60 protein-coding genes and 1 tRNA gene (2 of these 61 running past the window's edge) are annotated in these 57,550 nt (G+C 47.6%); 57 read left to right on the plus strand and 4 right to left on the minus strand.

Annotation, left to right across the window (positions count from 1 at the left end):
• Window positions 1–200: the 3' portion of a 4Fe-4S binding protein gene (locus tag SALPA_RS15570; protein WP_145095846.1), read on the plus strand. Its footprint begins 778 nt before the window's first position; 200 of the gene's 978 nt are visible here — the last part of the coding sequence; the start codon falls outside the window, past its left edge; it ends in the stop codon at window positions 198–200.
• Between the two features lie 160 nt (window positions 201–360).
• Window positions 361–879, plus strand: coding sequence for a phosphohydrolase (locus SALPA_RS15575; RefSeq protein ID WP_222428006.1), 519 nt, complete (start codon window positions 361–363; stop codon window positions 877–879).
• Between the two features lie 11 nt (window positions 880–890).
• Here SALPA_RS15575 and SALPA_RS15580 read toward each other — a convergent pair whose 3' ends face one another.
• Entirely contained in the window at window positions 891–2,165 is a 1,275-nt protein-coding gene (locus SALPA_RS15580) for a PocR ligand-binding domain-containing protein (RefSeq protein ID WP_145095852.1), read from the minus strand.
• 284 nt (window positions 2,166–2,449) lie between these two features.
• Between SALPA_RS15580 and SALPA_RS15585 the strand changes: the two genes are divergently transcribed.
• From SALPA_RS15585 to SALPA_RS15605, 5 genes are all read left to right on the plus strand, one after another.
• Window positions 2,450–2,689 (plus strand): hypothetical protein, encoded by a 240-nt coding sequence (locus SALPA_RS15585; protein ID WP_222428007.1) that lies wholly within the window; start codon window positions 2,450–2,452, stop codon window positions 2,687–2,689.
• Window positions 2,690–2,898: 209 nt separating this feature from the next.
• Window positions 2,899–3,549, plus strand: a complete 651-nt coding sequence (locus SALPA_RS15590) for a corrinoid protein (protein ID WP_145095858.1) — start codon at window positions 2,899–2,901, stop codon at window positions 3,547–3,549.
• The gene (locus SALPA_RS15595) at window positions 3,546–4,592 is read left to right on the plus strand and encodes a uroporphyrinogen decarboxylase family protein (protein WP_145095861.1); all 1,047 of its coding nucleotides are present in this window, start codon (window positions 3,546–3,548) and stop codon (window positions 4,590–4,592) included. The genes SALPA_RS15590 and SALPA_RS15595 overlap by 4 nt, the downstream gene beginning before the upstream one ends.
• A 13-nt stretch (window positions 4,593–4,605) precedes the next feature.
• Window positions 4,606–5,625 carry a uroporphyrinogen decarboxylase family protein gene (locus SALPA_RS15600; RefSeq protein WP_145095864.1) on the plus strand — a complete coding sequence of 340 codons (1,020 nt, stop codon included), beginning with the start codon at window positions 4,606–4,608 and terminating at the stop codon, window positions 5,623–5,625.
• Window positions 5,626–5,663: 38 nt separating this feature from the next.
• Window positions 5,664–7,466 carry an ASKHA domain-containing protein gene (locus SALPA_RS15605; RefSeq protein WP_145095867.1) on the plus strand — a complete coding sequence of 601 codons (1,803 nt, stop codon included), beginning with the start codon at window positions 5,664–5,666 and terminating at the stop codon, window positions 7,464–7,466.
• Window positions 7,467–7,480: 14 nt separating this feature from the next.
• On the opposite strand, the gene SALPA_RS15610 is transcribed toward SALPA_RS15605, so the two are convergent.
• Window positions 7,481–8,086 (minus strand): DUF3841 domain-containing protein, encoded by a 606-nt coding sequence (locus tag SALPA_RS15610; protein WP_145095871.1) that lies wholly within the window; start codon window positions 8,084–8,086, stop codon window positions 7,481–7,483.
• Entirely contained in the window at window positions 8,044–8,601 is a 558-nt protein-coding gene (locus tag SALPA_RS15615; RefSeq protein ID WP_145095874.1) for a DUF3841 domain-containing protein, read from the minus strand. The genes SALPA_RS15610 and SALPA_RS15615 overlap by 43 nt, the downstream gene beginning before the upstream one ends.
• A 424-nt stretch (window positions 8,602–9,025) precedes the next feature.
• Between SALPA_RS15615 and yedF the strand changes: the two genes are divergently transcribed.
• From yedF to SALPA_RS15780, 35 genes are all read left to right on the plus strand, one after another.
• Window positions 9,026–9,616, plus strand: coding sequence for a sulfurtransferase-like selenium metabolism protein YedF (yedF, locus tag SALPA_RS15620; protein ID WP_145095876.1), 591 nt, complete (start codon window positions 9,026–9,028; stop codon window positions 9,614–9,616).
• 5 nt (window positions 9,617–9,621) lie between these two features.
• On the plus strand, window positions 9,622–10,764 hold the full coding sequence (locus tag SALPA_RS15625; protein WP_145095879.1) for an aminotransferase class V-fold PLP-dependent enzyme: 1,143 nt from the start codon (window positions 9,622–9,624) through the stop codon (window positions 10,762–10,764).
• On the plus strand, window positions 10,765–11,001 hold the full coding sequence (locus SALPA_RS15630) for a DUF3343 domain-containing protein (RefSeq protein ID WP_145095882.1): 237 nt from the start codon (window positions 10,765–10,767) through the stop codon (window positions 10,999–11,001).
• A 19-nt stretch (window positions 11,002–11,020) separates the two neighbouring features.
• Complete coding sequence (locus SALPA_RS15635) at window positions 11,021–12,178, plus strand: double-cubane-cluster-containing anaerobic reductase (protein WP_145095885.1); 1,158 nt, start codon at window positions 11,021–11,023, stop codon at window positions 12,176–12,178.
• A 135-nt stretch (window positions 12,179–12,313) separates the two neighbouring features.
• The gene (locus SALPA_RS15640) at window positions 12,314–13,144 is read left to right on the plus strand and encodes a transporter substrate-binding domain-containing protein (protein ID WP_145095888.1); all 831 of its coding nucleotides are present in this window, start codon (window positions 12,314–12,316) and stop codon (window positions 13,142–13,144) included.
• Window positions 13,145–13,283: 139 nt separating this feature from the next.
• On the plus strand, window positions 13,284–14,024 hold the full coding sequence (locus SALPA_RS15645; RefSeq protein WP_145095891.1) for an amino acid ABC transporter ATP-binding protein: 741 nt from the start codon (window positions 13,284–13,286) through the stop codon (window positions 14,022–14,024).
• Window positions 14,025–14,051: 27 nt separating this feature from the next.
• Window positions 14,052–14,717 carry an amino acid ABC transporter permease gene (locus SALPA_RS15650; RefSeq protein ID WP_145095894.1) on the plus strand — a complete coding sequence of 222 codons (666 nt, stop codon included), beginning with the start codon at window positions 14,052–14,054 and terminating at the stop codon, window positions 14,715–14,717.
• Window positions 14,718–14,942: 225 nt separating this feature from the next.
• The gene (locus tag SALPA_RS15655) at window positions 14,943–15,743 is read left to right on the plus strand and encodes an ABC transporter ATP-binding protein (RefSeq protein ID WP_145095897.1); all 801 of its coding nucleotides are present in this window, start codon (window positions 14,943–14,945) and stop codon (window positions 15,741–15,743) included.
• Complete coding sequence (locus SALPA_RS15660; protein WP_145095900.1) at window positions 15,740–16,837, plus strand: ABC transporter substrate-binding protein; 1,098 nt, start codon at window positions 15,740–15,742, stop codon at window positions 16,835–16,837. The genes SALPA_RS15655 and SALPA_RS15660 overlap by 4 nt, the downstream gene beginning before the upstream one ends.
• On the plus strand, window positions 16,837–17,613 hold the full coding sequence (locus SALPA_RS15665; RefSeq protein ID WP_145095903.1) for an ABC transporter permease: 777 nt from the start codon (window positions 16,837–16,839) through the stop codon (window positions 17,611–17,613). Before SALPA_RS15660 ends, SALPA_RS15665 begins: the two co-directional genes overlap by 1 nt.
• A gap of 128 nt (window positions 17,614–17,741) precedes the next feature.
• A complete protein-coding gene (locus SALPA_RS15670) occupies window positions 17,742–18,629 on the plus strand; it encodes an epoxyqueuosine reductase (RefSeq protein WP_145095906.1) in 888 nt (295 codons plus the stop codon).
• Window positions 18,630–18,734: 105 nt separating this feature from the next.
• Window positions 18,735–19,334, plus strand: coding sequence for an ABC transporter ATP-binding protein (locus tag SALPA_RS15675; protein WP_222428008.1), 600 nt, complete (start codon window positions 18,735–18,737; stop codon window positions 19,332–19,334).
• Window positions 19,306–19,521, plus strand: a complete 216-nt coding sequence (locus SALPA_RS30450; RefSeq protein WP_222428009.1) for a hypothetical protein — start codon at window positions 19,306–19,308, stop codon at window positions 19,519–19,521. Before SALPA_RS15675 ends, SALPA_RS30450 begins: the two co-directional genes overlap by 29 nt.
• 40 nt (window positions 19,522–19,561) lie before the next feature.
• A complete protein-coding gene (locus SALPA_RS15680) occupies window positions 19,562–20,659 on the plus strand; it encodes an ABC transporter substrate-binding protein (RefSeq protein ID WP_145095909.1) in 1,098 nt (365 codons plus the stop codon).
• A gap of 18 nt (window positions 20,660–20,677) precedes the next feature.
• Window positions 20,678–21,436, plus strand: coding sequence for an ABC transporter permease (locus SALPA_RS15685; RefSeq protein ID WP_145095912.1), 759 nt, complete (start codon window positions 20,678–20,680; stop codon window positions 21,434–21,436).
• Window positions 21,424–21,567: a hypothetical protein gene (locus tag SALPA_RS30455; protein ID WP_222428010.1), complete on the plus strand. Its 144-nt coding sequence runs from the start codon at window positions 21,424–21,426 to the stop codon at window positions 21,565–21,567. The genes SALPA_RS15685 and SALPA_RS30455 overlap by 13 nt, the downstream gene beginning before the upstream one ends.
• 113 nt (window positions 21,568–21,680) lie before the next feature.
• Complete coding sequence (locus SALPA_RS15690; protein WP_145095915.1) at window positions 21,681–22,541, plus strand: substrate-binding domain-containing protein; 861 nt, start codon at window positions 21,681–21,683, stop codon at window positions 22,539–22,541.
• Window positions 22,534–23,313: a 4Fe-4S binding protein gene (locus SALPA_RS15695; protein ID WP_255451228.1), complete on the plus strand. Its 780-nt coding sequence runs from the start codon at window positions 22,534–22,536 to the stop codon at window positions 23,311–23,313. Before SALPA_RS15690 ends, SALPA_RS15695 begins: the two co-directional genes overlap by 8 nt.
• The gene (locus tag SALPA_RS15700; RefSeq protein WP_145095918.1) at window positions 23,310–24,188 is read left to right on the plus strand and encodes a radical SAM protein; all 879 of its coding nucleotides are present in this window, start codon (window positions 23,310–23,312) and stop codon (window positions 24,186–24,188) included. The genes SALPA_RS15695 and SALPA_RS15700 overlap by 4 nt, the downstream gene beginning before the upstream one ends.
• 29 nt (window positions 24,189–24,217) lie before the next feature.
• Window positions 24,218–25,309 (plus strand): YedE family putative selenium transporter, encoded by a 1,092-nt coding sequence (gene yedE, locus SALPA_RS15705; protein WP_255451229.1) that lies wholly within the window; start codon window positions 24,218–24,220, stop codon window positions 25,307–25,309.
• 1 nt (window position 25,310) lies between these two features.
• The gene (locus SALPA_RS15710) at window positions 25,311–25,517 is read left to right on the plus strand and encodes a sulfurtransferase TusA family protein (protein WP_145095921.1); all 207 of its coding nucleotides are present in this window, start codon (window positions 25,311–25,313) and stop codon (window positions 25,515–25,517) included.
• A 4-nt stretch (window positions 25,518–25,521) separates the two neighbouring features.
• Window positions 25,522–25,710 (plus strand): hypothetical protein, encoded by a 189-nt coding sequence (locus SALPA_RS29080; RefSeq protein ID WP_222428011.1) that lies wholly within the window; start codon window positions 25,522–25,524, stop codon window positions 25,708–25,710.
• A 143-nt stretch (window positions 25,711–25,853) separates the two neighbouring features.
• Window positions 25,854–26,741 carry a phosphate/phosphite/phosphonate ABC transporter substrate-binding protein gene (gene phnD / locus SALPA_RS15720; RefSeq protein ID WP_145095924.1) on the plus strand — a complete coding sequence of 296 codons (888 nt, stop codon included), beginning with the start codon at window positions 25,854–25,856 and terminating at the stop codon, window positions 26,739–26,741.
• Between the two features lie 147 nt (window positions 26,742–26,888).
• Complete coding sequence (locus tag SALPA_RS15725; RefSeq protein ID WP_145095927.1) at window positions 26,889–27,668, plus strand: phosphonate ABC transporter ATP-binding protein; 780 nt, start codon at window positions 26,889–26,891, stop codon at window positions 27,666–27,668.
• Entirely contained in the window at window positions 27,661–28,518 is an 858-nt protein-coding gene (gene phnE / locus SALPA_RS15730) for a phosphonate ABC transporter, permease protein PhnE (protein ID WP_186451088.1), read from the plus strand. The genes SALPA_RS15725 and phnE overlap by 8 nt, the downstream gene beginning before the upstream one ends.
• 380 nt (window positions 28,519–28,898) lie before the next feature.
• On the plus strand, window positions 28,899–30,701 hold the full coding sequence (locus SALPA_RS15735) for a sigma-54-dependent Fis family transcriptional regulator (protein ID WP_145095933.1): 1,803 nt from the start codon (window positions 28,899–28,901) through the stop codon (window positions 30,699–30,701).
• A gap of 125 nt (window positions 30,702–30,826) precedes the next feature.
• Entirely contained in the window at window positions 30,827–31,624 is a 798-nt protein-coding gene (locus tag SALPA_RS15740; RefSeq protein WP_145095936.1) for a methyltetrahydrofolate cobalamin methyltransferase, read from the plus strand.
• A gap of 233 nt (window positions 31,625–31,857) precedes the next feature.
• The gene (locus SALPA_RS15745) at window positions 31,858–32,514 is read left to right on the plus strand and encodes a vitamin B12 dependent-methionine synthase activation domain-containing protein (RefSeq protein WP_145095939.1); all 657 of its coding nucleotides are present in this window, start codon (window positions 31,858–31,860) and stop codon (window positions 32,512–32,514) included.
• Window positions 32,515–33,223: 709 nt separating this feature from the next.
• Complete coding sequence (locus SALPA_RS15750; RefSeq protein ID WP_145095942.1) at window positions 33,224–33,592, plus strand: GrdX family protein; 369 nt, start codon at window positions 33,224–33,226, stop codon at window positions 33,590–33,592.
• A gap of 20 nt (window positions 33,593–33,612) precedes the next feature.
• Window positions 33,613–34,908: a glycine/sarcosine/betaine reductase component B subunit gene (locus SALPA_RS15755; protein WP_255451423.1), complete on the plus strand. Its 1,296-nt coding sequence runs from the start codon at window positions 33,613–33,615 to the stop codon at window positions 34,906–34,908.
• A 24-nt stretch (window positions 34,909–34,932) separates the two neighbouring features.
• Window positions 34,933–36,243 (plus strand): glycine/betaine/sarcosine/D-proline family reductase selenoprotein B, encoded by a 1,311-nt coding sequence (locus SALPA_RS15760; protein WP_145095948.1) that lies wholly within the window; start codon window positions 34,933–34,935, stop codon window positions 36,241–36,243.
• 90 nt (window positions 36,244–36,333) lie between these two features.
• Entirely contained in the window at window positions 36,334–36,966 is a 633-nt protein-coding gene (locus SALPA_RS15765) for a B12-binding domain-containing protein (protein WP_145095951.1), read from the plus strand.
• A 31-nt stretch (window positions 36,967–36,997) separates the two neighbouring features.
• A complete protein-coding gene (locus tag SALPA_RS15770) occupies window positions 36,998–38,464 on the plus strand; it encodes a trimethylamine methyltransferase family protein (RefSeq protein WP_222428012.1) in 1,467 nt (488 codons plus the stop codon).
• A gap of 33 nt (window positions 38,465–38,497) precedes the next feature.
• Entirely contained in the window at window positions 38,498–39,964 is a 1,467-nt protein-coding gene (locus SALPA_RS15775; protein ID WP_222428013.1) for a trimethylamine methyltransferase family protein, read from the plus strand.
• A gap of 16 nt (window positions 39,965–39,980) precedes the next feature.
• Entirely contained in the window at window positions 39,981–41,987 is a 2,007-nt protein-coding gene (locus tag SALPA_RS15780; RefSeq protein WP_145095954.1) for a hydantoinase/oxoprolinase N-terminal domain-containing protein, read from the plus strand.
• Window positions 41,988–42,024: 37 nt separating this feature from the next.
• On the opposite strand, the gene SALPA_RS30460 is transcribed toward SALPA_RS15780, so the two are convergent.
• Complete coding sequence (locus SALPA_RS30460; RefSeq protein ID WP_222428014.1) at window positions 42,025–42,192, minus strand: hypothetical protein; 168 nt, start codon at window positions 42,190–42,192, stop codon at window positions 42,025–42,027.
• Window positions 42,193–42,252: 60 nt separating this feature from the next.
• Between SALPA_RS30460 and SALPA_RS15785 the strand changes: the two genes are divergently transcribed.
• The 15 genes from SALPA_RS15785 to grdH all read left to right on the plus strand — a co-directional run.
• Complete coding sequence (locus tag SALPA_RS15785) at window positions 42,253–42,756, plus strand: prolyl-tRNA synthetase associated domain-containing protein (protein WP_145095957.1); 504 nt, start codon at window positions 42,253–42,255, stop codon at window positions 42,754–42,756.
• A gap of 139 nt (window positions 42,757–42,895) precedes the next feature.
• A complete protein-coding gene (locus SALPA_RS15790; RefSeq protein ID WP_145095960.1) occupies window positions 42,896–44,386 on the plus strand; it encodes a BCCT family transporter in 1,491 nt (496 codons plus the stop codon).
• A 257-nt stretch (window positions 44,387–44,643) separates the two neighbouring features.
• A tRNA-Sec gene (locus SALPA_RS29085) sits at window positions 44,644–44,737 on the plus strand.
• 127 nt (window positions 44,738–44,864) lie between these two features.
• Complete coding sequence (gene grdA / locus SALPA_RS15795) at window positions 44,865–45,350, plus strand: glycine/sarcosine/betaine reductase complex selenoprotein A (RefSeq protein WP_145095963.1); 486 nt, start codon at window positions 44,865–44,867, stop codon at window positions 45,348–45,350.
• Window positions 45,350–46,897, plus strand: coding sequence for a BCCT family transporter (locus tag SALPA_RS15800; protein ID WP_145095965.1), 1,548 nt, complete (start codon window positions 45,350–45,352; stop codon window positions 46,895–46,897). Before grdA (SALPA_RS15795) ends, SALPA_RS15800 begins: the two co-directional genes overlap by 1 nt.
• A 17-nt stretch (window positions 46,898–46,914) precedes the next feature.
• Window positions 46,915–47,946, plus strand: coding sequence for a selenide, water dikinase SelD (gene selD, locus SALPA_RS15805; RefSeq protein ID WP_145095968.1), 1,032 nt, complete (start codon window positions 46,915–46,917; stop codon window positions 47,944–47,946).
• A gap of 7 nt (window positions 47,947–47,953) precedes the next feature.
• Window positions 47,954–49,828, plus strand: a complete 1,875-nt coding sequence (selB, locus tag SALPA_RS15810; RefSeq protein ID WP_145095971.1) for a selenocysteine-specific translation elongation factor — start codon at window positions 47,954–47,956, stop codon at window positions 49,826–49,828.
• A gap of 21 nt (window positions 49,829–49,849) precedes the next feature.
• Window positions 49,850–50,779 (plus strand): thioredoxin-disulfide reductase, encoded by a 930-nt coding sequence (trxB, locus tag SALPA_RS15815; protein ID WP_145095974.1) that lies wholly within the window; start codon window positions 49,850–49,852, stop codon window positions 50,777–50,779.
• A 37-nt stretch (window positions 50,780–50,816) separates the two neighbouring features.
• Entirely contained in the window at window positions 50,817–51,134 is a 318-nt protein-coding gene (locus SALPA_RS15820) for a co-chaperone YbbN (RefSeq protein ID WP_145095977.1), read from the plus strand.
• 80 nt (window positions 51,135–51,214) lie between these two features.
• Window positions 51,215–51,682: a glycine/sarcosine/betaine reductase complex selenoprotein A gene (grdA, locus tag SALPA_RS15825; protein ID WP_145095980.1), complete on the plus strand. Its 468-nt coding sequence runs from the start codon at window positions 51,215–51,217 to the stop codon at window positions 51,680–51,682.
• A 331-nt stretch (window positions 51,683–52,013) separates the two neighbouring features.
• A complete protein-coding gene (gene grdC / locus SALPA_RS15830) occupies window positions 52,014–53,552 on the plus strand; it encodes a glycine/sarcosine/betaine reductase complex component C subunit beta (protein WP_145095983.1) in 1,539 nt (512 codons plus the stop codon).
• A gap of 4 nt (window positions 53,553–53,556) precedes the next feature.
• Window positions 53,557–54,723, plus strand: a complete 1,167-nt coding sequence (grdD, locus tag SALPA_RS15835) for a glycine/sarcosine/betaine reductase complex component C subunit alpha (protein WP_145095985.1) — start codon at window positions 53,557–53,559, stop codon at window positions 54,721–54,723.
• A 29-nt stretch (window positions 54,724–54,752) separates the two neighbouring features.
• Window positions 54,753–56,147, plus strand: a complete 1,395-nt coding sequence (gene selA / locus SALPA_RS15840; protein ID WP_145095988.1) for an L-seryl-tRNA(Sec) selenium transferase — start codon at window positions 54,753–54,755, stop codon at window positions 56,145–56,147.
• A gap of 18 nt (window positions 56,148–56,165) precedes the next feature.
• A complete protein-coding gene (locus SALPA_RS15845) occupies window positions 56,166–57,488 on the plus strand; it encodes a glycine/sarcosine/betaine reductase component B subunit (protein ID WP_145095991.1) in 1,323 nt (440 codons plus the stop codon).
• 12 nt (window positions 57,489–57,500) lie between these two features.
• Window positions 57,501–57,550: the 5' end (the start) of a betaine reductase selenoprotein B gene (gene grdH, locus SALPA_RS15850; RefSeq protein WP_145095994.1), read on the plus strand. It continues 1,270 nt past the right edge of the window; the window shows 50 of its 1,320 coding nt (coding positions 1–50); the start codon lies at window positions 57,501–57,503; its stop codon lies off the right edge, out of view.

The following is a 57,550-nucleotide window of genomic DNA, read 5'->3' on the forward strand; positions in this document are numbered from 1 at the left end:
CTTGTCCAACCAAAGCCATTAACTTTTATAATCGCTTAACAGCAACAGCGTTAAAACCAATGCATTATTCCATAGCTTTACTTTTGCTGTTTGCTATAGGAATTATTAGTGCTCAGGTTAGTGGTCACTGGACTTCGCCGGTATTGCCGCTCTTTTGGGCAAAATACTTACCGCAGATTTCAGTAATTCCACACCCATAAAAATATTCAATAGTATGCAGATTACATTTATAGATATAGCTATAAATGTTGTTTTTCAATAACCTATTGCATGGCAGCAGATTACATGTAATCTGCATAGCAGTTTTTTGAAAATGGTCTAAGATAGAGTAGGAATTTATAAATCCAGTGGGGTGATACGGTGAAAGCAATCAAAAAAGAAGAGTATATCCTGGAACTGAAAAAACACTTCGGCTCAGATGAGCGCCGCATTAATCATGCACTTAAGGTATTGGCTGCTGCTGAAATAATCATGAACGGCGAGCAGGTTTATGGAATCACTCATGATGTGGTTACGGTTACTGCTTTGCTGCATGATGTGGGGATCAAGGCAGCTGAACTAAAATATAATTCTTCCGCTGGACCTTACCAAGAGCTTGAGGGACCACCAGTGGTGAGGGAAATCATGGAACGTCTCAGTGCGCCGCAAGAGATCATTGAAAGGGTGACTTATATTGTGGGTGGTCACCATACGGCCCGCAAGAATGATGGTTTGGACTTCCAAATTATTTGGGAGGCCGATCTGCTGGTAAATATCGAAGAAGAGAGACTGGACAGGAATACTGAGCAATTAAGGAATATTATAAAAAAGAATTTCCAGACACCAACCGGACTTCGCCTGGCACGATCACGATATAACTTAGAGAGTGAAGGCCGCTAAATTTATATGGTTCATCCGGTGTCGGGTTTAAACATTACGGTAATGGTTGTTCCCTGAGAAGCTGAATCCACCAAGATCCTAGCGCCATGTCTTTCTGCAATCCGATAGCATATTGGTAAGCCTAAACCTGTCCCGTTTTCTTTCGTGGTGAGGAATGGAGTACCCAGTTTCTGCATTACCTCGTCTGGTATCCCTGTACCATTATCTTTAATCGAGACCATAATAGTACCGCTTTGTTCATAAGTCCTAATTGTAACTTCGCCACAATCTTGCGTGGCCTCAAAGCCATTGCGCACCAAATTTAAAATCAGCTGCCGGATTTCTTTTTCATCAAATGTATTATCTGGAATTCTACCCAAATCTGTAAATAATTGCTGTCCTCTACAGGATGCATCAGCCTGCAAAAGTGGCTGCAAAGATTGTATAACATCATTTATGTTGCCGATATTCATCGTAACAGCTTTGTTTTTGGCTAAAGACAAGTACTCGGTGATGATGCTGTTCGCCCGGTCTAATTCATCAATCATGACACCAAAATGGTCATGGTATTTAGTAAAATCATTCTTTGATTGAAATAACTGTAGATAGCCGCGCACCGTTGTCATTGGGTTACGGATTTCATGACCAATGCTGGCGGCCATTTCACCGACAACGTTAAGCCGCTCCATTGTCGCTGACATTTGGTTTAAATTGCTGTTAAGGACATCTGTAGCTTTTATTAGTTTTCGTTCATGGTAGGCTATCTTAGACAGACTATTCGCAACGTTATAAAGAACATTTGCAGCCGCTTCAATGCGTTTCGGAGTTAATATTGTAACTTCATTTACCGCGTTAACATAGTCTTCTTCGTTAACCCCGATTTCTTGCGCAAATTTCCGATATTTCTCCTCAGGAGGAGTGTGGGTTACTATTTGTCCACCCAAAATTGTCCCAATAAGCTGGCCTTCGAGAATAATTGGCGCTGCAAAGTCAATAAGACCTGCATGACATTCATATACTACCGGTTTACCGGTTCGAGCTGCTTCCTCCCCACCTTTTCGATGTGATTCAGCGCAACGCCTGTCACCACACTTAGTTGAATGAGTGTAATCCATACAAAACCTGGTATATCTACTTGGAGTAGTAATCGGATTACCATTAACATCCACGGTTACGCTGGCCAAACCAACGCTCTCAGCAAAATCATCCTGAAAGCGTTGAAGGAATTTGAGATCAATTACGTCAGTCAACTTGATATTGTTTATGTCATCTGATTGCCTTTTGTCTTGCTCGTAGACTTGCACCATATTGATTGCCCCCTATTATATAGTAACTATCAGTTTAATTGGCATGATCGATTTAGGTTTTATGTTACATTATACGAATAAGTTAATGGCTTACCAAAAGTCTCAACAAAAATTGATTATATATAATAATTTGATAAAACAGCCTAAAAACCTTCCAAAACATCCAATAATTTACTATTTTTAGTTTATTTAGATTTTTATTGTCATTTTGCAATATAATGCAAAATACCCTGCGGACGAAGTCAGTGGAACCGTCAGACTGTGTAAGTAAACGTACACTATATATGAGTGCAAACAATGCGTGCTATCAAGCTACTGTGATTGTTGGTACTATAATGGAGAAAACGCGTGTTGACCTAACTAAGTGGTTCTTGGCTATCTATCTTGTTGCTATTTTCTCGATATGGTCAGTAATTTTTCAAATACCGGCGGCAACTAAAAAGGCTAAGTTTACCTGTCAGGGTGAACTTAGCCTTTTACACGTTTATGTCAGCTTGTCGGGATTAATTGGCCATTTGTCATAGTGACGGGGGGCGTCCATCATTGCCAGAACATTAGTGGCAGGGGTTCCTACCGGCAGTCCGCAACCAGGCATTGCAGTGAAAGAATTATTATATATGTATATAATTATCGATAATAAATTAAACTCCTGATTTCATTTAGCAGGAGTTTAATTTATTATATAGAAAAAATACATATTAATACAATATTTTTTCATGAGGGAAGTGTAAGTATGAATAAACAGAATATTTTGGATGCTTTGGCCAATGCCGTTGTCGAAATGGATGAGGAAGGGGCGCAAGCCGCGGCGAAAGAGGCGGTTGCCGCCCGTATTGAAGCGTACGAGGCGATCACGGCAGGCTTGGTGAAGGGCATGAACGTTGTTGGCGACAAGTATGAGGAGCAGGAATATTTTATCCCGGAAGTACTGCTTTGTTCGGATGCCATGATTGCCGGCCTGGACATTCTCAAGCCGCACTTATCCCAAGACTATAATCAGGACGCGGAGAAAGTCGTTATTGGCGTTGTCCAGGGCGATACGCACGATATCGGCAAGAACCTGGTCAAAATCATGCTGGAGGCTGCTGGCTTTGAAGTGTATGATTTGGGTCGCAACGTTCCATTGCAGGCCTTTGTGGATAAGGCGGAAGAAGTTGGCGCTACCGTCGTTGCCATGGCCACGCTCATGACTACCACCATGGAGGGCATGGCTACCGTTGTTGAAGAACTGGAAAAACGCGGTATCCGGGATAAGGTCACCGTCATGATCGGCGGCGGACCTATTTCCCAGGCCTTTGCCGATGAAATCCGGGCCGACCTGTATGCCGCGGATGCCAATGTAGCTGTCCGGCAATTAAAAGGACGCAAGGAGGCAGTTGCATGAGCGTGAGCGTCAAACCAGACACAATGACGCCTAAAGAAAGGGTTCTCGGTTGTTTGCAAGGTACGAAAATAGACCGGCTACCTTCGGCTCCACTGGTATTGAATCATTGCTCACGCGTAACAGGTGTAACTGTCTCTCAATTTAATAGCGATGCCAAGGTTATGGGCGAGGCGCAGGTTGCGGCGTGGAAACGGTATGGTTATGACATTCCGTTAATGTTTACCACGACTTCCACGGTGGCCGAAGCCATGGGAACGGAACTTTTTTTCCCGGTGGATGATGCGCCCTGGGTAGAGCACCCTGTTGTTGAAGATACAAAGAACATTGACAAAGTTAAGGTTGCCGATCCGTGGCAGGACGGCCGTCTGCCTGTTTATCTAAATGCTGCCAGGCATGTGGTTAATGAAATCGGGGAACAGGTTTTTGTCGGCTGTATTTTTGCCGCCCCGTTTACTACTGCCTCCCATTTGCGCGGGACCGAGATGTTTATTCGCGAAACCTACAAAAATCCCGGTCTGGTCAACGAGTTGCTGGATTTGTCCAAAGCCAGCGCATTGGCCATGATTGACGCTTTAGCCGAAATTGGCGTTGTCCCGGTTATTGTCGATCCGGTGGCCAGTGCCAGTCTCATTAGTCCCCGGCAGTTTGAAAAGTTTGCCATGCCCCGCATAAATGATATTATTGCCCATACTCACGCCAAGGGCCTGCCGATCTGTTTGCATATCTGCGGGAAAACAACGCCCATTATCGAACTGATGGGCGAGACCGGGGCGGATATTCTCAGCATTGACATTATTGACATGGAACTTACCAAGAAACTGGTCGGCAGCAAAGCCTGCCTGCTGGGCAATGTCAAACCGGCGGAAACCATGCTCAAAGGCACGCCGGAAAAGATCATGGCCGAAGTACAGGAAATTATCCGGAGTGCCGGCGACAGTCCGCGCGGGCTGATTGTTTCCACCGGTTGTGAAACCCCTTTTAATACACCACCGGCCAATATTGATGCCGTTATGACCGCCACCAGGCTTTACGGCCAGTGTTAAACAGGAGGCACATATGAATTTTACAGAAAAGACGCGGCTTAAAGCCACATTAGCCGGGGAAAAGGCCGACCGTGCGCCGGTCATCTGCCCGGGAGGAATGATGAGTGCGGCCACAACGGCTGTACTTGAGGATTTCACCGGCAATTTCCACACCGATCCGCTGGTGATGGCCCGGACGGCTGAAGTGATCCGGCTGCACACTGGTTTTGAAAATCTGGGTGTACCCTTCTGCATGACGGTGGAAGCCGAAGTTTTTGGCAGTTCGGTCGATCTGGGCAACGCCGGCGTGGAGCCCTGTATTACCCAATATGGGGCAGGGCAGTTGGCAGCCATTACCGACAGGATAATGCCCGATCCGGATAGCGACGGCCGGTCGGCCGTTATTATTGCCGCCATCAAAGAGCTGGCGGCACGGAATAAAGATGTGCCGGTCATCGGCAATCTGACCGGGCCGATCAGTTTGGCCACCTCCATCATGGACCCGTTGATTTTTTTCCGTCTGCTGCGGAAGCAACCGGAGGAAGTGCAAAACGCACTTGCTTATCTAGCTGATTATCTGGTGGCTTTTGCCCGGAAACAGGTTGCCGCCGGCGCGGCTGCCATTGCCATAGCCGATCCGACAGCCACCGGTGAGATTATTGGCGGTGCCAACTTCCGGCGGTTTGTTGTACCGCTGCTTACCCGCCTGATTGAGGAAATTAACCGGGCGGGAGCGGCAACCATCGTGCATATCTGCGGCGACGCCACCGTGCTGCTGGATTCCTTAAAAGAGGTTAACGGCGCGGCGTTTAGTTTTGATTCCATCGTAAATTTGGCTAAAGCCAAAACCATTTTAGGCGACAAGCCTGTCATGGGCAATGTCAATACCCAAATGCTGCATACCGGCGAGCCGCACCGGATTATAAAAAATGTCAGCAATCTGCTGACACAGGACATTGATATTATTGCTCCGGCCTGCGGGATCAGCCTGGCAACGCCGCAGGCTAATCTGCAGGCTCTGACCGGTACCGTGAAAGGAGCTTACTGTTGCTAAAGCGTATAAAACAGTAGCCAACTGGAGGCGTCAGGCAAATGCAATTACATGAAATTACATTTTGGCCGCAGGGCATAACGGTTACAGCCGCCGACGGCACCACCCTTTTACAGGCGGCGCGGGCGGCAGGTCTTATGCTGGAGGCTCCCTGTGACGGGCGCGGCACATGCGGCAAGTGTCAGGTTAAAGCAGGCGGTGCTCTGAGCGACCCCAACGAAACCGAGCGTAAATGGCTGGAACAGCAGCCGGCTGCGGATTTGCGGCTGGCCTGCCAGGCCAGGATCCACGGTCCGGTACGGGTGGAATTTTTGGGCGCCGGGGAGGAGGGCTTTGTTACCCTGACAGAAGGCCATAGTACAGACTGGCCGCTTGATCCGCCGGTATATAAAATAGTTTCTGACCGGTTTGCTTCCCCGGATGACCAGCGGGCTATGGATATGACGATTATGTCGCAGTTTCCGGCTAGCTATCCGCTGCTGCTGCAGGAACTGGCCGCGAATTACAAACAGGGTATGACCTACCTGGCAGCCGTTGTCAACAGGGGGAAGCTCCTGGATTGGCATTATCAGCCCGGGCGTGCCTGTTACGGGGTTGCTTTGGACATTGGCACAACCAGTGTGGTGGCCGAACTCTTTGATCTGACAAACGGCAGCAGTCTGGGGGTCCGTTCCTGCCTAAACCCTCAAACCGAGTTTGGCGGCGATGTGCTGACTCGCATCGCTTTTACCGCCAAACAGGCGGATGGCACCCGGCTGCTGCAGGCAAGAATCATGGCCGGCATTAACCGGCTGCTGGCACAATTGACAGCTGACCGGCAACTGGATAGCCAGGATATCTACCAGGTGGTTATCGCCGGCAATACGACCATGCAGCATTTATTGCTGGGAGTGGCGCCCAATTCCTTAGCCTGTGCGCCTTACCGGCCGGTTTTTTTGCAGCAGGTGGAAGTGAGTGCGGCCGAACTCGGGCTTGAGATATCACCCCGCGGGGTTGTAACCGTTCTGCCGTCGGCCGCCGCTTTTGTCGGTGCCGATATTGTGGCCGGACTGCTGGCAGTCGGATTGCACAATTACCCGCATACCGCCCTGTTTATCGACATTGGCACCAACGGGGAAATTGTGGTTTGCCAGGACGGCGTATTTGTGGGAACCTCTTCGGCGGCCGGGCCGGCGCTGGAGGGAATGAATATTGCCTGTGGCTGCCGGGCTGAGCAAGGCGCAATTGAGGGAGTGTCAATTGCCAATGATGGCACTGTGGGGTTAAAGGTAATCGGGAATGGTTTGCCCAGGGGTGTTTGTGGCAGCGGCCTGATTGATCTGATCTCGGAGTTGGCAAGGTGTGGTGTCATTACCGCCAGCGGGCGATTTGCAGCTCCGGAGAAGTTACCGGCGGCACTTGCGTCCCGTATGGTTGATGTGGATGGGAGGCCGGTTTTTGTAATCTCTAACGAGGAACAAATTTTTCTGAGTCAAAAAGATGTACGGCAGGTTCAATTGGCCAAAGGCGCCATATATACGGCCATGCACCTATTACTAAAAGAAATAAATATATGTTTTGAGGATGTTGATGAGATTCTAGTGGCCGGTGCTTTTGGTTTTCACTTAAAGCCGGCATCACTGGTTGGCATTGGATTATTACCTCATACTTGTCAAAGTAAGATTCGTTTTGTTGGTAATACGGCCAAAGAAGGAGCCAAAGCGGTTCTTCTCAATAGCCAAGCCAGTGTTGCGCTTCAGCAAATTGGTCAAAAAATTAAGATTATGGAGCTTTCTCTTCACCCCGAATTTCAGAACTACTTTGTCCAGGCTTTAGCATTTCCTGCCGGTAGAAGTGTTATTTGAGCGGTTTTGAAGTTTTATGGGTAAATTTGCTGTAGCCACTGCCTGTCCAGATACCACAGGCCGGCCTGCATATCCGGATACAGAGAGAGGCCGGTCGCCTTTACCTGTTGATCGTAGCGGAACAGCTTTTTCCAGCTGTCCTGAATCTCCTTTTTGAGGTGGGGATAAAACGGTGTGGTACACACGTCTCCCTCGTAACGAATGCCATAGCGCGCCAGCTTTTCAGCGAATTTCGCCTCTTCCTCCACTGACTCCCCAATGTACCGCAGGTTCAACACCTTGTTCCAATCGCTCATCCGGAAAAACACCGCGTTCTCTATGGGAACGCTAAGTTTCAGGATTTGACATCCGGAATGATGCTCTAGATACTTGATATCGCAAAAAGTCCATATGGCCGATTCCGCTTCTTCTGGTTTGGGGGAAATACGTTGGGCATTCTCGGTATACCAGGAATAGGCCTGTAAAAACACGGCAGATACTTCTTCATATTTCCGGACGATGTACTCCAGTTTTACATAATGATATCCCTGTTCCAGCAAGTGCTGGAACACCTCATCCGTCTGGGCCGTGTACAGCGTTATTTGGTTATGCTGACAATCCATTCTTTCCTCAGTTCCCATATGGTACCCACCCTGACCTTGCTCAAAATGATACTCTCGTCAAACAACCGGTCCCAGCTTTTGATGATCTTTCGTTTGATATTGGGATAAAATGGTTTCATATAGGCGGTACAGTCGTCGATACCGTAGCGGGCTAACAAGGTTTCATGTTCTTTTTTATCCTGTGCATCGGCCGGGATATACATATAATTGACGATCCTGCCCCACTTATCGATATCCATTGTAATCAGCTGGGCTTGTTCAACCAGAATTTCCAGTTGAACATTCCCATGGCTATTTTTTATTTTGCCTTCTTCTGTTAAAGACACCCAGATGGGGTATTGTACGTCTTCAGGCGGCTGTACCAGTTTGCTCGCCTCCTGATAATACCAATTGTACACATCCAGGTACAGCGCGGCGTGTTCCTCCATTTTGTTGACGATATATTCTTTTTTTACTATGTACCGCCCATTTGTTTCCAAATCTTTTACTATGTTTTCGTGCTGCTTGGTCCATATTTTTACGCTGTTCTTCATTTTACTCCCTACCTATTTCCGCAGGATATTAAGCTGAATTTACCGCCATTTTACAATGAGTAAAACAATGGTGTCAAACTTTATTGATTATTTCAATAAAGCGGTTGTAAGACGGTTTAAGCCAGCATCCACAGTAGGAGGGATCCTCATAGACACATTCGGAGAGCCTGTATTTTCAGACAGTACCGTAAAAAAGTTTTACAGGTATTTTATGATAATTATAGCAATTATCAATTGGTGCTGAAGTTGCTCATTGAAAAACACGATTAGTGCATTTTAATTATCTGTGTTAGGATAACACAAAGAAAGCTCACTTTTAAATAGCAAATAGCAACTAAACTACTAATAAATGACTGTTAGTTTTATGTTCGCGGACAGTAACAGCCAGATTATAAATTGACGCAAAAGTAAAAGGAGATAATCAATGCAACGGATCAACGCAATCGGAGATGCCTGTCCCCTGCCTGTAATTAAAACCAAAAAAGGTCTTGCCGCAATAGAGAGCGGTCAGCTGGAGGTACTAGTGGACAATGTGGCAGCTGCCGAAAATATCCGCCGGTTCGCTGAGTCGGCAGGATGTCAGTTTGACGTAGTGCCAAAGGAGGGTATTTTTCATATTACTCTGCTGAAAGGAACAGCCCCACAAGGCGATTCTTCTGCCGGCAGCGAGGCAATTGCCGGCAAAACGGTTGTTGTCCTGCCTGCCGATACCATGGGAGCCGGTGATGACGAGTTGGGGCATATCCTGATGAAGGGGTTTATTTTTGCTCTTACCCAGTTGGATACATTACCCGACACCATCCTGCTCTATAACACGGGTGCAAACTTATCAGCCCATGGCTCAAGCGTCCTGGCAGATTTGATTGCTTTGGAAAAAGCCGGGGTTGCTGTCATGACCTGCGGCACCTGCCTAAATCACTTTGGCATCGCGGAGCAGCTCGGCGTAGGGGAAGTAACCAATATGTACCGCATAGTGGAAGAGATGCGTAGCGCCGGACGCATCCTCCGCCCCTGATTGCCATGATTTACTTTGACAACGCCGCCACCAGCCTGCCCAAACCACCCACGGTGGGACGTGCGGTTCTGGCGGCCATTAATACTTTTGGCGGGGCCGGGAGAGGTGGACATCCCGCTTCCCTGGCGGCTACGCGCTGTATCTTTCAGGCTCGCAAAGCAGTCGCTGAGTTACTGGGAGCTGCTGCCGGCCAGACGGCTTTTACCGCCAATGCGACGGAAAGCCTGAATATTGCCATCTCTGGTCTGCTGACAAGGGAAGACCATGTTATTACCACCGCCCTGGAACACAATTCTGTTTTGCGTCCCCTTTATAAGCTTCGTTCCCAGGGAATGGGATTATCGATTATTGAGATGGATCAAAAGGGAAATTTGGATTACGACGGGTTTCGCCGCTCTCTTCGTCCCAATAGTAAAGCGGTAGTCTGCACCCATGCATCCAATCTGACAGGCACACTCACCAATTTGGATTTCATAGCGGATTTCTGCAAAGAAAACGGCCTGCTGCTGATTGTGGATGCATCGCAAACGGCCGGTGTGTTTCCCATTTATGCGGACAAGCTGGGTATTGATGTTCTCTGCTTTACCGGACACAAAGGACTGCTGGGGCCGCAGGGCACCGGTGGGCTTTGCATCCGGAAAGGGCTCGCTGTAATGCCACTCAAGGTAGGCGGCAGCGGACTCCACAGCTATTCCGAAACCCATCCGGCGGGCATGCCCGAGGCCCTGGAGGCAGGCACGGCCAACGCCCATGGCATCGCTGGTTTGCTGGCCGGAGTTGAGTACATTCTCGAAGCGGGTATGGACACTATCCGCAACAGGGAATTGGAATTAGAAAAACTCTTTCGCCAGGGTATTTCAGCCATTCCCGGGGTTTGTATCTATGGAGATCCGGATAGGCCCCACGCTCCCATTGTAACCCTGAATATCGGTTCTTTGGATTCAGGCGAAGTAGGGGATCGTCTGGCAACCATTTACGATATTTGCGTACGGACTGGTGCCCATTGCGCCCCGCTGGCTCATTTGGCTTTGGGGACCCAGGAGCAGGGGGCGGTGCGGTTTAGTTTCTCTTCTTTCAATACAGAAGAGGAGATCCAAACAGGAATCCGGGCAGTTGCGGAGATTGCCGCAGAATGGGAGCAGGAATAAATGACTAGAAAGAAACAGCCCAAATTGGTGATTACCTTTCCCACCACCACCGCTGCGATGGCAATGGAGGCTGCCTGTGAATCCGGGCAAGGACGATTAATACCTATTCCGCGGGAGATCAGCGGCAGCTGTGGCCTTGCCTGGTGTGCGGAGCCGCAGCTGGAGGGCGTGCTGCTCCAGGTGATGGCTAAAAACAATATTGAATATCAGGAAAAGCGAGTTATTTCTCTGTATTAACGAAGGGAGAGATATGTGCATGATCGAGATGAAGACCGAGCTGCCACAAGTATTTGAAAGCTTTGCTGAAGCAAGGCAAAACGGATTTCTCGCCATGAAGAAACTTAAAGACAGCGGCAAAGGGGTGGTGGGCCAGTTCTGTACATATACCCCTCTGGAGATTTTTATGGCTGCAGACCTTGTCAGTGTAGGCTTGTGTTCTACCAGTGACGAGACTATTCCCGAGGCAGAAAAAGTATTACCGAGCAACCTGTGTCCACTCATTAAGTCCAGCTACGGTTTTGCCATCACCGACAAATGCCCCTATATGTATTTTTCTGACTTGGTGGTGGGAGAGACTACCTGTGACGGTAAAGTGAAAATGTACGAACTGCTGGCTAAGGATAAGAATGTCCATATCCTGGAGCTTCCCCGGCGGCAGGATACCCCGGAAGCTAAGGCTCTCTGGCGGGCAGAGCTGGTGCGGCTGAAGGAACGGGTGGAAAAGGACTTTGGCGTTACTATTACTGATGATAATTTGCGTGATGCGATTCACCGGCGGAATATCGAACGCAGACTACTGAAAGAACTGTATGAGTTGAGCACAATGACGCCGCCGCCCATTACCGGGCTGCGGCAGCTGCAAATCCTTTTCGGCTCCCAGTTTAAATTTGACTGGCATGAGAAGGTTGCGGAAATCCGGAGAGCAATTGACAGCATCCGGGCAGCCTATGCAGCAGGAGAACGCCCGGTCCCGGAAGATGCGCCCCGGATTCTAATTACCGGCTGTCCGATGGGCGGCGTTACAGAAAAGGTAGTTAAGGTACTTGAGGAGGCCGGTGCGGTCATCGTCGTCTATGAAAATTGCACCGGCGCCAAGCCGATGGACCGGCAATGCCGGGAGGAAGGGGATCCTCTTACCAACATCGCCGACCACTACTTGCAGATTGGCTGTGCTGTCATGACACCCGACAACAATCGCTTTGAGCTTTTGGCGCGTCTCTGTGAACAGTTTCAGGTCGATGGTGTGGTGGAAATGACGCTGCAAGCTTGCCATGCCTACGCAGTGGAAGCGCATTCGGTTAAGGCGCTGCTGAAGGAAAAGGGCATTCCATACCTGCAATTGGAAACCGACTATGGCACTGCCGATATCGGCCAGCTGTCTACCCGGGCCGGTGCCTTTGTGGAGATGCTATAGATAATGATAAAAGCGTCGATCGGCATCGATTGTGGTTCTGCCGCATGCAAAGGCGTCCTCCTCCCGTTTTGCAGGCGCTATTGGCGCCGCAAGAACCTACTGGGTGAAAAAAGCAAGGAAAAGAGATAAAAATATATGAAAAAAGCACTGTTATTATTACTATCTGTTTGTGTGATTTTTGGCGTGACTGCCTGTGGAAACAATGAGAAGAATTCTGCAACACAGGAAAAATCTAGTGCGCCAACTGAAATTATAGTAGCATCTGGTTCGTCTTCCGTTCCGAATTCGTATATAGAAAATGGAATACATAAGGGACATGAAGTAGATATCTGGAATGCTATTTCGGAGAAAACCGGACTGAAAGTTAAATTTGTAACAGGGGAGTTTAACACTTTATTTGGATACCTGGATTCGGGTAAAGCGGATACAGTGGGAAATGCCATTACCCTTAATGCTAAGAGAAAAGAGAAGTATGATTTTTCAGAGCCATATGCTTATATTCCTGAGAAGTTAGTTGTTCATTCCAATAGAACCGATATTAAAGAATTAAAAGATATTGCGGGGATGACTTGTGGATTCTCGTCGGGATCCAATGGTGGGAATTTATTTAAACAGATTGCCAAGGTGCAGGATATAAAAATAAATCTAGTAACATTCGATAGTTCCGAATTGTTAAATGAGGCTTTTCGTCAAGGAAAAGTTGATGTAATGATTTTTGCAGGTGCTGAGGCAGCCTATAAAATTAATAATAAAGTTCTTGACGCCAGGATGGTTGAAGAAGATATTGCCGTTGGGGCTAAAGCCTATCCTTTTGTAAAGGGAAATGCAAAATCAGAAGAATTGAACAAGATTGTTACAAAAGCTATTAAAGAAATGCAGCAAGATGGAACGCTGGAAAAAATATATAGTAAATGGTATGGAATGGACTTTAGTAAGAAACCGGCTAATACAAAGATAACAGATTAATTATGCAGACAAGAGTTGCCTACTGGATGATGCCGCTATGGCGCTGGTAGGCAAGTTGTTAGCCAGCCGTTCACGGATGCAGGCAATGGTAAGATATTGTTTTAACGCAATTATATAGTGCAGTCAGGTGATAGGGTAAATGATTACAATAGAGCATTTGAAAGTGCAATTTGGGCAATTGGTTGTCTTAAAAGATATAAATGTTCAAATAGATGATGGAGAAGTCGTAGTACTAATTGGACCGTCAGGAACCGGTAAATCTACATTTCTTCGTTGTCTTAATTTTTTGGTTAGGCCTGCGGAAGGCAAAATTACAATTGATGGATTTTCAATAGATGCTAGAACGGCTTCGAAGAGAGAGATTGATTGTATGAGATTAAAAACGTCAATGGTCTTTCAAAATTATAATCTGCTGAAGAATAAGACTGCTATACAAAACATTATGGAACCTATGGTGACAGTACAAAAAAAAAGCAAGAAAGAAGCCGAAGAAGTGGCGGTTAACTTGCTTAAAAAAGTAGGGCTTTTGCAAAAAAAAGATGCGTATCCTAAAGAAATGTCGGGAGGACAACAACAAAGAATAGGAATTGCAAGAGCTCTGGCTGTAAACGCAAATGTTGTTTTATTTGATGAGCCGACATCATCGTTAGATCCCGAATTAGTGGGAGAGGTTCTAGGTGTAATTAAGCAATTGGTAGCAGAACATAACAAAACGATGTTGATTGTGACTCATGAAATGAAATTTGCCCGAGAAGTGGCGGATAGGATTCTTTTTTTAGAAAACGGTGGTATTACTGCTATGGGAACTCCACAGGAACTATTTGAAAATTGCTCAAATGAAAGAATTAGAAAATTTATAAATACAATAAATGCGAATTAAATGACAATATTGTACGAGGATGGATAGATGGATTTTGATTTTGTATGGTTTATTAATTTGTTCCCAATTGTTTTACCTGCACTAGAATTAACAATTAATATGTCCCTCATATCTCTGATACTTACAGTGATATTATCTGTTTTCATTTCTATTATAAGGCATTTTCAGGTACGGGGATTATCGCAATTTTTTGGCGCTTATATTACTTTTTTTAGAGCAACTCCATTGGTGGCACAGCTTTTTATACTGTATTTTGGTTTGCCCTCTATAATTCCAGCACTGAAATCGATGACAGCATTTCAAACGACTATAGTCGCTCTTACCTTAAACACATCGGCTTTTATGGCAGAAACGCTCAGAGCAGCTATTGAATCTGTTGACGAGGGACAAATTGAAGCCTGCTATTCTATGGGGATGACACGATACCAAACAATGGTACGTGTTGTTTTACCACAGGCCTTTGTTGTAGCATTACCCACGCTTGGAAACCAATTTATAGGAATCGTTAAGGGAACCGCCCTGGGTTTTACAGTTGGACTTGCTGACATAATGGCAAAAGCAAAAATAGAAGCGGCATTAGACCTTCGTTTTTTTGAAGCCTATTTATGTGTCACGTTGATTTATCTTGTAATTGTGGTTTTTATTGAAAAAATTCAGGGATTATTGGAAAGAAAGATTCAAAAATTTTGTTAAAGGCCATCGGCGTGATTTGCGGTTGGCGGGTGCCTCCCGTAGATTGGTTGCGGCAAAGTACGCTGTTGCGATTGATTGCAGGACTGGAAAAGTAGAGCCTCGCTAGACTATAAAGAGTGGAAGCCGATGCCTTCACCTCAGCAGCAGGCAAGGCAGGAGAAAATAGGTGTATGTTTTTCTGTTTTATATGCAGCAGATTAGTAAGTGCACTGGGGGAGGCAACACATGAGCAAAATAACGGTGAGGGATGTATCTTTTGCCTATAAGACAACGCCTATATTGGAGCAGATTAACATGGACATTGCGTCCGGAGATTTTGTATGCCTGCTGGGGCAGTCAGGCTGTGGAAAGAGTACCTTTCTCCGCCTGATGGCGGGGCTGGAGATACCATCAGGCGGAGAAATCCTGGTGGATGGGGAACCTCTGCTGGAATCCGGAGCGGATCGAAGTATGGTTTTTCAGGATTACAGCTTGTTTCCCTGGTTTACCACAGGCAAAAATCTGTTGCTGGCCCTCAAGCAGAAGTATCATAGACAATCCAAAAAGGAACTGGTGGAAAAAATTCGTTATTACTTAAACGAAGTGGGGCTAAGCCAGGATGTTTATGATAAATATCCCAATGAGTTGTCTGGTGGCATGCGCCAGCGGTGCGCAATCTGCCGGGCATTTGCGCTGGATACTTCCCTCATGCTGATGGATGAGCCCTTCGGCGCACTTGACGCAGTAAATCGAGCCAGGCTGCAGGATATGATACAGGCTATGTGGGCCAAGAAAGGGCAGGACAGAAAAACCGTGCTGTTTGTGACTCACGATGTGGAGGAGGCGCTGCTCTTGTCCACCCGGATTTTTCTTTTCGGCACCAGCCCCAGCAAAATCATATACAGTTGCAAGTTGAAGGATAAGCACCTGATTAACCGGAATGCCCTGTTTGAAAACCATGAGATGATGGAACTGCGCAACACGCTGCTTCACATTCTGAATAAGGATATTGAAGATAAAATCAAAAATGAGGAGAAAAAGCTATGACACTGAACTGGAAAAAGGTATGTACTCTGGCATTGGCGGTGATGATGTCGGCCACGTTGCTGACTGGCTGCGGCGGAACCACAACCCCTACTTCCTCTACCTCGGACGCAAAGGCCAAGGATAAGGCCGCAGACAAAAAGCTCGAACATGTCAATATGGCCTACAACCCTGCCACTGGCAATATCCTGGGTTTTATCGCCATTGACTCAGGCATCGCTGCTGAGGAAGGGCTGGAGATTGAGCTGATTCCCTTTACCAATTCCACCGATGCGCTTAACGCCCTGCAGGCAGGCAAGGTGGATATGGGTGTGTCCTTTGGTACTATTGCACCGTTAACCGTTGTCACCCAAGGCGCCGACTTCACCATTTTCGGTGGATATGTCTCCGGCGGTATGCCCGTATACGGCAACCCCAACATTAAATATACTGGACTGGAAACCTTTAAGGGAAAAACCGTGGCTGTGGCCAGAATGTACACCCCCGATCTGGTGTGGCGGGGTGCTATGATGAAGGCCGGCTATGATTTGTCCAAGGATGTAAAAATCATTGAGTTCAAGAAGCCGTCCGAGGTGCTGGAGGCCGTATCCTCCGGCAAGGCCGACATCGGCATCGGTACCAACTCCACCTACCTTCAAGCGGTGGCGGCTGGTCTGAATATTATGACATGGACTAATGAGCTAGATCCCATGCACGTGTGCTGCCGCCCGGTGGCCAACACCCAGTGGATTAACGGTAATCCCGATTTGGTCAAGCGGCTGATGCGGGCTTGGATTCGGGCGGAGGAAATCCTCATCAACGACCCGGAATATTGCGTAAAGCTGAACATGAAATACATGGAGCTGGATGAGGATCAGTCCCGCAAAATGCTGTTGGAAACCAATCAGGTCTTTGAGGCCGACCCTAAGAGTAAGGGCGTACGCTATATGTGGCAGATGATGGGCGAGCTGAACTACGCGAAAACCGATGGAATTGACATTGAGAAGCATATCAACACTAACCTGTACAAGCAGGCTCTGGATGAACTGCTGGCAGAGAAGCCTGACAACAAGACGCTGCAGATGTTCGCCGAGCGCTACAAGAAATACAACGATTAATGGATGGATTGAAACGCTTTTTCCAAAATTACGGCGGCACATTGCTGATACTGGCAGGAGCCTTTGTCCTATACGAGCTGGTTACAGAAGGATTAGGGCTACTGAGCCAGGTGCTTTTCCCCGGCTTTTCCAAAATCGGTCCGCGGCTGGTGTCTTCTCTGCCCAAACTGATTGACTGCTTCTTCAGCTCGATGTATCTGCTGATTCCCACTTATATCGTAGGCGCGGTCAGTGGTGTGTTGCTGGGGATTATCATCGGTCTGCGACCCAGACTGCACAAGAGCCTCAAGCCCATTATCTTTGGCCTTAGTCCTCTGCCTCCCTCCATGCTCACTCCGTATTTCATCGCGGTGATGCCAACCTTTTATCTTTCCTCCTGCGGTGTCATCTTTATAGGGGTGTTCTGGCCAATTTTGTCAGGTACGATTAACGGTATTGTCATGATTGAGCAGAAATATCTGGACAACGCCAAGGTGTTGGGTTTTACCGGGTGGAAGCTGCTTTTCTATATCATCATTCCTGCCGCATCCCCCATGATTTTTGCGGGCATGGGAACGGCACTGAATTTTGCCTTCATTTTGCTGGGGATTGCGGAGATGTTTGCCACCACCTCCGGATTGGGGTATTACATCCAGTATTATGCCGATTTTTCCGACTATGCCCGGGTGCTGGCCGGTCTGTTGTTTACCACGGTGGTCATTGTTACCATTATGGTTCTGTTTGACCGGCTAAAAAAGAAAACTCTATTTTGGACCATAAACAAGGATATGGGATAACGCTCAAATATGGGAGCAAGTGTAGTTGCTCTTGCGATCTTGTTGTCTACTAGCACCAATAATATGAGAAAAGTCATTTAAAAATAGTGCTTCTGCAAAAAAAAGATAAGTTAAAGGAAGTGAAATCCATGCAGCAATTTACTCAGGATTTAAAAGAGTTCGCTTTAGCCCAGGGAGCTGACCTGGTGGGGATCGCCAAAGCAGCTGATCTGGATGAGTACTTTACTCCGCCCCACCGTCCGCAAGATCTTATGCCGAATGTAAAAACCATCATTGTCATGGCACTTCACATTCCGGACGGTTCCATAGAGGCTCAGAAAAGGGAGGTTACCAATTATTCCTACAGCATTTTCGGGTTTACCCACCTGAATAAAGAATTAGACGCTCTCACTTACCGCGTCACCCGGTATATGGAAAAGGGCGGCTATGAGGCTCTGCCGATACCAGGTAAGGGCAGCCATTATTGGGAGCAGAAAAAGTTTTATGGACCATTTTCCTTCCGGCATGCAGCTGTTGCGGCGGGATTGGGCGAAATCGGCTGGAGCGGACTTTTTCTTACGCCGCAGTATGGTTCAAGACAGCGTTTGACAGTAATTCTTACGGAAGCCTCCTTAATTACTGATCCTCCTTTTACCGGGTCGGTATGCACGCGGTGTTTCGACTGTATCAAAAACTGCCCGGCCGGTGCTATTGAAAAGACAGAATGGAACAAAACCATAGGCGGCCGGCAACTGACATACGGTGTTGTTGACGGCGACCGTTGTTACTGGGTTGCCAGAGGCTTGACGACAAAGGCGTGGCCGAATGCCCCTTTTAATCCCAATGTCGATGTGGCGAAGGCAGAACCGATGAATGCTGAGGAAAAGTTCAAAGCATTGTGGGAAAAAAGAGATGCGCGGCTGCGGGCTAGTGAACATGATGTCGACAGCTATGGTGCTACCATCTGCGGGCGGTGTATGGCATTTTGCAGTGCAGGCAGCCGGGCCATGCAGGCTAGGTTGAAAAGAGATATATGATGTACGGGAGTGATATTGAAATGTGGTTTTGGTGGCTGGAAAGAACTTCTGCCGTGTCAGTAGTCTGTTAATTTTGAATATACATGCATAAAGGAGGTGAGTGCGATGCATGATGTGAAAATTAAAGGGCTGTCTTTTGCCTATAAAAACGATAACAGATTAATTTTGAAAGACATCAACATTGATGTGCAAGCAGGGACTTTTGTAGCGTTGCTGGGGCAGTCCGGCTGTGGCAAGAGTACCTTCCTGCGTCTCCTAGCTGGCTTGGAGACTGCCACTACAGGAACAATCCTTTTAGATGATCGGCCGGTAAGCGGGGCCAGTCTGGATAAAGGCATGGTCTTTCAGGACTATGGACTATTTCCGTGGATGACAGCTGGAGAAAATATCATGTTGGCTTTAAAACAGCGCTTTCCTCAGCAAGACAAAAAGAAACTGAAACAGTTGGCGCTTGACACATTAAATGCAGTAGGTTTGGATGATTCGGTATATCGTAAGCTGCCCAAAGAGCTATCCGGTGGTATGAAACAGCGATGTGCCATTGCCCAGGCGTTCAGTATTGATCCCCCCGATCCTGTTAATGGACGAGCCATTTGGAGCGTTAGATGCAGTGACCCGTGCGCGGCTGCAGGATTTGGTGCTGAGGCTGTGGTCTCGGGAGAATCCCAAAAAGACTGTGTTTTTTGTCACCCACGATGTAGATGAGGCACTGCTCCTGGCTAACCGAATCATTGTTTTCGGACAGTCTCCCAGCAACATAATCTACGAATGCTCCATTCCGGAGGACAAGCGTCCCACCCGGGAAACGCAGTTTGATAATCCGGAGCTTCTGGAACTGCGCAATAAGTTGATCTTCCAAATCAATAAGGATGTGGTATCCCGCATTTCTTAAACGGTATTATTACTAAAATATTTATAAAAGGAGAATACACATGAAAGTAAGAATTGTTTTGTCGATTTTGGCACTGACTGTTATGCTTACCTTGGCGGGTTGCGGTGGAAACAGCGGCAATTCTACCCCTGCCAACACTCCCCAATCTGCTGAGTCAGGGAAACAAGGGCCTGAAACCAGTGTTGTCAGGTGGAACTATGGCACCAGCGGCAACGTAATGGTTACCATTGCGGAAAAGAAGGGATATTTCAAGGACGAGGGCCTGACACTTGAAATGGTTCCTGCCACAGCTAACGCTGATGCTATGGCGCTGCTCTCCACCGGCAAGGCAGATGTTGCTTCCAATGCCGGCACCAGCAACCCCTTGCAGCAGATTGCTTCCGGCGTAGATTTGACCATATTTGGCGGACATATGGTGGATGGCAGCATGCCTGTTGTCGCCCGCAAGGGTACTAAGTGGAACGGCGTGCAAGATTTAATAGGCAAGAAGTTTGCCTGCAATCCTGCCTATTTCGCATTCACTGGCGCTGTTATGGATCTGGGGTATAAGGATCCTCTTACCGCAGTGGAATGGGTTACCTATACCAATTATAATGATGCTTTGGCCGCTGTGGTGCGTGGCGAGGTGGATTATGCTCTCATGGGTACCGGTCAGAATTATGCTGTAAAAAATATGAAAGAAATTGATATTGTGACCTGGCAGGGCGATGTAATGAAAAACTATTCCTGCTGTCGTCTGGTTGCCCCAACGTCGTTTGTAAAGAACAATCCCAATACCGTCAAGGGTATAATGAAGGCATTGATTCGTGCCCAGCGCTATTATGAAGCTAATAAGAATGAGGCTGTTGCCCTGCAGGCCGAGAATATTAAAACCTCTAAAGAGTATGTGGCTGCCTATATGCTTAATGATAACTATGTAGTCAGCGCAGATCCCCTCAAAAATTCAGTTATCCGTGCATGGGGGATTCTGGATAAGACCGGTTTCCTGAACAAAAAAGCCAAGGACATAAACATTATTGACCATATCAATATAGATCTGTATAAGGCTGCTTTGGATGAAGTAACAGCACAATATGGAAGTGAAGACCCCGAATTCTATAAAAAGCTGCAGGCTTTTTACCAAGAAAATAATTCCTAATCAGCTATAAGGAGCATTATGGGCAAGTTGAAGATCTTTTTTGAAAAATACTGGCTTACTGTCTACATATATGCAGCATTAGTGCTATTGTATGTGTATGCGACAGAAAGCGGGCAGGCAAATCCGTACCTATTCCCCGATGTTGAGGCTATTATGAATGCCTTTTCCAACAACCAGGGGGTTATGCTACTGAACATGGTGTCATCCTTCAAGCTGATGATTCCGTCTATCCTGATATCCTTAGCCATTGCACTAATCCTCGGTACAATTCTGGGATTAATCGAATGGCTGCGAGATGCGCTTTATCCGATAATTTACGCATTCAGTGTGATACCATCAATCCTATTGTCCCCATTTGCGCTGCTGTTAGCCCCTAATTTTGTGGTAGCATCCATATTCCTGATTTCCTATGGCACTGTCTGGACGACCCTTTTTGCTACAATAACCGGTATAATGACTATTGATAAGCGTTATCTGGACAAAGCGGCCACGTTAGAGCTCAGTGGAATCAAATTGATGACAAAAGTCATTCTGCCGGCGGCCAGTCCGTCTATTTTAGCAGGCTTCGTTAGTTCACTGCGCGGTACTTTTTTGATGCTGGTATATGTCGAGATGTACGGCACTCAGTATGGCATGGGATTCTTTGTCAAAAAATATTCGGAATTTGGCCTGTACGATCACACCTGGGTAGGTTTTATCTTCATGGTAATCATACTGGTTATTGTAATGCAGCTTTTTGAACAACTGAAAAAGCATATCCTTAAGTGGACGATTTGATAGCAGAGCCGCCATTTCCGATATATGTAAAAGATATACGTCAAATGGCCCTTAGACGGCAGCAGATATCAATACCTAGATATGGACAGTTATATTCCGATATTCTTGCGATGATGGATGAAGTTACGTAATCGTATATTGACTTTATGGGATTTCCCGTAAACTGTTTGGGATTATAACTTATAGCAGGCCTGCCTTTTGCGAAAGATGTCCACTTCGCATCCATCAATAAAAGGAGCTAATTATGGACGATAAAAAAGAGGGAATTAAAAGAAGAACGTTTCTTAAGGCCGCCGGAATCGCTTCCATTGCTGCTGCGGTCTCGGTACCCGGAATGCTGTTTGCAGGGCGTTTCCAGTCCGATTCGTTGCAGGTATGGTCCTGTGGAGGGCTGGCTGAAGCCTTCACAGAGACAAACCGCCTATATGAGCAGCGAAACGGCATCCAGATCAATTATACAGGGGCTTTTGCCGGTGCATTGGGTAAATCGCTTTTGGGCGGCGCGGTCACCGAGATATTTGCCGGGCGGGTATTGCAATTGGCCAAAAACCTGAGGGCCGATAATAAAATGCTTTATTTCAAACCTCTGTGTTTTACGGAGTATGTCATCGTCACTCCGCTGGGAAATCCGGCGAAAATCGAATCGCTTCAGGATCTGGCCAAGCCGGGGGTCAAGGTCATCCTGCCGCTTGGAGCCTCGCCGCCGGGCGGCGAAGCCGTGATGGGCATACTCAAAAAGGCAAACATTGAACAGGCGGTTCTCAAAAATACCATTAACAAGGAAAGCTGTGTCATTAAAATGATGCCGGCAATCATAAACGGTGAAGGTGCGGCCTCTATCGTGGAAAGGCGTCTTACCCGCCAGCCTGCATTTTCGGGAAAAGTAGAAGTGATATCCATTTCAGAGGCGTTTTTTCCACCCGGTCCGCTAACCTTCACTATTGGGGTAATGAAGTATGCCAAGGATCGCGCTTTGGCTGATGATTATGTAAACTTTATCTGCTCCAACGAAGCGCAGGCGATTTTCGAGCAGTATGGCTTCATTCCAGCTATTTCCGAAAAAGGTCGGACACTTATCGAAAAGCTGGGGGTAAAAGATGTCTAGTCAAATAGAAACTGCAAAACAGACGAAAACTGGATTTTCATTGATGACGGTTCGCCGAACTGTTCAATTGGCCATGATGAGTGTTTTGGGACAATGGGCCTATTACGGTGTTTTCCGTTGTCCGTATCTCGTTCCCTTTGTGAATTGCCAAACCTGTCCTGTCATCACTTGCTGGGGAAGGATCACCAGTTACTTCTGGGGTTTTTGGCTGCTGCTTCCCCTATCAGTTTTGCTTTTCGGGCGGGCTTTTTGTGGCTGGCTCTGTCCTGGCGGGTTTGTCAATCAGATGATCGGTAAGCTTTCGTTTCTAAAGCTGCGTAAGCATAATCGGTTTGTAAAGCTTGCCCCGGCGGGAATGGCTATTGGGCTAGGTGCGGTAGCGATTATCTGGTTTGGGTTGAATAATCCCAGAATGATGGTGCCGATCCGGGTCGGTGAACTTTGGGCTTCGATGGGGCTTTCTTTTCAACACGCTTCCTTCGCCTGGCTGGTTCGTACCTTTATTATTCTGGGGTTGGCCGCAGCGGGATTGCTTGTAGCTAATCTGTGGTGCCGCTTTGTCTGTCCCACAGGCGGTTTACTTGAGCTTTTCAAGGGTATGGCTATTTTCCGCGTTTTCAAAACCAGTGCCTGTAATGACTGTAACGCCTGCCAGCGAGTATGCGAAATGGGGACCCGGCCTGATGAAACAAATTGCACCAATTGCGGCGACTGTTTGCAAGCTTGTCCTGTCGATGCCATAAAACTTGGCAAAAAGAAGGAGAGCGAATGAGCAAGCTTCGCGAACACAGGTCTCTTGACCGGCACCCCTGCTTTCACGGAAAAGCCAGTGCCCGCTGGGGGCGGATTCATCTGCCGGTGGCGCCTGACTGCAACATTCAGTGCAACTTCTGCAACCGGCTTTACGCTTGCGTCAACGAAAGCCGCCCGGGAGTGACCCGGCGCGTTTTCAAGCCGGCGGAAGCGCTGGCGGCTTTGAACAGACTTTTGCAACAGCGAGCAGATATCGCCGTGGTAGGAATTGCCGGGCCGGGAGATCCTCTTTGCGATTTGGATCAAACCCTGGAGACGCTGCGCGCCGTCCGTGCCATTCATCCCGAACTTTTAATTTGTGTATCTACCAACGGACTGAATCTGCCCGGCCATATCGACGAATTAGCCGAGGCCGGGGTGACTCATGTCACCGTAACGGTCAATGCCGTTGATCCCCATATCGGTCAACAGATCTATGCCTCAGTTACCGTGAATCGCCGGACCTATCAAGGGCTTGAAGCTGCCAAAATTCTTCTCGGCCGGCAGGAGGAGGCTGTTGTCGGATTGAAGCAAAGAGGCCTGACGGTCAAGATAAATACGGTCGTCCTTCCTGGTATTAATACCGGTCACATCCCTGACATTGCTGCAAAGGTGGCCGCGTGGGGGGCAGACACGATGAACTGTATACCCTTGATCCCCGTCCATGATACTCCTTTTGCGGATCTTACGGCTCCCACGGAGGAAGAAATGGCTTGCATACGAAAATCGATAGCTGGTCACATACCGCAGATATACCATTGCCGCCGCTGTAGGGCAGACGCTGTAGGTCTGCTTGGTGCTAGTGATGCGGCAGGGTGCGCTTCTATCCTAGGGTTAACCGAAATAAATAGATGATTTGATGAGATTCTTGAATTCAATAGATATTGTTTATTAGGAGGGTTACTATGTACTGGATGATCATTGTTTTGACCGGAATTGCGTTTGGACTTGGGGCAGTCCTATTGGTGAAAGCAGGCAACCCAGGCAATTATGGCTTTTGTGCTGCCTGTCATCTGCGGGATATTGCCGGGGCGCTAGGAATTCACCAGGCAGCAGCGTTGCAATACGCCAGACCGGAGATTTTAGGATTTATCCTGGGTTCTTTCAGCCTGGCAAAACTCAGCGGTGAGTTCCGGCCGCGAGGAGGTTCGAACCCTGCGATCCGGTTTGTTCTCGGCGCGATGATGATGATCGGCGCCCTGGTGTTTTTAGGTTGTCCGCTGAGGGGTATTCTGCGGCTTGCCGGGGGCGATTTGAACGGCCTGACGGGCCTGGCCGGCTTTGTCGCCGGGGTCGCCGCAGGGATGGTCTTTCTGAAGAACGGTTATAACCTGGGCCGGGCCCACTCCTATACCGGCGGGAAAGGTGCTGCCGGCTATCTGGCTGCTGTAGCGGCAGTCATTCTGGCAGTAGGTGTGGGGACACATGCGATATTCCTGAAATTCAGCGTTAGCGGGCCCGGTTCACTCCATGCGCCGGTGGTCGTCAGTCTGATAGCGGGACTAATAGCCGGCGCGCTGGCGTGGCGGAGCCGGATGTGCCTCAGCGGCGGTATCCGCGACTATATTCTGGTGCGAGATACCTATCTGCTCAAGATATACGCTGTTATCTTTCTGGCTGCTCTTGCCGGCAACCAATATTTCGGCTTTTTCAAGTTGGGTTATACCGGTCAGCCGCTTGCGCATACGATGCACCTGTGGAATTTCCTGGGGCTGTTCCTAACTGGCTTGGCGGCTGTTTTAGTCGGCGGTTGCCCGCTCAGACAAATCATCATGTCCGGTGAAGGGAATGTTGATGCTCTATGTTGCGTACTGGGCATGCTGGCCGGAGCTGGCATCGCTCATAGCTTCAACATTGCTGGCAGTGCGGCGGGAGTGGCTTTGAACGGACAGATCGCCACAGTGGCCGGAATCGCTATCACGGCAGGCATTGGCCTTGTTTTTAGAGAGAAAGTGATTGTGACAGTGGAGGGATAATATGGAGAAGAAGCTAGATTTGCGAGGCCTGAGTTGCCCGGTTCCACTTCTGGAGACACAGAAAGCGCTGGAAGAAGCAGCGGCGGTGACCATCACTGTTGACGAACCCGCCGCTAAGGAGAACATTACTAAGTTTGCTAAGTCCAGAAAATATCAGGTAGAAAGCAGTAGCAGCGGCGGCGAGTATACTCTGATAATCCGCAAATGACAACTTGGGTGATAACCCTCAAAATGTAACTAATATTGAAGCGGAGGTATTTGTGGAAGCGAACAAAAAAGAGTATTTTCAGCAGTTAGCCGAGGCCGTTGTGGCGATGGAGGAGGAAAAAACCGTAGCTGTTGCTGCCGAGCGGGAGTGGTGTTACTTGAGAAAAAATATCTGGACAATGCCCGGACTTTAGGTCTTAAAGGCTTTAAACTGCTGCAGAAAGTCATTTTACCGGCGCGGGGACATCGTTGATTTTTTCTTTCATTTTTAAACTAAATTATTGAAAAATTTCTGAAAAATTGAGCAAATAGAAGATACAAGGAGAGAGATAATATAATGAGACGATTATTAATTTTGGCTATATCTTTGCTACTGGTTATCGTATTGGTAGGCTGTGGCAAAGGAGAAGCTCCCCAAGCGGCTGACCCGGGTAAATCGCAAGCACCTCTTCGGGTTGGACTTGTGCCCAACCAGGCTCCTGACAAAATAAAGGCGCAATATGAGCCGTTTCGTGAGTATTTGCAAAAAACTCTTGCTAGGCCTGTTGAATTATTTGTTGCCAGCGACTATGCCGGTGTGGTGGAAGCCATGGCCAATGACAAGCTGGATGTAGCGTATTTTGGCGGTTTGACCTACGTTCAGGCCAAACAGAGGGCTAAAATCCATCCTATTGTAACAGAAGTGGATGTTGAGACAGGGACTACCAAGTACTATAGTTTGATTATTGCTCCTGTCGATAGCCCCATCAAAGAAGTTAAGGACATCAAGGGCAAGACCTTTGCTTTTGGTGATATCGGTTCAACTTCCGGTTCGTTATATCCCCGGTTTATGCTTGACAAAGCCGGCATCAAGGTGCCTGACGACCTGAAAAACGTCGTCTATACAGGCGGGCATGACGCTACCGCTCAGGCTGTACAAAATGCCACTGTAGACGCAGGCGGTATCGAAGGCCGGATTATGAACAAACTTATTGCCAAAGGTACTGTTGACGGCTCTAAAATAAAGGTTTTGGAAAAGCACCTGGTGGAAGGCTATCCCTGGGTGGTTCGTGATAGTCTTGACAAAGGTCTGGAAGAAAAGATTGTTAAGGCCTTTCTGGACATCAACGATCCGACATTGTTAGACCTGATGCGGGCGAAATCGTTCGCTAAGGTAACAGATGCTAACTATGCTGAGGCTGAGCAGGAAGCCAAACGCCTGGGGCTTTTGAACCCCAAAAAATAATAACAGCTACGACAGGAGCCATGTGCTCCTGTCTTTTTCGAGAAAAGTCTAAAGGCGGGATTGCCACACCTTGTCCGCTATGACGGTATGGCGGCAATCTGGATTCTTCTCCGCTTCTTAAAAGGTTTTCGGCAATAGGGGGTTGCTATGGAAATTATTCTGGCAGATAAACTGCAAAAATTATATGCCAATGGTCAGGGGATACAATCAGTATCGTTTACCGTTGTCAAGGGTGAGTTTATTGGCATACTTGGTGCCAGCGGCGCTGGCAAGACGACGTTAATGCGGCTATTATGCGGAGCTGTGTTCCCTACAAGTGGTTCCCTGCAGGTGTTAGGACACACCATGTCGGCAATTACGAGATCAGAACTGTTCAGATTGCGCCGGCAGGTTGCCACTGTGTACCAAAATTTTAATGTTGTACCAAGCTTGAGTGTGGCCCACAATGTTCTACTAGGTAAGCTTGGCGCGACCACGCTTTTTACTACATTGAGAAACCTGTTATGGTTAAATGACGCTGAATCGGCAAAGATTGCCCAATTGTTAACTCAACTGGGAATTGAAGATAAGTTTTATGAGCGGTGCCAGGAGCTGTCAGGCGGTCAGCAGCAGCGGGTAGCGGTTGCCCGGGCACTCTATAGCCAGGCTGAACTGATATTGGCGGATGAACCTATTGCCTCGGTTGATCCAGCTACCGCTAATCTGATCTTAAATTTGTTCCTTGAGCTAAAGAATAATGGTAGGACAGTTATTATGAATTTGCACCAAATTAGTAATGCCATTCAGTATTGCACAAGGTTGATTGTTTTAGATAAGGGTCAATTAGCTTATGACGGTTCGCCCCGGCTTTTTATGGAATCTGCGGCATATTCCCGGCTTACTGGCAGGGCACCGGCAGGACAGGAGGGGGGGATGGTTAATGCCTAATACCAAAACACATTGGGGCAGTTATTTAACTACCCTGATTCTTCTCACGGGTATTGTGATAAGCGGTTTTGATACCAAGTTTTCACCAACCGCTTTTTTTGAGCCGTCCAATCTGAAAGCAATGACCCGGTTTGCAGGCGGTTTATGGCCGCCAGAGATGGCGGCTGAGTTTTTGGGGAATATAGGAAAGCTACTATTGGAAACGGTAGAAATATCGTTGGTAGCCACGGCATTGGCAATTGTTTTGGCACTGCCAATGTCAGTAGCCGCTATGCGCCCTAGCGGGGAGGAATTTTCCCGTAGTGTTCTGGGATGGCCGGTATGGAGTCTGCGATGGGCAGTATATTATTTGTCCCGTTCAATTTTAGCCCTGTTTCGTGGCATTCCTGAACTGATGTGGGCCTTGTTATTTGTTGTGGCTGTTGGTTTGGGGCCATTTCCCGGCGTACTGGCACTTACTGCTCACAGTGTGGGGATATTGGGGAAACTCTATGCCGAAATCTTTGAAGCAGTGGATCAAAGGCTTGTGGAGATGGCACGGGTTACCGGAGCTAGTGAATTGCAAGTTTTGGCGTTTGTAAGGTTTCCGGTTACACTGCCGGTGTTTTTGTCGTATACGCTATTTCGCTGGGAGTGCAACATGCGTTCTGCAACCGTACTTGGTTTTGTTGGTGCAGGTGGAATTGGCACTCAGCTTATGATTAGTATGAAGCTCTTCATGTACCAGGAGGTTGCTACTTTAGTTTTGGCGATATTTGCACTGGTTATTGCGGTAGAGTTGGCAGGGCAATACTTGCGTACCTATATTTTGCGTCCCCAGGCGGGCACTGGCCAGATTTTAGAAGAATAACTATGTGCAGCTAAATATTGTACCAAGAAAATAATGATCATTTGGTCTTTTTTTAGGTCCACAGAATTTATAAATAAATTCTGTGGACCTAAGAATGACTAAGGTTTCTGCCGTTGTCCTAAAGGACTTGACGAGTAAAAAGTACAGTATTTATATGCTTCAAAATGATACCGCGAAATGGTTTGTGCCGGGCAGGAAAAATTTCATGAGATGTTGAAAGTTAAAGCAGGGTATGTCTCGGTTTGTTAGTTGGTATGATTATTGCAAATATATAATAATGTACACGCTGCAGTGTTTATGTTATGTTCCACGCCAGCTTAATTTGGTAATAAGGCTATGTCTATTAATATGGATCTCCAAGAATAAAAGGAGGTAATATTTTGAAGAGGGATGGCCCAGACCTGGTTAATCTTAAGTCAATTCAAGATTATATCCAACGGGTAGCAGATGCATTTGCAGCCGTACTTGATTACGAGGTTGCTATTGTAGGTGAGTACCTGGAGGTTTTAGCGGGGACTGGCAAGTATAAAGATCAAATTGGAACTGTTTATGGTTCAGGATCAATAAATTATCAATTACGCCGCACCCAGAAGAGTTTTTTAGTATACGACCCTTTGAAATCCAAGCTGTGCCAGAATTGTAATCTTAAGAAGACATGTAAGGTATTGGCGGGCTTGCTATACCCGATTAAACTTGAAGATAAATTTGTTGGTTCCATCTCATTATACGCCTTCAATGAAGCACAAAAAGAGAATTTGATGAAAGACTCCGTTAAGCTTGAAACGTTTTTACAGCACTTAGTAGAGTTGGTCTCAGGAAAACTCAATGAAAGGGCATTATATAAACGAGCAAAAAAAGCGGCTGAACAATTCGATACCTTGATTAATTCTATACGTGAAGGAATTGTGGCGGTTGATTATCAGGGAAAAATAACTCATGTCAATCGATCTGCCACAGATATTCTTATGGTACCGGTTAATCTACTCAATGGATATATGATTGAAGAAGTTTTTTCAGGAATTTCCATGAAGGCGCTCCTGAAAATGACTAAGCCGTATATAGAACAAGATATATTTTATAAATATGGCCAACAAACATTGCATTTTATGGCTACTATCACGGAAGTGAAGTATGGGGTAGCTATTAACGGCTTTGTTTTTTCCATTCGCTCTCTTGGGGAAATGCGTAAGTTGGCCGGACGCTTTATTCGGGAAGATCGCAAATATACTTTTGATGGCATTATTGGCCAAAGCACGAAAATTACTAATATTAAAAAGAAAATGTGCAGAGTGGCGACAATGGATTCGACGATCCTTATCACGGGTGAAAGCGGCACCGGCAAGGAGCTTTTTGCCCATGCGATTCATAATGAAAGTCTACGAAAGAAGGAGCCTTTTATTGCTGTGAATTGTGGGGCTATTCCCGAGAACCTGCTTGAAAGCGAGTTGTTTGGTTATGAAGAAGGTGCATTCACAGGGGCACGGCGCAGTGGCAAACCAGGCAAATTTGAATTAGCCAATGGCGGAACCATATTCCTTGACGAGATCGGTGATATGCCGTTGCATTTACAAGTCAAACTCTTGCGGGTATTACAAGAATATACGATTGAACGAGTGGGCGGGATTAAGCCGTTAATTATTGATGTTCGAATCATTGCCGCTACCAACAGGAACCTGGAAGAAATGATCAAGGATAATCAATTCCGAAACGATTTATATTATCGCTTGAGTGTTATACCTTTCCACATTCCTCCTTTGCGAGAAAGAATGGAGGATTTGGAACTGCTTGTTCACTGTTTTATCCAAAAATATAATTTGATTCTGGGAAAAAATATTAAAGGCTATACAAAGGATGCTCTAGCGAGAATGGTGGAATACTCTTGGCCGGGCAATGTCCGGGAATTGGAGAATGCCATTGAATACTCCGCTAACGTTTGCCCTGATGCATTGATTGATGCAAGCTATCTTCCTGATCGGATTATTAAGAACACTACGGCTTTATCACCACTCGAACTGCAAGAGAGTGTTCAATCAATCGCGGATTTAGAAAAAAGTGCAATAGTAGAGGCATTAAAAAGATATGGTACAAGTAACCATGCCAAAGAAAATATTGCGAGATATTTAGGGATGAGTCGTTCAACTCTTTACCGAAAAATTAAAGAGATGGGCATACATGTGGATTAATTAAATGAGGACGCGAATGCATTAATCATAAGAACTTACCCAATGGGGGCAGGTTCTTATTTTTTTATTGGCACAGTTCTTGCAATTTGTTACTATGTGTCAATATTATAAAGGAGTGATTGAAAATGTTCATAGTCGGAGAATTGATCAATGCAAGCCGTAAACCTATTCGAGCTGCAATTGATGCCCAAGACGTGGCAGTGATTAAAAAAGTAGCTGTAGATCAATTTGAAGCGGGTGCCAATTATATTGATGTCAATGCCGGGGTTTTTGTACATAAAGAAGCCGAATATTTAACATGGCTTGTAGAAGTTGTACAAGAGGCTACAGGTGCTCCCTGCTGTATTGATAGTCCTGATCCAAAAGCGATTGAAAAAGCATTATCCGTCCATCGCGGAGTCGCCATGATAAACTCCATCTCACTGGAGAAAGAACGCTATGAAGGCATTTTACCGTTAATTGCCGGTACAGAACATAAGATCGTGGCTTTATGCATGAGTGATGAAGGGATGCCCGAATCGTCAGATGCCAGGCTCGCCGTGGCAGATAAACTTATCAATGGTTTAGTGCAAAATAATATCCCCCTTGACAATATTTATGTTGATCCGCTAGTACAGCCAGTGTCCACGAAAGATGCTTTTGGAATTGAATTTTTAGCAGCGGTTGAAAGGATCATGACGACCTATAAAGGGGTTCACACGATGTGTGGATTGTCGAATATTTCTTACGGTTTACCCGTCCGTAAGCTTCTGAACCAGTCGTTTGCCGTGATGGCGATTGATCGAGGCTTGGACGGCTTAATCATAAATCCGTTAGACAGGCAGATGATGGCTAATATAATCGCCGCTGAGACCATTGCCGGACGTGATAGCTATTGTGCCAATTATTTAAGTGCCTACCGGGGAGGCAAATTGGAAGACTAGTGAACTCGTTTCAGCAGGGCTGAAACATTGGGGATTCAGGTGAAGAGTCTACNCCACCAGAATTANCCCCGCCTGTATAGGCGGGAGTCTTGACTCGCGTACTAAGATAAAAAGCATAACAGTAGCTACCTGCCAAGAGCAGGTAGCTACTGTTATATCTCAGGGGATCAAGGTCACTGGTACTGGAAATAGGGGAATTAAATGCTTTTTTATGTAAAGGAAGGAGATGGCTTATGAATACCGTTGTATTAGACAAGTTTCCGTGTGAAATAGAGGTTGCTGCGCTCCTGGAAAAGCTGCACATTAAGAAAGAAAGCGACTATTCAGACGAAGTGGAGCGGATGGCAGCCGAAGCGCAGATGCTGGCAAGGCCAAAAATAGTCTATAAAGAAGCAGCTATTGAGGAGAAAGGAGATAACTTTGTTGTTATTGATAAAATCAAGCTCACTAGTCGCGTTTTAAAAGAAAACATGGAGGAGGCGCTAAAGGCATACCCATTTGTTGTTACTTGCGGGACTGAGTTAGAGGTCTGGTCTAACCAATATAAAGATTATTTTGCAAGCTTTTGCGCCGATACGATTAAAGAAATGGTGCTGCGTTCAGCTATTAAAATGTTTGAGGAACAACTAGATAAAGAGTTTGGTTTAGGTCATGCTGTCAACATGAATCCCGGTTCATTGGCTGAGTGGCCAATCACTGAACAAATACATGTATTTAATCTATTAGACGATGTAGAAGCGTTAATCGGGGTTCGACTTACCGACAGTTGCCTTATGCTTCCGATTAAGAGCGTCTCTGGAATCCGTTTTCCCAAAGAAGGAACCTATGAAAACTGCCAATTGTGTCCCAGAGAGAAGTGCCCTAGCAGAAAAGCACCTTATGGTTCATAAGTGCTAGTGCCTCATCCGGCGGGAACATGAAGTATATCACCGGCCTTTTTGCCGCCATGCTTTGTTGTCGTCGCCTTACATATGTCCGATATGCGCGGCTCCTCCGCCGCGCCTGACGGCAAAAATTCTCGGTGCTATACTCCATAACCCCGCCGGATGAGGCACTAGGAGCATGTATTTTAGTGAATATCCGAAAATGAGATATGTATTCTCTCTTACAGAAAGGCATATATATTGCGGATTTCTAAGCTAAATCGCAGGGTAAGATGCGCAGCAAAAACAGCGAACCTCGTAAATTAGTCTCAAAATCAGACAGGATATATATAGCAGTACCGGCAGGCAGGAATAAGGATTTCACTTCTTGGACTGAAAGAATTTGTCTGAAAATAAGACAAAAAATTAAGAAAATTTAATCAGAAGCCTAACTAATTAGCTAAAATTTACCTCAAATGGACTTGGCACAGTAATTGCATTAGATATATTTAAAGATTAATTCGACTATTTAAAAAAAACACAATAAATTAAATGCTCTTTCAATGGCAGGTGAAATAATGAGCAAAAACCTTATTAGGATCGCGAGTTCCCATGCCTTGCCAATCAAACAAGACGATGGGAAGGTTGCAAGATCTCCCCCGGAAAAACCGGTTATATCGGTATTACTGCACCGGAAGCGGGCATTAAAATTACTGAAAGTGAAGGACTGCCTGTAATGAAATACCTAATCGTCACTAACAATCCAGCAGTAGCAGCAAGAAAAGATAATATGGTATTTGTGGAAGGTTCCGCCGCTGAGACTTTGATCAAGGTACGGGACTTAGTCCATGAAGGCTATGAACTAATCAGCCACCCGCTAGCTGCCAGTTTACGGATGCTGTTTTCCCCGTTTCGCTCTGTAATCTTAGGAAAGAAGCTGACAAAGGTGGATTCTTTCTCGCTGGTGATTATTGAAGACAGTATTATTAAATACAAGCGGCACATGGAATTTCGTAAAACTGATACTGCGCATGCTGAAGACTACAAAATGATGGACCTGATACTTTTGGAAGCGGTTTTAGATGAAGGGCCTATCCTTTGGTGAATTTGGAAAAACAATCGGGGGTGAACGTTTTGAAACTGGAAATTGGCCGGATTACTATTAAGGACATTCAGTTAGGCAGTGAGACCTCTGTAAAAGACGGAGTGTTATGCATTGATAAGGAGGGATTGATCGCCTTTCTGAAACAAGACGAAAGAATTAAAGATATCTTGCTTGACGTAGCCAGGCCAGGTGAAAAAGTAAGAATCATTCCGGTAAAAGACGTGATTGAGCCTAGGGTAAAAGTGCAAGGCGGTATTAACGGCTTTCCGGGGGTTACGGCAAAACAGGCGCAGTGCGGCGAAGGCAAAACCCATGTTTTATATGGTGCCGCAGTGGTAACGATTGGTGATATTGTTGGTTTTCAGGAAGGTGTCATTGATATGTGGGGCGAGGGGGCTAAGTGGACACCATTCTCCCAAACCTATAATTTAACGGTGGATATTAAGGTGAAAGAAGGGCTGCAGCCCCATATTCATGAAGAAACTGTCAGAATCGCCGGACTTAGGGCAGCGGAGTTTGTTGGGTTAGCTGGGCAAGATATAACCCCGGACGAGGTACTTACCTTTGAGCTTGGCAGTATTTTTGAAGAAACAGCCAAATACCCTGAGCTGCTCAAAGTTGTTTACGCTGAGATGAATATTACCCAGGGGCTGCTGCATGATACCTACATTTACGGTGTCAATCAATCCAGTATATTGCCAACCCTGCTGCATGCCAATGAGGAATTAGATAGTGCGGTAATTAGCGGGAACTGTGTTGCGGCCTGCGATAAAATTACAACCTACCAGCACCAAAACAATTCCGTGATTTATGATCTGTACGCCCAGCATGGTAAGGAAATTAATTTCTTAGGGGTCATTATGGTTCCGGAGCATACTACGTTAGCCGGAAAAGTACGCGCATCTGATTCTACTGTGAAACTGGCAAAAATGCTGGGGGCTGATGCGGTGATTGTATCGGAAGAGGGGTATGGAAACCCTGACTCTGATCTCTTAATGATTTGTAAAAAATGCGAAAAGTCCGGGATCAAAACCGTTTTAATTACCGACGAATGTGCGGGACGGGACGGCATGTCCCAGCCTTTAGCTGACACGGCAGCAGAGGCGGTGGCGGTAGTTTCCGGGGGAAATGTCAGTCATGTGGTTACATTGCCGCCGACGGACAAAGTTATTGGCAATAAGGCAGCGATTTCGGTATTAGCCGGTGGTTGGGAAGGATCTTTATTGGAAGACGGCAGTTTGATGTGTGAGTTGAATGCTGTAATTGGCGCCACGTCAGAAATCGGATTCCACAATGTAACCTGTAGACTATATTAAAATCATAAGAAAGGAGGGTAACTTATGTCAAACAAATTCAAAGTACTCTACTATGTAAACCAATTCTTTGGTCAAGTAGGCGGCGAGGATAAGGCAAGCATGCCGCCGGAGTTCAGGCCGGATAAGGTTGGTCCGGCAATGGGGTTTGAAGGATTGCTCAAGGGTGAGGGAATGATTGCCGGCACAATTATCTGCGGTGACAACTATTTCAATGAGAACAAAGATGAAGCGGTAGCAGCTATTTTGAATATGGTAAGAGAAGCCGCGCCGGACGTTTTTGTCGCCGGACCTGCTTTTAATGCCGGGAGGTATGGCGTAGCTTGTTCAGAGATTGCCAAGACGGTTGTTGAACAGTTGAATATCCCGGTGGTAACCGGTATGTATGTGGAAAACCCCGGCCTGGATAACTGCAAAGCAGTCGCCTATGTGGTAGGTACAAGCGATTCCGCCGGCGGAATGCGTAAGGCATTGCCCTTAATGGCGTCTCTTGCCTGTAAGCTGGCCAAAGGGATCGAAATTGGGTCGCCTGAAGCAGAAGGTTATATTGCCCGGGGGATGAGAAAGACTCTCTTGGCGGAAAAAAGAGGTTCGCAACGGGCGGTGGAAATGTTACTTGCCCGCCTGAAAGGACAGCCATTTGAAACAGAAATGCCAATGCCTGTTTTTGATGTGGTGACTCCTGCTGAACCAATTAAAGATTTAAGTAAGGCTACTATTGCCTTGTGTACTACAGGCGGTATCGTTCCGGCAGGAAATCCGGACAAAATCCAGTCAGCCAGTGCGCAAAAATGGGGTAAGTACGATGTTAGCGCGGTGAATGCGCTGGAAGCCCCTTGCTATTATACAACTCATGGGGGCTATGATCCCGTATATGCCAATGAGTTCCCTGATCGCGTAGCACCCTTGGATATTTTAAACGAATTCGAAGCGGAGGGCTATATTGGCAAGGTTTTCGACTGGTTCTATACAACTACCGGAACCGGAACTGCCGTAAGCAAAGCGGTAGAATTCGGTGTGCAAATAGGCGCTGAATTGAAGGCTGCCAGAGTGGATGGTGTTATCTTAACATCCACCTGAGGGACCTGTACACGTTGCGGCGCAACGATGGTAAAAGAAATCGAAAGATACGGTATTCCTATTGTTCATATGGCTACCATTACGACAATTAGCGAGTCAGTCGGCGCTAATCGAATTGTCCCGACGATTGCGATTCCTTATCCGGTGGGAAATCCGAAGCTTAATAAAGGCGATGAACATGCTTTGAGAAAAGCGATGGTTAAAAAGGCCTTGGATGCCTTAACTACGGAAATTACCGAACCAACTCAATTTGAGTAAGCCAATACTTATATAGTGAGGATCGGCAATAGTATGTCCGGTTTTTCAAGGCAAAGATACAAAAGACACATTTGAAAGGGGATAAAAAGAATGGCAAATTTAGAAGAACTGTCAAAAAGCGTAATCAGCGGCAACATTAACAAAGTCAAAGAGTTAACAAAGGCTCTGATTGATGGCGGAGCCGCGCCTTTAGATATCATCAATCAGGGTTTAATCGCCGGTATGAGTGTGGTGGGTGCCCGTTTCAAGAACGGGGAGATGTTCGTGCCGGAAGTTCTGGTTGCCGCGAGATCCATGACCGCAGGGATTGATTTGGTGAAACCTTTGATTGCAGATCAAAACATGCCTTCGGCGGGCAAAGTTTTGTTGGGTACGGTAAAAGGCGACCTGCACGATATTGGCAAGAACTTGGTGGGAATGATGCTTGAAAGCAGAGGCTACACCGTTATTAATGCAGGAATGGATATTTCCCCGGAAAAATTTGTACAGGAAATTAAAACGCACAAACCAGATGTTTTAGGAATGTGTGCCTTACTGACCACAACGATGCTGCATATGAAAGACACAATTGAACTTATGAAAGAAGAGGGCATCAGAGATCAAGTGAAAGTAATTGTAGGCGGGGCGCCACTATCCCAGGATTTCGCGGATGAAGCGGGTGCGGACGGATATGCGCAGGATGCGGCTTATGCGGTAGACCTTTGCAATCGGCTCTTGGCTTAAACTTAGCGGGTTTGAAAGGAGAGAGAAGTAAGTGAATACAACAAAAAGTCATTATACGCGGGCAAATTATGCGGTCAATCAGACCACCGTTTGGGAAATGCTTAGTGAGGATCAATGTGAAGAACTTTTCATGACGGCGCTTGAGGTGTTAGAACGTACAGGGTCAGAAATCCAGAACGAAGAAGCGCGTGGAATCTTTGAAAAAGCCGGTTGCTGGGTCGATGGCAATCGGGTTAGAATTCCTTCCGCGTTATCAGAGTGGGCGGTAAGAAGTGCGCCTTCACGCGTCACCGTATGTGACCGGAATGGCAAAAGAGCCTTAAATTTAGAAACTACAAATGCTTATTATGGTCCTGGGCAAGGGAATGTATATGTGCTTGACCCAATGACGGGCGAGCGGAGAAAACCGGTTAAGGGGGATGTCGTTAAAACTGCTATGGTTTGTGACGGATTACAGAACATTGATTTCGTCATGAATAACGGTCTGCCTACAGACGTCAAAGAAAGCACGGCGGAAGTTCATGCGTTTGAAGCTTTGGTAACCAATACGAGCAAGCCGATTATCCAAGCAATCCCCGGAGTAAAACAAGCGCAGGCAATCCTTGATATCGCTACTGCTGTAGCCGGAAGTTTAAAGGAATTTCAAAAGAATCCTTTTGCGGTTTTTCAAATTGAAACGGAAGGTACGCTGGTACACTCCGATGAGACGCTGGCCAAGGTCATGTTCGCCGCCCAAAACAGAGTTCCCTATATTTATGCGACCAAGCTTATTGCCGGTGAAACATCACCAGCTACTCCGGCCGGAGCCATTGTCGTAGCTTTGGCTGATGTTTTAGTCGGGATAGTTCTGGGGCAGCTAGTCCGCCAAGGAGCTCCTGTAATTGCCGGCGGGTTCTTCACGATAAAAAATCAAGAGACCGGTATCTTATCTTACGGTGCACCGGAAATCAGTTTGATGGGAACAGGGATGGCGAATGTTCTGCGTTTCCTTAGGATTCCTAGTTTTGGCTTTGCCGGTGCTACCGATGCCAAAGTCAGCGATGCGCAAATGGGTTTGGAGGCGGCATTTTCAATTCTGCATGCCGGGATGAGCGGAACAAGTCTGATTTATGGCTGCGGCCAGTTGGAATATGGCCAGACAGGTTCTGTGGAACTACTGGTCATGGGCGATGAAGTCATGGGGATGACGCGCAGAATGATGAAAGGTGTCGAAGTTAATGAAGAGCGGATGGCACGGGGTGTAATTGATGCGGTACAGCCAGGAGGACATTATCTGGGTGAAGAACATACGTTAACATATTTCCGCACAGAAACCTGGTGGCCGACGGTTATGAATAGAGCCAGGATTGCTGACTGGGAGGCCAATGGGTCGAAAAGCTTGGGACAACGCGTAAAAGAAAAGACACAAAGCATCATCAATACCCACCAGTCAGGGAAACTTTCTGCTGAAGTCCTGAGCAAAATCAAGGCAATCTTAGACAAAGCGGATGGAAGATAAGAATTTGATGAGTTTTGAAAGGAGAGTTTGAAGTTGACAACTAGAGCAAACTTTAAAGCGTATTCAAGTACGAAGATGAATATATTGTCGGAAGCCCAATGTTATGAATTGATCATGGCCGCGGAAGAAGCAATGTGGCGCACCGGGACGGATTTTCATGACAAAGAGTCTCTGGGAATTTTAAGAAAAGCAGGCTGCTGGGTCGATGGAAAAAGAGTGAGGATACCGGCGGATATTACGGAACGGTGCTTGCGGTCTTGTCAGAAACACGTGGTGCTTTGCAATAGCCGGACGGGAGCACGGGAACTTTTTATTGAAGGCAACAATGCCTATTTTGGCTCGGGTCCCTGCACCCCGTTTACTAGAAATCCCTTCACGAACGAAAGACATCGGGCTACCAGACAGTCTGTAGGCTGGGCAACCAAGGTTCTTGACGCTCTACCCAATATTGATTATGCGATGTCGCTAGGTATTGTCCAGGACGTTCCCCTGTTAGTTTCGGACCGTCATGAGTTTGAGCAGCAGATTTTACACACCGATAAACCGATTATTACCGTTTGTAACGATCAGTGGGGCCAGGAAGACTGCATTAAGATGGCTGAGATTATTGCCGGTGGTGAGGAAGAGCTAAGAAGGAACCCATTCATCTGCCTGTATGCTGAACCGATTTCGCCGGGCGTCCACTGCCGGGAAGCCGCCCAAAAGCTGGTCATGGGGGCTAAGAAAGGCCTGCCGACCATTTATACTCCTTGCATCATGGCTGGCGGAACGGCGCCGGCGACGATGGCAGGGGTTATGGTTCAAGGTTTGTGTGAAAGCTTGAGCGGGATGGTTTTGAGCCAATGTACCCGTGAAGGTGCCCCGTTCATAATGGGCGGCGTGTATACGATATTGGATATGGGTACGACCATCTTCTCCTATGGAGCACCGGAACTGCACCTGCTCCTGGCAGGCTTAGCCGACGTAGCCCATTACCTGAACATTCCGATGTTTGGCACGGCAGGCTGTACCGACTCGTGTATTATCGACGAACAGGCTGGAATTGAGGCCGCCCTGTCCATCGCTATGACCAATATGTCAGGAGCCAACCTGAATCATGATACCGGGTACTCAGAATACGGGACGACTTCAAACCTTGACCTTGTTGTAATCGCAGATGAAGTTCTGGGCATGGCCAGAAGATTAACCAGCGGCATACGGGTGGATCAGGAAACATTAGCGCTTGAGACAATTGAGAAGGTTGGCCCGGGCGGCAATTTTGCCGCTGAAGAGCATACCGCAGAGCATGCGGCAGAAAATTATACTACACGTCTGGTTAACCGCGCTGCCCGCAGTATTTGGGAAAGTGCCGGTGGGAAAACCCTGACTCAGGTAGCCAATGAAAAAGTCCGCGATATTATTAATTACCACGAACCGATTCCTTTGCCCAAGGATGTTGCCGCAAAGATCAGAGATCTTGTAGAAAACGCTGTCGGACATATGCCGGGCGAAGACGATTAAGAAAAGAGGAACCGAAATGTCACTGGTATTGGGAATAGATACCGGCGGAACTTATACCGATGGCGTGGTTGTGGAGCTTAGGAGCAAACAGATACTAAAGAAGGCCAAGGCATTGACGACCCGTGAAAATCTATCTATTGGCATTCGGAATTGTATTGCGAATTTGGACTTTGAGGATTTTAAGAAAATCAGTGTGGTTTCGCTGTCAACTACGTTGGCAACCAATGCAATTGTCGAAGGTCGCGGCTGTGAGGTAGGTCTGTTGATGATTGGCTATGATCCAAGGGGTTCTCTCCCGGTAAAACATTCTTATGTTTTACCGGGAGGACACAATCTCAAAGGGCGTCCCAACGCCGAACTGGATGTAGAGAAAACCCGCCAAGCTATTGACGAACTAAAAGGTAAGGTGGATGCGGTAGCTATTTCGGGATATCTTAGCGTAAGGAATCCTGAACATGAAATTGCTGTAAGAGGAATGGTAAGCGAGATTTTGGATCTTCCGGTGGTATGTGCCCACCAGTTAACGACTTCCTTGGGCTTCCATGAAAGAACCGTTACGGCAGTTCTTAACGCGCGTTTAATTCCGATCATCACCGAATTGATTGAATCCGTAAAAAAGGTGCTTAACGAAAAAGGGATAGAAGCACCCATCATGGTTGTTAAGGGAGACGGGTGTATGATGGGGGAAGCGTTAGCCCGTGAAAAACCGATTGAGACCATTCTCTCGGGACCTGCTTCCAGTATCATAGGCGGAACCTTCCTTACCCAGTCTGCTGATGCACTTGTGCTTGATATGGGGGGGACCACGACTGATATTGCCATTTTAAAAAACGGAGTGCCTAAAATCAACCAGGAAGGGGCAACTGTCGGCGGTTGGCTCACACGGGTGCAAGCCGCACAAATATATACTTATGGTTTAGGTGGCGACAGCTATATTCAAGCTGGCAGAGACGGTGAAATTAAGGTAGGTCCCCAACGGGTATGGCCGTTATGTGTTGTTGGCTACCAATATCCATATTTGGTCGATGAACTAAAATTGAACTTTGAGAAAACTTATGACCTTATGTTTGCCCAGGCAACAGATTGCTTCATGTTTCTTAAGGATAGTACTCATGAAGTATTGAATGACCAGGAAAAACAGGTAATTGAAATTCTTCAAGCCGGTCCAAGAAGTCTGTTTTACCTAACTCAACGGATGGATATTGATCCTAATCTTCTCAACCTGCAACACCTTGTCAACCTAGGGGTACTTGCCAGGATATCGCTTACTCCCAGTGATCTTCTGCATGCCAGGGGAACTTACCACCAATGGAACCGGGAAGCGGCGGAAATAGGTGTAGAGGTTTTGGCAAACCGGATGGGAAAAAGCTCGAATGAGTTTATACATCTGGCCTCTGAAAAAATAATCAATGACCTTTGCATTACCTGTCTTCAGAGTCTCGTAGGCTGTGATGAGCAAAGCATTAGGATAAAAAACACACCAGAGGTTATGTATTTTATCCAAAAAGCCTTATCACCCCAACAAGATCAGAGTTTGGACTGTTCTTTTAAAATCAATATGCCGATTATTGGTATCGGAGCCCCGGTGGAGGCCTGGCTGCCGGCTGTGGCTGAAAAAATGAATACTGGCTTGATTATTCCGGAGCATGCGGAAGTAGCCAATGCTGTGGGAGCCGCAACCGGTAAAATCATGGAAACAGTAAAAGTATTGATCAAACCCGGCGAAAAAGATGGAACCTATTTGCTGCATGCCCCTTGGGAGTACAAAATGTTTGAAAATTTGGAAAATGCAGTGGCTTATGCTCTGGATTCGGCCAAAAAACAAGCTATGCTGGCTGCAGGTAAAGCGGGAGCAAAAGAGTTTGAGCTGGTAGTAAACCATCAGGATAAATATGCTCAGTCCGGTATGATAGAAAAAGATCTTTACATTGAATCACTTATCGAAATAACTGCCGTAGAACGTCCGGAATGGGAAAGGGAAGAAATAAAAGAGAAATTTTTTGTGGATATGCAGGATTTATAAGGGCGATGGGTTTCAATACAATCTATCCTAGGCTAAGTTAGATAACCGCTGCCACAGTCAGCGCCTGCGACGGTATGTTTTGCGCAAACTGGGCGGTACCACGCTTTAACAGGTCTGGCTGTGGTAGTGATATTAACCTGTATCCGGGTGCGAAAAGACTTCTTGTACCTGTTGTGTGAGCGTGGCTTGCCACAAAGGTTGTCATATGCATCGCTAACAATGAGTAATACGGAAACAATATTGCCGGCTAAAAGGAGTTACGGTGATGGAACAAGACGAAAAGGTGTTTCAGGTATTAAATGAATTAAATATTTCATACCAACTTTATCAGCATCCGCCTGTATATACGGTAGAGGAGTGGAATCAATATATTGGCGGCGAAGATGGCGTTATGTGCAAAAGCCTTTTTTTGCGGAACCAGAAAGGCAATAGGCATTTCCTGGTGGTTGCCGACCATTCAACTGCTGTTAACCTGAAGGTCTTGGCAGAACTTTTAGCTGAAAAACAGTTAAGTTTTGCTTCTGAAAAGCGGCTTGAACAATATCTGGGGTTATCGCGAGGGGCGGTCTCTCCTTTCGGATTATTAAACGATGATAACAAAGAAGTCACTGTTGTGCTCGACGCAAGTATAAAAAGATATAGCAGCATGAAACTTCATCCTAATATAAATACGGAAACTGTTACTATTTCCTATAGCGATTTGGGAAAATTTATTCAATGGCGTGGAAATAAATTGCTGGACATTAATCTGCAGCCAACTCACGCATAAAATGAAGACCAATAGATCCCCAGGTGTAGGAAGAACAAACCAGTATGATGAAATGGTGCTGGATGTGGACAACATCGTCAAAGAGATGAAATCCATTCGCGATCAGTACTGCAAGTTTTAGGAAGGGGAAGGATAATTTATGTCAAATGGCCAAGGCTCACAAAACCGCTCTGTTTTATACGTTTCGGCGACTGTATCCCTGCTGTTTGTAGCATTTAGTATGTTCCTGCCCGTTCAAATGGGCAAAGCAGCTAATGCCCTGTTAGCATTTTTAACTACTAATTTTGGCTGGCTGTATCTTATGTCGGTATTTATCTTTGGCGTGACTGTTTATGGTATTGCTTTTAGCCGCTTTGGTCAAATCAAGCTTGGTCAAGATGACGAGAAGCCGGAATTCACCGATTTCCAGTGGTTTACCATGCTGTTTGGCAGTGGTATGGGGATAGGTCTGGTCTTTTGGTCGATTGCGGAACCGATGACGCATTATATGTTTCCCCCTGTTGGTCAGGGCGGAACTGCGGAAGCCATGTTCTTAGCCATGCGGCTTGTATTTAATGATTTTGGTATCCATGTCTGGCTTATTTATGGGATTTGCGGTTTAGCTCTGGCATATTTCCAGTTCCGGAAGGGTCTGCCTTGTATGATCAGCTCGGCTTTTTATCCGCTTTTGGGTGAGAACATTTACGGACCTATCGGTAAGGCCATTGATATTCTGGCGGTATTTGCCACTATATTTGGTGTGGCTACAAGTTTGGGTTTAGGTTCCAGTCAGATTGCCACCGGTTTGCAGTATATCTGGGGGATTCCGGCGTCACCGGGTATGGTTGCTGTCATTATTGCGGTAATCACGGGGATATTCACCCTGGCCACTGTCTCCGGACTGCATAAGGCTATGCAGCTTGTTGCCGATATCAAGGTTTGGCTTTCGATTGTGTTCATGGTATTTATTTTCTTGTTTGGCGGTGCGGTTTTCCAATTGAATTTGTTTAATCATACGCTTGGCGATTACCTGCAGAACTTTGTCGGCCAGACTCTGTGGATGGGTAATATTGACTGGGTCCAAGCGTGGCCGGTGTTTTACAGGGCCTGGTATATTGCCTGGGCGGCGTTTGTCGGTCAATTCATAGCCCGGGTCTCCAGAGGGCGCAGTATACGTGAATTCATTCTTGCTGTAACCTTGCTCCCCGCTGGCTTTAGCTTCATTTGGTTGGCGATATACGGAGGGGCGGCCTTCCAGCTGGATGCTGTGACCAATGGGGCCATTCAGGCAGTCGTTAAAGCGGATTATACAACAGCCCTGTTTGCCACCCTTAAGTATTTGCCGTTTTATGCGCTTACCGCTCCGCTGGCGATTGTCCTGATTGTGGCATCATTTGCTGGCGCAGCCAATTCCGCTACCTATGTATTGGGCATGTTGACCTCAGGCGGGGACATGAACCCCGGTAAAAAATTGCGCGCTTTCTGGGGTATTGCGCAGGGTGCTGTCACCATTATGTTGATTCTGGTTGGCGGTACTGCGGCCATAAAGACCCTGCAGACGGCTTCCATCGTCGTAGCTTTCCCTTTCATGCTGATTATGCTGGTCATGTGCTACAGCATATATAAAGCTCTTTCCGGGGAACAGCTGTAAGGGTAGCACGGCTTGCGCTTTCGCCAGAGGCTCGGCGCAAGCCGTGTTTACTGTAAGATATTTGAACAACACAGACTTGTCGATACTTGTTGTCGAATAATGAAATAATAAGATTTTTTGCGAAAAAACGTGATATCGTTTGTTTTCTCTGTCTATTGAGTAAAAAACGGCGCAGGTTGTTTAAAATTGATATTGTTTAAAAATTGTCAAAATAGTATTATAAAAAAAGAACGATTGTCGACAAACGACAAAAACATGGAAGCAGAGAGGTACTGGTGTGCCTACCGGTCTTCAAAACCGTGTTGCGGCCAAGCAGCCGTGGGTGGGTTCGATTCCCATATGCTTCCGCCATTTAAAAATCTATGACAACAAACAAAAGAGAACCAGGTGCGGATATCAGAGAACTCATAAGTATATTTAACGGTAGCGGCATCAGTCGTAACCGTTTAAATAAAATTATACGAGGAGGAATCAGGTAATGTTGCTGAAAGACAGAAAAGTCATTATTATTGGCGACAGGGATGGTATACCCGGTCCTGCGATCGCACTTTGTGCTAAGACCGCAGGCGCGGACGTAGTGTTCTCATCGACAGAATGCTTTGTCTGAACTGCCGCGGGTGCTATGGACCTGGAAAACCAGAAGCGGGTTAAGGAGTTTACGGAGGAATTCGGTGCGGAAAACATCGTAATCCTGCTCGGCGCAGCCGAGGGTGAGGCGGCAGGACTTGCTGCCGAAACCGTAACTGCTGGCGACCCTACCTTTGCAGGTCCTTTAGCAGGAGTCCAGTTAGGACTGAAAGTGTACCATGTATGTGAGCCGGAAGTTAAGGCCGAGTTAGATCCCCAGGTATATGAGGAACAAGTCAGTATGATGGAAATGGTACTTGACGTAGACAGCATTGTTGACGAAATGAAAGCCATTCGCGATCAATATTGTAAGTTCTTGGAAGGGGGAAATAATTAATGGCAAATGGCCAAGGCTCGCAAGATCGTTCTGTTTTGTACGTTTCGGCGACGGTATCTCTGGCGTTTGTTGCATTTAGTATGTTGCTGCCCGCTCAAATGGGCTTGGTAGCTAAAAGTGTATTGGGTTTTTTAACTAGCAATTTTGGCTGGATGTATCTTCTCTCGGTATTTATCTTTACGGTGACTGTTTATGGTATTGCCCTTAGCCGTTATGGAAAAATCAAACTCGGAAAAGATGATGAAAAACCTGAATTTACTGATTTTCAATGGTTTTCGATGCTCTTTGGCGGCGGCATGGGGGTCGGGATGGTCTTTTGGTCAGTCGCTGAACCGATGATGCATTACATGTCTCCTCCTGTAGGGCAGGGTGGGACCCCGGAAGCCATGTTACTGGCTATGCGGATTGCATTTAATGATTTTGGAATTCATGTCTGGGTTATTTATGTAATTTGTGGCCTGGCGCTGGGATACTTCCAGTACCGCAAAGGTCTTCCGTGTATGATCAGTTCTGCTTTTTATCCAATCCTTGGTGACCGTATTTACGGGCCTATCGGTAAGACTATTGATATTCTGGCGGTATTTGCCACTATATTTGGTGTAGCTACCAGTTTGGGTTTGGGCGCCAGTCAGATAGCTACCGGTATGCAGTATATTTGGGGGATTCAGTCGTCACCGGGAATGATCGCAATTATTATCGCGATAATGACTGCAATCTTTACCTTTGCTACTGTCTCCGGGTTGCATAAGGCTATGCAGGCTGTTGCCGATGTCAAGGTCTGGCTTTCGATTGCTTTTATGGTATTTATCTTCCTGTTCGGCGGAGCAGTTTTTATAATGAATATCTTTACTCATGCGTTTGGCGATTACCTGCAAAACTTTATCGGACAGAGTTTGTGGATGGGTAACTCCGAATGGGCTCAAGCGTGGCCGGTGTTCTATAGGGCCTGGTATATAGCCTGGGCGGCGTTTGTTGGCCAGTTCATTGCCCGGGTTTCCAGGGGACGTACCATTCGTGAATTCGTTCTTGCGGTAACCACTCTTCCTGCTGGTTTTTGCTGCATTTGGCTGGCGATATACGGCGGAGCTGCCTTTAATCTGGATATGATGACAAATGGCGCTATTCAAGCAGCTGTTAAAGCGGATTATACAACATCTCTGTTTGTAACTTTGAAGCACTTACCGTTCTATGTAATTACCGCACCTTTGTCGATTATTCTGATTGTGGCCTCTTTCGTAGGCGCAGCCAACTCCGCTACCTATGTGCTTAGCATGCTGACTTCGGGCGGAGACATGGAGCCTGGTAAAAAACTACGGACTTTCTGGGGTATTGCGCAAGGGTCTGTTACTATCATGTTGATTCTGGTTGGTGGAACTGCGGCTCTAAAGACCCTGCAGACGGCTTCCATCGCTGCGGCTTTCCCGTTTATGATAGTCATGATTGTTATGTGCTACAGCATATATAAAGCACTTTCTGAGGAAGAGTTGGAAATGGTTCAAGCGACTCAGGAGGTTCGGGAGAAAAACAATAACAGTGATGCACTTTAAGCGGAAAGGACCCGGGTATGGATACCAGAAAACTTAATAAGTTCACCACCTGCGGTGGCTGCATTGCCAAGCTGCCACAGGGGCTTCTCAAGAATGCTCTTGGTAATATTCCTGCCTTTAGCGATCCTAATTTGCTGGTGGGCTTTGATACGTCAGATGACGGTGCGGTCTACCAACTCCAGGACGATCTGGCGGTGATCCAAACTTTGGATTTTTTTCCGCCCATGGTTAATGATCCCTATCTGTTTGGCAAGATTGCTGCCGCCAATGCTCTTAGCGATATTTACGCCATGGGTGGTCAGGTAAAAACAGCCTTGAATATTGTCTGCTTCCCTGAAGATGAGGATCCCGCCATTCTCGGCGCGATCCTCCGCGGCGGAGCAGAAAAAGTGCAAGAGGCCGGCGGCGTACTTTGTGGAGGTCATTCCATAAACGACAAGGAACCCAAATATGGTCTTTCGGTCACCGGGGTTGTGCATCCTGAACGGATTATGCACAACAACCGCTGCCGATTTGGCGATAAGATCGTGTTGACTAAGCCTATCGGCGTGGGGATGGTGACTTCAGCGTATAAGGTGGGGGAAGCCTCCCGTGAAAGCTACGAACAGGCAGTGGCCGGAATGCAGACCCTTAACAAATACGCGTTTGATATCGCGGCCAGGTACCGCATCCACAGTTGCACCGATGTGACAGGATTCGGCTTTTTGGGACATCTGAACGAAATGGTTACAAACGATTATTCGATTCGGGTGGACAGTCGGCAGGTGCTGTACATACCGGAAGCGTGGCGGTTGGCAGAAGAATTTCTGGTTACCGGCGGCGGTCAAAAAAACCGGACATTTCTGCAGGCGAAGGTATGTTTTTATAATGTTCCTCCGGCTATGGAAGAAATACTATTTGACCCTCAGACTTCCGGCGGGCTGCTTATCAGCGTGGCTGCAGACGATGCAACTGCACTGCTTGCGGAGTTAAACACTCTGGAGCTTGCTTCCTGTATTGTAGGTGAAGTGGTGGAGCGCGCGGAGCACAATATTGTCGTATATGGTTGAGGTGTAGATGGAAAGTATTGTAGTTGGAACAGCCGGGCATATTGATCACGGAAAAACTTCGCTGGTAAAGGCTTTGACCGGCTTTGACGCCGATACGCTGGATGAGGAAAAGCGTCGCGGCATTACCATCAACCTGGGTTTTGCCTATTGCCCGTTGCCTTGTGGAAAAACAGCTGGTTTTGTCGATGTACCGGGTCATGAACGGTTTGTCAAGAACATGCTGGCCGGTGCAGGCGGCATTGATATCGCTATGGTGGTAATTGCCGCCAGCGAAGGGATTATGCCGCAAACCCGCGAGCATATTCATATCCTGCAGTATCTGGGGATCGAACAGGCCATTGTGGTTATCACCAAAATTGGCATGGTGGACGATGATTTCCGGGAACTGGTGGTAGAGGATACCAAAGAATACCTGGAGGCTACCTCGTTAAAGCATGCACCGATAGTGCAGGTAGACTCCCTCACCGGACAAGGCATCCCTGAACTCATCGCCTTGCTTGACAGCATGGCGGCTGGGATTGAACGGGAGACGTTGTTAAAGCCTGCCAGGCTGCCGGTAGACCGGGTATTTTCCATCAAGGGTTTTGGCACCGTTGTTACCGGTACATTGCAGGAAGGCTCTATTGCCTTAAATGACGATCTGATGATTTATCCTGAGGGACTGCCTGTGAAAGTGCGAGGCATTCAAATTCACGAACAGACCGTGGCTGCAGCCCGCGCCGGACAACGAACCGCCCTCAACCTGGTCGGCATAACGATAGAACAGATCAGCAGGGGCTGTGTAGTAGCCAAGTCAGGCTCGGTACAAGCCACCAGCGTCTTGGATGTACATCTTTCTGTGGCTGCCGATGTCAGCCAGCCGCTCAAGCGACTGGAACAGCTTAAACTGTACCTGGGTGCCACTGAAGTAGTAGCAAAGGTAGTACTCATGGGGCAAAAAGAAATACATCCCGGCGAGGAATGCTATGCCAAGCTCCTGACCGAATCCCCTGTGATTGCCCGCAAAGCTGACCGGTTCGTGCTGCGGAGCCTGTCGCCGGTTCAGACCGTCGGCGGCGGCAGAATCATCGACCCGGCTGCCAAGCGGTCCGGGTATACCGATACCCAGGCACTGCATATCATGCAAATCAAAGACCAGGGGGAGCCGCAGCAAGTGCTGGAAGCCTTTGCCCGCGAGAACCTGTTTGGCGATAAGGAGGCTATTGCCGCCGCCGCCAACCTGGAAAATGCGGCAGCCTACTTTGAACTTCTGCTGCAAGAAGGCCGACTGTTGGCATTCGAAAACCGGGTAATTCATATTGAGGAACTGCAGGCTTTACTGGAAAAGACACTGCGCATCCTGGCGGTCTATCATGCCGAATATCCCCTGCGAGCCGGCATGACCAAGGCTGAACTACAGGCACGGCTGGATTTTGCCGGTCGCTCCCGAGAATTTGAATGGCTGCAGAACTGGATGAAAGCAACCGGACAGCTTGGACAAAACGGCATAATGTTCCATAAAACAGACTTCACACCGGCATACTCCCCTAAACTAGGCGCTATTCGCGATGAAATGCTTGCCGCCGTGCGCCAGGCCGGCTATTCGCCGCTGGCCGACTATGAGCTTGTCGGCAGTGACAAAGACAAAGACAGGCAAGCTGTGTTAGAAGCCTTGCTGCAATCCGATTTGCTGCCCATCGACGGACATGTCGTCATATTACGGGAACTGTATGCACAGGCAAAAGAAACGGCTGTCCGGCTAGCACGCACGGAGGGCGCTATCCGCCTCTCCGGTTTCCGCGACAGCCTGGGAACCAGCAGAAAATATGCGCTCTTACTACTGGAGAAAATGGACAGGGATAAATTCACCGTTCGTCAGGGCGAAGAGCGGGTATTGATATAAATAGTAGGAGGACGAAGAAACATGCAAACATATGACGTTATCATTATCGGTGGCGGCCCCGCAGGACTTTCCGCAGGTCTGTACGCAGGCCGTGCGAGGCTGAAGACACTCCTGATTGAAAAAGATAAAGACGGCGGCCAAATCGTAATTACCTCCGAGGTAGAAAACTATCCCGGTTGCATGGAAGAAGAATCCGGTGTTTCCTTAGTAGCCCGCATGACTCACCAGACCGAAAAATTCGGTGTGGAACGCGCTCTGGACACCATTACCGCAGTCGACTTCTCCGGCGACGTTAAAGTGCTGAAAGGCAAAAAAAGCGAATACCACGCCCGCAGCGTCATTATCGCTACCGGCGCATTCCCTCGCCCCATTGGCTGCGAAGGAGAAAAAGAACTTATCGGCAAAGGTGTCTCCTATTGTGCCACCTGCGACGGCAACTTCTTTGAAGACATGGATATCTATGTAGTCGGCGGCGGCGACACTGCCGTAGAAGAAGCCATGTATCTGACCAAATTCGGCCGTAAAGTCACCATCGTCCATCGCCGCGACCAACTGCGGGCTGCCAAATCCATTCAAGAAAAAGCCCGCAAGAACCCAAAAATCAATTTCATGTGGGATACCGTCATCACCAAATTAAAAGGCGACGGCTTGCTGGAAGCCATGGTGATAAAAAACCTGAAAACCGACGAAGAAACGGAAATTCAGGCCCCCGAAGAAGATGGCACCTTTGGTGTATTCGGCTTCATCGGCTTCCTGCCGCAATCCAGCATCTTCGAAGGCGCTATCAACCTGCAAGACGGCTATATTCCTACCAATGAGCGCATGGAAACCAACATCCCCGGCGTATTTGCCGCCGGCGACATTCGCGTCAAAGATATCCGTCAGGTAGTCACAGCTGCATCTGACGGAGCCATAGCTGCCATGATGGCGGAAAAATACCTGGAACACTAAAACCGGACACCCGGTAACATAAGAGGAGAGTGCTGATATGTTAGTAGTTGACAAAGAAACTTTTGAACCAGAAGTACTGAAAGCAGAAGGAACCGTACTGGTAGACTTCTACGGCGACGGCTGCGTGCCTTGCCAGGCTCTGCTGCCCCACGTTGAAGGCTTTGAAAAAACCTATGGAGATAAAATCAAATTCATCAAACTCAACACCACAGGCGCCCGCCGCTTAGCTATCGGCCAGAAAATCATGGGCCTGCCGGTTATCGCCATCTACCAAGGCGGCGTTAAAGTCGAAGAACTGGTAAAAGAAGACGCTACCCCGGACAACGTGGAGCAAATGATTAAAAAATATCTCTAATCTCTAGCTATTTAGCTATTTAACGGCAGCGGCTTTGGCCGCTACCGTTTAAATAAAATAAAATTAGGAGGAATCAGGAAATGTTGCTGAAAGACAAAAAAGTCATTATTATCGGCGACAGGGACGGCATCCCCGGCCCCGCAATTGCACAGTGTGTGCAAACCGCGGGCGCGGACGTAGTATTCTCATCAACAGAGTGCTTTGTCTGAACTGCTGCGGGCGCTATGGACCTGGAAAACCAAAAGCGGGTTAAGGAGTTTACGGAGGAATTCGGCGCAGACAACGTCGTCGTTATTCTCGGCGCAGCCGAGGGTGAGGCGGCAGGACTGGCAGCCGAAACCGTAACTGCAGGCGACCCTACTTTTGCAGGTCCTTTGGCGGGAGTCCAGTTGGGACTGAGAGTATACCATATATGCGAGCCGGAAGTGAAGGCCGAGGTAGATCCACAGGTATATGAAGAACAAATCAGTATGATGGAAATGGTATTGGATGTGGACAATGTTGTCAGCGAAATGAAATCCATTCGCGATCAGTACTGCAAGTTCTAGGTTTTTATCCTGAGACTAACCCGCTCTAAGACTCCCATCTTCTAGAAGTGGGAGTTAAGAGTGGCTAGTCCCTGGAGGTTGGGCAACTAACCTCCAGATGGGGTAAAACCCCACCTGAAGGTTAGTCTGCTTTATTTGTCTACCAGAATTTACAAATAAATTCTGGGGGCATAAAAACGACTAAGGATTTTACCGTCGGCCTATGGGGATTTGGCACCAGCCAAGTCTTTCTGAAGAAAGAAGCCGGATGATGCGGGCGGTAAAAGAGAGGATTACCTATTAACCTTATCTTTTACCGCCCGTTTAATCTTTAGACGAAAGGATGTTTCTTATGTATAGCGTACTCAAAGGGACGGGCTATTTTCTGGCACATACGCCGGATATGGTTATCCATAATGGCACGACCCAGACTACTGAAAAGAGAGTAAAACCTGATTCCGACTACCTGAAAGACATCGTTAACGGCATACGTGACTATGAAGCCTGTGTAGCTTATCCGCCCAATCAGGTATATATCGGCAATATGACGCCGGAAGAACTGGCCGCCATCCCTGCGCCTTGGCATGACAAGCGCGTAGAAGCCAAGCGTCAGGGTGCGCTCGGAGAAATCATGCCTCAGGATGAATTCATCGGTATGATGAAGATCTGTGATGTCTTTGACTTGGTCAAGCTGAATGAAAGCTGCAGCAAAGCTGTGAAAGCTAAGCTGGAAGCCCATCCGCTGGTTGATAACAACTTGCTTACTGCCCTAGATAAAGCCGCTACCGCAGAAGAAATTGCTGATTTTGTCAAAAACGCCGGTGCTGAGGCCATTCATCTGAATGGTGAAGTGGTGGGTTGCGTTAAGGCCGCCCATGACATTGACGACTCGCTGTCGGCCCATGTCATCTTTGAAAACCTGGTTTCTAAAGCCTCATGCGTAGCTTCGATTATGCAATTAATTCACCAGACCGGTGTGGATAAAGCAGCCGTCGACTACATCATCGAGTGCTCCGAAGAAGCCTGCGGCGATATGAACCAACGCGGCGGCGGCAACTTTGCCAAAGCAGCCGCCGAAATGGCAGGCCTCGTTAATGCCACCGGCAGTGACGTGCGCGGTTTCTGCGCCGGTCCTACTCATGCCTTGGTACAAGCGGCCTCTCTGGTGAAAGCAGGCGTCTTTAAAAACGTCGTAGTAGCTGCCGGCGGCTCCACCGCCAAGCTGGGTATGAATGGTAAAGACCACCTGAAAAAAGGGCTGCCCATTTTAGAAGACTGCGTGGGAGGCTTTGCTGTGCTCATTTCGGAAAATGACGGCATCAACCCGGAACTCAACACCGACATTCTGGGTCGTCACACCGTAGGCACCGGCTCCTCGCCGCAAAACGTTATCTCGGCATTAACCTTTACACCGCTCGAAAAAGCAGGACTTAAACTGACCGATGTAGACAAATACTCGGTAGAAATGCAAAATCCTGACATTACCAAACCAGCCGGTGCAGGCAATGTCCCTGAAGCCAACTACAAAATGATTGGCGCCTTAGCGGCCATGAAGGGCCAAATACAAAAAAGCGAGCTGAACGCCTTCGTTGAAAAGCACGGCATGACCGGCTGGGCTCCTACACAAGGCCATATTCCTTCCGGCGTTCCGTACATGGGCTTTGCCCAACGGGAAATCCTGGCAGGCTCCATCGAGCGCGCCATGTTTGTCGGCAAAGGCAGCCTGTTCTTAGGACGTATGACCAACCTGTTTGACGGAATCTCCTTTGTATTGCAGAAAAACAGTGGTAGAGGTCAAGAATCCGGCGTAACAGAAGCCCGGGTGCAACAGTTAATCGCCGCATCCCTGCGGGAGTTTGCCGGACATCTGGCCGGAAAGTTGGAGGAGTAGCGCTATGGCGGATAAACAAATCAACCGCATGATTGCCGACACCTTCCTCAAGCTGGCCGACTCCCTGGAAACCGGCGCCCAGGCGCCCCGAGCTGTCATCGCCCTCACCGCCATGGGCAGTGAACATGGCGAAGCCGAGCTGTACCAGGCGGCTGCTATGGCAGCCAAGCAGGGCATCAAGGTTAAAGTCATCGGCACCCAGCCGGCTACCTGCCCTGGCGTGGAAACCGTGCTCATTTCCTCAGAAGAAGAAGGCCATAAAGCGCTGGAGACCCTCTTAGACAGCGGCGAAGCCCAAGGCGGCGTAACCATGCACTACCCTTTCCCCATCGGTGTCTCCACCGTAGGCCGTGTCATTACCCCGGCCAAGGGCAAGGCCATGTACATTGCCACCACCACCGGCACCAGCGCCCTTGACCGGGTAGAAGGACTTGTACGCAATGCCCTGTATGGGATTGCCACAGCCAAAGCCTGCGGTGTGGCTGAACCGACAGTGGGCCTCCTCAATATTGATGGGGCACGCCAGGCGGAAATCCAACTGCAAAAACTGCAAAACAGTGGCTATCCCATCCGGTTTGCCACCTCAGGGCGAAGCGACGGCGGCGCTGTTATGCGGGGCAACGACCTCCTCATGGGTTCCTGCGACGTCATGGTCGCCGATTCCCTGACAGGCAACATCTTAATGAAGATGTTCTCCTCCTACAGCACCGGTGGCAGCTACGAATCGGTCGGCTACGGCTACGGACCGGGCATGGGCGAAAACATCGACAAGCTCATCCTCATCGTATCCCGTGCATCTGGTGCCCCGGTTGTCAAAGGAGCCATTGAATTTGCTGCCGAACTGGTTCGCGGTGAATACAAGAGCGTATTTGAGAAAGAATTCAAGGCGGCCAAACAAGCCGGGCTTGATGCCATCTTTGCCGGTTGCCGGGCTCAAAAACAAGCCGGAGAAGTCACAGAGGCAGTGGTGCAGCCGCCCAAAGAAGTGGTGACTGCGGAAATTCACGGCATTGAAATTTTGGATTTAGAAGATGCCGTACAGGCCTTATGGAAAGAAAATATCTATGCCGAAAGCGGCATGGGTTGTACTGGACCGGTAGTTTTGCTCTCTGAAGCAAAAGTGGAACAGGCCAAGAGCATTTTGCTGGGCAAAGGGTATATCGGCGAATAACAACAGCTTGTGCAAGGAGGCCTCTTTCCATGACGAAGCAGCAATGCCTGCGTACTTTACCTAAGATGGATGACCTCTTGCGGGCCATAGAAAGCGAAGCCAGCGATCTGCCGCGCAACCTGATAAAGTCGGTAATCCAGGAAGAACTGGGCCGTTATCGCGAAAGCCTTGTTGCCGGTAAGCGGGACTATTGCAATCAGGAAGAATTACTCACCGGTATCCGGCTGGAACTAAAACGGCAGTCACAGCCACATTTACGGGGTGTCGTTAATGCTACCGGCGTAATTCTTCATACCAATCTGGGCAGAGCCCGTCTGTCAGAAGAATGTGCAGACATGCTGGCCAGTGTGGGCTGCAGGTATTCCAATCTGGAATACGATCTGGACGATGGTAGCAGGGGATCACGTTATCAGCATGTGGAAGACTTGCTCATTCGCCTGACTGGTGCCGAAGCCGCCCTGATTGTGAACAACAACGCGGCAGCCGTTTATCTTGTGCTGGATTCCATCACCAAAGGCCGTGAGGTTGTAGTCTCCCGGGGGGAGTTGGTTGAGATCGGCGGCTCTTTCCGTGTTCCCAACATTATGGCCGCCAGCGGCTGCAAGCTGGTGGAGGTAGGAACCACCAACAAAACGCACCCTTCTGATTATATTGATGCCATTTCTGAACACACCGGCGCTTTGCTCAAGGTGCATACCAGCAACTATAAGATTATTGGTTTTACCGAAGAGGTGGAAATGCCGGAGCTTGCGGAAATCGCCCGGAAAAACCAGCTGCCATCTTTCTATGATCTGGGAAGTGGTTTGATGGTCGATCTAGCTCCTTATGGAATAGCCGGTGAGATGACCGTGGAGCAGTGCGTCAGGCAGGGGGCAGATCTGGTCTGCTTTAGCGGCGACAAGCTGCTGGGTGGTCCGCAGGCGGGAATTATCGTAGGCAAGTCAGCCTATATAGCTGCGATGAAAAAGAATCATCTGCTGCGGGCATTACGCATCGACAAGCTGACGCTGACTGCGCTGGAAATCACCCTGCGCCAGTATCTCGACCCTGCCAAAGCTGTCAAGTCCATCCCGACGTTACGGATGATTGCCCAAACACTGGCGGTTGTCCGGGAAAAGGCGGAGCAGCTTGCAAGTTTACTTGCCGAAGTCGGCTGCAGGTGCAGTGTGGTGAGGAGTGCAGCCCGGGTGGGAGGCGGTTCCCTGCCGGCGGTGGAGTTAGAATCATACGCTGTCGCCATTCATATGGAAGAGCTGTCTCCCAACAGGCTGGAAACCAAGCTGAGGGAAAATTCCATTCCTATTATTGCGCGGATAGCGGATGACTGCCTGCAATTAGATTTGCGCACAATTGAGCCGGAAGAATTTGCGGATATTGTTCTTTGCCTAAAAAAGATTATCAGTGACCTTAGGATAGAATTATAATATGAAAGGACTGTTGAAATGAAACTGGATATTGTGAATTTTCATGTTAGGGATATACAGTTCGGCGATAAAACAGCATACGCTGACGGAATCCTGACAGTCAATAAAGAGGAAGCCCTGGCAGTGGTGAAGGAAGACAGCCATATCACCGTTGCTGAGTTGCACATTGTAAAACCAGGCGACGAAGTTCGTCTTATGCCGGTAAAAGAAGCTATTGAGCCACGGCATCGCGTTGGCGGCGGCCCTGTATTCCCAGGCGTAACCGGCAAACTGATGCAGGCCGGCAATGGCACCACCCATGCCCTCAAGGACATGAGCGTTCTTGTAGTAGGCAAGCATTGGGGCGGTTTCCAAGACGGTCTGATCGATATGGCTGGCGAAGGCGCCAAGTACACCTATTTTTCTCAGTTGAAAAACCTGGTGCTGGTTGCTGATACCGATGAATTGTTCGAGCAAAAAGAGCAACAAAAGAAAAACCGTGCGCTGCGTTGGGCTGGTATGCGTTTAGCTGAATACCTGGGCGCTTGCACGAAAGATCTTACCTCAACTGACGTTGAGACCTATGATTTGCCTGCTCTTACCAAGCGCGGCGCTGCTAGCGAGCTGCCTAGCGTTGTAATGGTGCTGCAACCGCAGTCTCAGATGGAAGAACTGGGTTACAATGACCTTAACTACGGTTGGGATTGCAATCGTATGCTTCCTACCTTTATGCATCCTAACGAAGTGCTGGACGGCGCTATGATCTCCGGCTCGTTCATGCCTTGCTCCTCCAAGTGGTCCACTTATGATTTCCAAAACTTCCCGATGATTAAGAGACTGTACCAAGAGCATGGCAAGACTGTTAACTTCCTGGGAGTTATCATGTCGAACCTCAACGTAGCACTGGAGCAAAAAGATCGGGCTGCTCTGTTTGTTGCCCAACTGGCAACATCTTTGGGTGCTGATAGTGCAATCGTTGTTGAGGAAGGCTATGGCAACCCGGATGCTGACTTCACTGGCTGCCTTGTGGCCCTGGAAAATGCCGGCGTTAAGACCATTGGTCTGTCTAATGAGTGTACAGGCCGTGACGGCGCGAGCCAGCCGCTGGTATCCATGGATGAGAAAGCTAACGCCATTGTTTCCTGCGGTAACGTATCCGACTTCATTACTCTGCCTCCAATGAAGGTTGTACTGGGAGAGCTCGAAGCTCTTGCACGCGACGGTCTTTCCGGCGGCTGGGCTCATGACGAGAAACACGGAGCATCTGTTCGTCCGGACGGTTCGATCATCATGGAGAACAATGCCATGTTCTGCGGTGATCAGGTTACTGGCTGGTCGACAAAAACAATGAAGGAATTTTAAGGAGGGAAAAGTGTGAAAACGATTCTGTACATTAACCAGTTTTTTGGACAGATTGGCGGCGA

Source organism: Sporomusa sp. KB1, from assembly GCF_007830295.1.
GTDB lineage: Bacteria > Bacillota > Negativicutes > Sporomusales > Sporomusaceae > Sporomusa.

What these genes read in the sequence shown, in the direction of transcription:
- SALPA_RS15580 (WP_145095852.1), bottom strand. Translation starts at nt 2,165, where the DNA reads ATGGTGCAAGTCTACGAGCAAGACAAAAGGCAATCAGATGACATAAAC.
- SALPA_RS15585 (WP_222428007.1), top strand. Translation starts at nt 2,450, where the DNA reads ATGAGTGCAAACAATGCGTGCTATCAAGCTACTGTGATTGTTGGTACT.
- SALPA_RS15590 (WP_145095858.1), top strand. Translation starts at nt 2,899, where the DNA reads ATGAATAAACAGAATATTTTGGATGCTTTGGCCAATGCCGTTGTCGAA.
- SALPA_RS15595 (WP_145095861.1), top strand. Translation starts at nt 3,546, where the DNA reads ATGAGCGTGAGCGTCAAACCAGACACAATGACGCCTAAAGAAAGGGTT.
- SALPA_RS15600 (WP_145095864.1), top strand. Translation starts at nt 4,606, where the DNA reads ATGAATTTTACAGAAAAGACGCGGCTTAAAGCCACATTAGCCGGGGAA.
- SALPA_RS15605 (WP_145095867.1), top strand. Translation starts at nt 5,664, where the DNA reads ATGCAATTACATGAAATTACATTTTGGCCGCAGGGCATAACGGTTACA.
- SALPA_RS15610 (WP_145095871.1), bottom strand. Translation starts at nt 8,086, where the DNA reads ATGGGAACTGAGGAAAGAATGGATTGTCAGCATAACCAAATAACGCTG.
- SALPA_RS15615 (WP_145095874.1), bottom strand. Translation starts at nt 8,601, where the DNA reads ATGAAGAACAGCGTAAAAATATGGACCAAGCAGCACGAAAACATAGTA.
- yedF (WP_145095876.1), top strand. Translation starts at nt 9,026, where the DNA reads ATGCAACGGATCAACGCAATCGGAGATGCCTGTCCCCTGCCTGTAATT.
- SALPA_RS15625 (WP_145095879.1), top strand. Translation starts at nt 9,622, where the DNA reads ATGATTTACTTTGACAACGCCGCCACCAGCCTGCCCAAACCACCCACG.
- SALPA_RS15630 (WP_145095882.1), top strand. Translation starts at nt 10,765, where the DNA reads ATGACTAGAAAGAAACAGCCCAAATTGGTGATTACCTTTCCCACCACC.
- SALPA_RS15635 (WP_145095885.1), top strand. Translation starts at nt 11,021, where the DNA reads ATGATCGAGATGAAGACCGAGCTGCCACAAGTATTTGAAAGCTTTGCT.
- SALPA_RS15640 (WP_145095888.1), top strand. Translation starts at nt 12,314, where the DNA reads ATGAAAAAAGCACTGTTATTATTACTATCTGTTTGTGTGATTTTTGGC.
- SALPA_RS15645 (WP_145095891.1), top strand. Translation starts at nt 13,284, where the DNA reads ATGATTACAATAGAGCATTTGAAAGTGCAATTTGGGCAATTGGTTGTC.
- SALPA_RS15650 (WP_145095894.1), top strand. Translation starts at nt 14,052, where the DNA reads ATGGATTTTGATTTTGTATGGTTTATTAATTTGTTCCCAATTGTTTTA.
- SALPA_RS15655 (WP_145095897.1), top strand. Translation starts at nt 14,943, where the DNA reads ATGAGCAAAATAACGGTGAGGGATGTATCTTTTGCCTATAAGACAACG.
- SALPA_RS15660 (WP_145095900.1), top strand. Translation starts at nt 15,740, where the DNA reads ATGACACTGAACTGGAAAAAGGTATGTACTCTGGCATTGGCGGTGATG.
- SALPA_RS15665 (WP_145095903.1), top strand. Translation starts at nt 16,837, where the DNA reads ATGGATGGATTGAAACGCTTTTTCCAAAATTACGGCGGCACATTGCTG.
- SALPA_RS15670 (WP_145095906.1), top strand. Translation starts at nt 17,742, where the DNA reads ATGCAGCAATTTACTCAGGATTTAAAAGAGTTCGCTTTAGCCCAGGGA.
- SALPA_RS15675 (WP_222428008.1), top strand. Translation starts at nt 18,735, where the DNA reads ATGCATGATGTGAAAATTAAAGGGCTGTCTTTTGCCTATAAAAACGAT.
- SALPA_RS15680 (WP_145095909.1), top strand. Translation starts at nt 19,562, where the DNA reads ATGAAAGTAAGAATTGTTTTGTCGATTTTGGCACTGACTGTTATGCTT.
- SALPA_RS15685 (WP_145095912.1), top strand. Translation starts at nt 20,678, where the DNA reads ATGGGCAAGTTGAAGATCTTTTTTGAAAAATACTGGCTTACTGTCTAC.
- SALPA_RS15690 (WP_145095915.1), top strand. Translation starts at nt 21,681, where the DNA reads ATGGACGATAAAAAAGAGGGAATTAAAAGAAGAACGTTTCTTAAGGCC.
- SALPA_RS15695 (WP_255451228.1), top strand. Translation starts at nt 22,534, where the DNA reads ATGTCTAGTCAAATAGAAACTGCAAAACAGACGAAAACTGGATTTTCA.
- SALPA_RS15700 (WP_145095918.1), top strand. Translation starts at nt 23,310, where the DNA reads ATGAGCAAGCTTCGCGAACACAGGTCTCTTGACCGGCACCCCTGCTTT.
- SALPA_RS15710 (WP_145095921.1), top strand. Translation starts at nt 25,311, where the DNA reads ATGGAGAAGAAGCTAGATTTGCGAGGCCTGAGTTGCCCGGTTCCACTT.
- phnD (WP_145095924.1), top strand. Translation starts at nt 25,854, where the DNA reads ATGAGACGATTATTAATTTTGGCTATATCTTTGCTACTGGTTATCGTA.
- SALPA_RS15725 (WP_145095927.1), top strand. Translation starts at nt 26,889, where the DNA reads ATGGAAATTATTCTGGCAGATAAACTGCAAAAATTATATGCCAATGGT.
- phnE (WP_186451088.1), top strand. Translation starts at nt 27,661, where the DNA reads ATGCCTAATACCAAAACACATTGGGGCAGTTATTTAACTACCCTGATT.
- SALPA_RS15740 (WP_145095936.1), top strand. Translation starts at nt 30,827, where the DNA reads ATGTTCATAGTCGGAGAATTGATCAATGCAAGCCGTAAACCTATTCGA.
- SALPA_RS15745 (WP_145095939.1), top strand. Translation starts at nt 31,858, where the DNA reads ATGAATACCGTTGTATTAGACAAGTTTCCGTGTGAAATAGAGGTTGCT.
- SALPA_RS15750 (WP_145095942.1), top strand. Translation starts at nt 33,224, where the DNA reads ATGAAATACCTAATCGTCACTAACAATCCAGCAGTAGCAGCAAGAAAA.
- SALPA_RS15765 (WP_145095951.1), top strand. Translation starts at nt 36,334, where the DNA reads ATGGCAAATTTAGAAGAACTGTCAAAAAGCGTAATCAGCGGCAACATT.
- SALPA_RS15780 (WP_145095954.1), top strand. Translation starts at nt 39,981, where the DNA reads ATGTCACTGGTATTGGGAATAGATACCGGCGGAACTTATACCGATGGC.
- SALPA_RS30460 (WP_222428014.1), bottom strand. Translation starts at nt 42,192, where the DNA reads ATGACAACCTTTGTGGCAAGCCACGCTCACACAACAGGTACAAGAAGT.
- SALPA_RS15785 (WP_145095957.1), top strand. Translation starts at nt 42,253, where the DNA reads ATGGAACAAGACGAAAAGGTGTTTCAGGTATTAAATGAATTAAATATT.
- SALPA_RS15790 (WP_145095960.1), top strand. Translation starts at nt 42,896, where the DNA reads ATGTCAAATGGCCAAGGCTCACAAAACCGCTCTGTTTTATACGTTTCG.
- SALPA_RS15800 (WP_145095965.1), top strand. Translation starts at nt 45,350, where the DNA reads ATGGCAAATGGCCAAGGCTCGCAAGATCGTTCTGTTTTGTACGTTTCG.
- selD (WP_145095968.1), top strand. Translation starts at nt 46,915, where the DNA reads ATGGATACCAGAAAACTTAATAAGTTCACCACCTGCGGTGGCTGCATT.
- selB (WP_145095971.1), top strand. Translation starts at nt 47,954, where the DNA reads ATGGAAAGTATTGTAGTTGGAACAGCCGGGCATATTGATCACGGAAAA.
- trxB (WP_145095974.1), top strand. Translation starts at nt 49,850, where the DNA reads ATGCAAACATATGACGTTATCATTATCGGTGGCGGCCCCGCAGGACTT.
- SALPA_RS15820 (WP_145095977.1), top strand. Translation starts at nt 50,817, where the DNA reads ATGTTAGTAGTTGACAAAGAAACTTTTGAACCAGAAGTACTGAAAGCA.
- grdC (WP_145095983.1), top strand. Translation starts at nt 52,014, where the DNA reads ATGTATAGCGTACTCAAAGGGACGGGCTATTTTCTGGCACATACGCCG.
- grdD (WP_145095985.1), top strand. Translation starts at nt 53,557, where the DNA reads ATGGCGGATAAACAAATCAACCGCATGATTGCCGACACCTTCCTCAAG.
- selA (WP_145095988.1), top strand. Translation starts at nt 54,753, where the DNA reads ATGACGAAGCAGCAATGCCTGCGTACTTTACCTAAGATGGATGACCTC.
- SALPA_RS15845 (WP_145095991.1), top strand. Translation starts at nt 56,166, where the DNA reads ATGAAACTGGATATTGTGAATTTTCATGTTAGGGATATACAGTTCGGC.